The sequence below is a fragment of the Exiguobacterium sp. s146 genome (assembly GCF_018618415.1).
GTDB lineage: Bacteria > Bacillota > Bacilli > Exiguobacteriales > Exiguobacteriaceae > Exiguobacterium.
In genome coordinates, this window is sequence record NZ_JACSMA010000004.1 from 115344 (window position 1) to 171997 (window position 56654).

Annotated in this window: 57 protein-coding genes, 1 tRNA gene and 2 riboswitches (2 of these 60 cut by a window edge); of the genes, 18 read left to right on the forward strand and 40 right to left on the reverse strand. The window is 53.4% G+C overall.

From position 1 onward, the window contains the following. A protein-coding gene (locus tag KNP83_RS12710; protein WP_214762796.1) for a hypothetical protein crosses the window boundary here: on the forward strand, positions 1-216 show its final stretch. 654 nt of this gene lie to the left of the window's left edge; 216 of the gene's 870 nt are visible here — the last part of the coding sequence; the start codon falls outside the window, past its left edge; the stop codon is at positions 214-216. A gap of 54 nt (positions 217-270) precedes the next feature. On the opposite strand, the gene KNP83_RS12715 is transcribed toward KNP83_RS12710, so the two are convergent. After that, positions 271-642 carry a hypothetical protein gene (locus KNP83_RS12715; protein WP_214762797.1) on the reverse strand — a complete coding sequence of 124 codons (372 nt, stop codon included), beginning with the start codon at positions 640-642 and terminating at the stop codon, positions 271-273. Between the two features lie 103 nt (positions 643-745). Here KNP83_RS12715 and KNP83_RS12720 point away from each other — a divergent pair, with 103 nt between their 5' ends. Further along, on the forward strand, positions 746-1159 hold the full coding sequence (locus KNP83_RS12720) for a VOC family protein (protein ID WP_214762798.1): 414 nt from the start codon (positions 746-748) through the stop codon (positions 1157-1159). Positions 1160-1168: 9 nt separating this feature from the next. Here KNP83_RS12720 and KNP83_RS12725 read toward each other — a convergent pair whose 3' ends face one another. Next, a complete protein-coding gene (locus tag KNP83_RS12725; protein WP_214762799.1) occupies positions 1169-2218 on the reverse strand; it encodes an NAD(P)/FAD-dependent oxidoreductase in 1050 nt (349 codons plus the stop codon). A 189-nt stretch (positions 2219-2407) separates the two neighbouring features. Here KNP83_RS12725 and KNP83_RS12730 point away from each other — a divergent pair, with 189 nt between their 5' ends. Next, entirely contained in the window at positions 2408-3256 is an 849-nt protein-coding gene (locus KNP83_RS12730) for an ABC transporter ATP-binding protein (RefSeq protein ID WP_214762800.1), read from the forward strand. A gap of 106 nt (positions 3257-3362) precedes the next feature. Continuing rightward, the gene (locus tag KNP83_RS12735; protein WP_214762801.1) at positions 3363-3917 is read left to right on the forward strand and encodes a methyltransferase family protein; all 555 of its coding nucleotides are present in this window, start codon (positions 3363-3365) and stop codon (positions 3915-3917) included. A gap of 49 nt (positions 3918-3966) precedes the next feature. On the opposite strand, the gene KNP83_RS12740 is transcribed toward KNP83_RS12735, so the two are convergent. Continuing rightward, entirely contained in the window at positions 3967-4776 is an 810-nt protein-coding gene (locus tag KNP83_RS12740) for a DUF368 domain-containing protein (protein WP_214762802.1), read from the reverse strand. 83 nt (positions 4777-4859) lie between these two features. Next, on the reverse strand, positions 4860-5426 hold the full coding sequence (locus KNP83_RS12745) for a GNAT family N-acetyltransferase (RefSeq protein WP_214762803.1): 567 nt from the start codon (positions 5424-5426) through the stop codon (positions 4860-4862). 100 nt (positions 5427-5526) lie between these two features. Here KNP83_RS12745 and KNP83_RS12750 point away from each other — a divergent pair, with 100 nt between their 5' ends. Further along, entirely contained in the window at positions 5527-6276 is a 750-nt protein-coding gene (locus KNP83_RS12750; RefSeq protein WP_214762804.1) for a sugar nucleotide-binding protein, read from the forward strand. 20 nt (positions 6277-6296) lie between these two features. Here KNP83_RS12750 and KNP83_RS12755 read toward each other — a convergent pair whose 3' ends face one another. After that, complete coding sequence (locus KNP83_RS12755; RefSeq protein WP_214762805.1) at positions 6297-7541, reverse strand: cytochrome P450; 1245 nt, start codon at positions 7539-7541, stop codon at positions 6297-6299. A gap of 83 nt (positions 7542-7624) precedes the next feature. Between KNP83_RS12755 and KNP83_RS12760 the strand changes: the two genes are divergently transcribed. Beyond that, entirely contained in the window at positions 7625-7984 is a 360-nt protein-coding gene (locus KNP83_RS12760; RefSeq protein WP_214762806.1) for a potassium channel family protein, read from the forward strand. Between the two features lie 18 nt (positions 7985-8002). Here KNP83_RS12760 and KNP83_RS12765 read toward each other — a convergent pair whose 3' ends face one another. Continuing rightward, entirely contained in the window at positions 8003-9361 is a 1359-nt protein-coding gene (locus KNP83_RS12765; RefSeq protein WP_214762807.1) for an alanine/glycine:cation symporter family protein, read from the reverse strand. 129 nt (positions 9362-9490) lie between these two features. Further along, positions 9491-9766 carry a membrane protein insertion efficiency factor YidD gene (gene yidD / locus KNP83_RS12770; protein WP_251139371.1) on the reverse strand — a complete coding sequence of 92 codons (276 nt, stop codon included), beginning with the start codon at positions 9764-9766 and terminating at the stop codon, positions 9491-9493. 198 nt (positions 9767-9964) lie between these two features. Between yidD and KNP83_RS12775 the strand changes: the two genes are divergently transcribed. Continuing rightward, complete coding sequence (locus KNP83_RS12775) at positions 9965-10747, forward strand: pyrroline-5-carboxylate reductase family protein (protein ID WP_214762809.1); 783 nt, start codon at positions 9965-9967, stop codon at positions 10745-10747. A 41-nt stretch (positions 10748-10788) separates the two neighbouring features. Here KNP83_RS12775 and KNP83_RS12780 read toward each other — a convergent pair whose 3' ends face one another. The 6 genes from KNP83_RS12780 to KNP83_RS12805 all read right to left on the reverse strand — a co-directional run bounded on the left by KNP83_RS12780 (position 10789) and on the right by KNP83_RS12805 (position 13663). Then, on the reverse strand, positions 10789-11490 hold the full coding sequence (locus tag KNP83_RS12780; protein ID WP_214762810.1) for a DUF554 domain-containing protein: 702 nt from the start codon (positions 11488-11490) through the stop codon (positions 10789-10791). Positions 11491-11648: 158 nt separating this feature from the next. Next, positions 11649-11721 (reverse strand) — tRNA-Val (locus KNP83_RS12785). A gap of 86 nt (positions 11722-11807) precedes the next feature. Beyond that, the gene (locus KNP83_RS12790; RefSeq protein ID WP_214753988.1) at positions 11808-12365 is read right to left on the reverse strand and encodes a GNAT family N-acetyltransferase; all 558 of its coding nucleotides are present in this window, start codon (positions 12363-12365) and stop codon (positions 11808-11810) included. Between the two features lie 67 nt (positions 12366-12432). Further along, positions 12433-12747: a DMT family transporter gene (locus KNP83_RS12795; protein ID WP_128124136.1), complete on the reverse strand. Its 315-nt coding sequence runs from the start codon at positions 12745-12747 to the stop codon at positions 12433-12435. Continuing rightward, positions 12744-13073, reverse strand: coding sequence for a DMT family transporter (locus KNP83_RS12800; protein WP_214762879.1), 330 nt, complete (start codon positions 13071-13073; stop codon positions 12744-12746). Before KNP83_RS12800 ends, KNP83_RS12795 begins: the two co-directional genes overlap by 4 nt. 11 nt (positions 13074-13084) lie before the next feature. After that, positions 13085-13663 carry a TetR/AcrR family transcriptional regulator gene (locus tag KNP83_RS12805; protein WP_214762811.1) on the reverse strand — a complete coding sequence of 193 codons (579 nt, stop codon included), beginning with the start codon at positions 13661-13663 and terminating at the stop codon, positions 13085-13087. A 127-nt stretch (positions 13664-13790) separates the two neighbouring features. Here KNP83_RS12805 and KNP83_RS12810 point away from each other — a divergent pair, with 127 nt between their 5' ends. After that, positions 13791-14573 (forward strand): alpha/beta hydrolase, encoded by a 783-nt coding sequence (locus tag KNP83_RS12810; RefSeq protein WP_214762812.1) that lies wholly within the window; start codon positions 13791-13793, stop codon positions 14571-14573. 42 nt (positions 14574-14615) lie between these two features. On the opposite strand, the gene KNP83_RS12815 is transcribed toward KNP83_RS12810, so the two are convergent. Beyond that, positions 14616-15854, reverse strand: a complete 1239-nt coding sequence (locus KNP83_RS12815; protein ID WP_214762813.1) for an aminopeptidase — start codon at positions 15852-15854, stop codon at positions 14616-14618. A gap of 113 nt (positions 15855-15967) precedes the next feature. On the opposite strand from KNP83_RS12815, the gene KNP83_RS12820 reads away from it, so the two are divergent. From KNP83_RS12820 to KNP83_RS12830, 3 genes are all read left to right on the forward strand, one after another. Continuing rightward, complete coding sequence (locus KNP83_RS12820; protein WP_214762814.1) at positions 15968-16375, forward strand: YkvA family protein; 408 nt, start codon at positions 15968-15970, stop codon at positions 16373-16375. Positions 16376-16462: 87 nt separating this feature from the next. Next, complete coding sequence (locus tag KNP83_RS12825; protein ID WP_214753974.1) at positions 16463-17329, forward strand: YitT family protein; 867 nt, start codon at positions 16463-16465, stop codon at positions 17327-17329. A 100-nt stretch (positions 17330-17429) separates the two neighbouring features. Further along, a complete protein-coding gene (locus KNP83_RS12830) occupies positions 17430-20033 on the forward strand; it encodes a putative bifunctional diguanylate cyclase/phosphodiesterase (RefSeq protein WP_214762815.1) in 2604 nt (867 codons plus the stop codon). 41 nt (positions 20034-20074) lie between these two features. On the opposite strand, the gene KNP83_RS12835 is transcribed toward KNP83_RS12830, so the two are convergent. Beyond that, positions 20075-22144, reverse strand: a complete 2070-nt coding sequence (locus KNP83_RS12835; RefSeq protein ID WP_251139372.1) for an alpha-amylase family protein — start codon at positions 22142-22144, stop codon at positions 20075-20077. A 166-nt stretch (positions 22145-22310) separates the two neighbouring features. Between KNP83_RS12835 and KNP83_RS12840 the strand changes: the two genes are divergently transcribed. Beyond that, positions 22311-22931 carry a CHASE3 domain-containing protein gene (locus KNP83_RS12840; RefSeq protein WP_214762816.1) on the forward strand — a complete coding sequence of 207 codons (621 nt, stop codon included), beginning with the start codon at positions 22311-22313 and terminating at the stop codon, positions 22929-22931. Between the two features lie 34 nt (positions 22932-22965). Here the strand turns inward: KNP83_RS12840 and KNP83_RS12845 are convergent, their stop codons facing one another. After that, on the reverse strand, positions 22966-24999 hold the full coding sequence (locus tag KNP83_RS12845; protein WP_251139373.1) for a heavy metal translocating P-type ATPase: 2034 nt from the start codon (positions 24997-24999) through the stop codon (positions 22966-22968). Between the two features lie 102 nt (positions 25000-25101). After that, on the reverse strand, positions 25102-25476 hold the full coding sequence (locus KNP83_RS12850; protein ID WP_214762818.1) for an ArsR/SmtB family transcription factor: 375 nt from the start codon (positions 25474-25476) through the stop codon (positions 25102-25104). 146 nt (positions 25477-25622) lie between these two features. On the opposite strand from KNP83_RS12850, the gene yhfH reads away from it, so the two are divergent. Beyond that, complete coding sequence (gene yhfH / locus KNP83_RS12855) at positions 25623-25781, forward strand: protein YhfH (protein ID WP_214762819.1); 159 nt, start codon at positions 25623-25625, stop codon at positions 25779-25781. A gap of 71 nt (positions 25782-25852) precedes the next feature. Here the strand turns inward: yhfH and tnpB are convergent, their stop codons facing one another. From tnpB to KNP83_RS12875, 4 genes are all read right to left on the reverse strand, one after another. Further along, complete coding sequence (gene tnpB / locus KNP83_RS12860; protein WP_214762820.1) at positions 25853-27025, reverse strand: IS200/IS605 family element RNA-guided endonuclease TnpB; 1173 nt, start codon at positions 27023-27025, stop codon at positions 25853-25855. A gap of 157 nt (positions 27026-27182) precedes the next feature. After that, entirely contained in the window at positions 27183-27527 is a 345-nt protein-coding gene (locus tag KNP83_RS12865) for a fluoride efflux transporter FluC (RefSeq protein WP_214762821.1), read from the reverse strand. Next, the gene (crcB, locus tag KNP83_RS12870) at positions 27524-27928 is read right to left on the reverse strand and encodes a fluoride efflux transporter CrcB (protein ID WP_214762822.1); all 405 of its coding nucleotides are present in this window, start codon (positions 27926-27928) and stop codon (positions 27524-27526) included. The genes KNP83_RS12865 and crcB overlap by 4 nt, the downstream gene beginning before the upstream one ends. 89 nt (positions 27929-28017) lie before the next feature. Further along, on the reverse strand, positions 28018-29220 hold the full coding sequence (locus KNP83_RS12875; RefSeq protein ID WP_214762823.1) for an ornithine--oxo-acid transaminase: 1203 nt from the start codon (positions 29218-29220) through the stop codon (positions 28018-28020). 157 nt (positions 29221-29377) lie between these two features. Here KNP83_RS12875 and KNP83_RS12880 point away from each other — a divergent pair, with 157 nt between their 5' ends. Continuing rightward, entirely contained in the window at positions 29378-31417 is a 2040-nt protein-coding gene (locus KNP83_RS12880; RefSeq protein WP_214762824.1) for a sensor domain-containing protein, read from the forward strand. Positions 31418-31456: 39 nt separating this feature from the next. On the opposite strand, the gene KNP83_RS12885 is transcribed toward KNP83_RS12880, so the two are convergent. Next, entirely contained in the window at positions 31457-32860 is a 1404-nt protein-coding gene (locus tag KNP83_RS12885) for a basic amino acid/polyamine antiporter (protein ID WP_214762825.1), read from the reverse strand. A gap of 225 nt (positions 32861-33085) precedes the next feature. On the opposite strand from KNP83_RS12885, the gene KNP83_RS12890 reads away from it, so the two are divergent. After that, positions 33086-34714 carry a peptide ABC transporter substrate-binding protein gene (locus KNP83_RS12890; protein WP_214762826.1) on the forward strand — a complete coding sequence of 543 codons (1629 nt, stop codon included), beginning with the start codon at positions 33086-33088 and terminating at the stop codon, positions 34712-34714. A gap of 111 nt (positions 34715-34825) precedes the next feature. Here the strand turns inward: KNP83_RS12890 and KNP83_RS12895 are convergent, their stop codons facing one another. The 3 genes from KNP83_RS12895 to ade form a co-directional block, all read right to left on the reverse strand. Beyond that, positions 34826-36418, reverse strand: a complete 1593-nt coding sequence (locus KNP83_RS12895; protein WP_214762827.1) for a Na+/H+ antiporter NhaC family protein — start codon at positions 36416-36418, stop codon at positions 34826-34828. 112 nt (positions 36419-36530) lie between these two features. Continuing rightward, positions 36531-36705: riboswitch (Lysine riboswitch) on the reverse strand. Positions 36706-36762: 57 nt separating this feature from the next. Beyond that, a complete protein-coding gene (locus tag KNP83_RS12900) occupies positions 36763-37047 on the reverse strand; it encodes a hypothetical protein (RefSeq protein WP_214762828.1) in 285 nt (94 codons plus the stop codon). Between the two features lie 117 nt (positions 37048-37164). Next, positions 37165-38874, reverse strand: a complete 1710-nt coding sequence (ade, locus tag KNP83_RS12905; protein ID WP_214762829.1) for an adenine deaminase — start codon at positions 38872-38874, stop codon at positions 37165-37167. A gap of 120 nt (positions 38875-38994) precedes the next feature. Here ade and KNP83_RS12910 point away from each other — a divergent pair, with 120 nt between their 5' ends. Beyond that, positions 38995-39531 (forward strand): gamma carbonic anhydrase family protein, encoded by a 537-nt coding sequence (locus KNP83_RS12910; RefSeq protein WP_214762830.1) that lies wholly within the window; start codon positions 38995-38997, stop codon positions 39529-39531. A gap of 432 nt (positions 39532-39963) precedes the next feature. Here the strand turns inward: KNP83_RS12910 and KNP83_RS12915 are convergent, their stop codons facing one another. From KNP83_RS12915 to KNP83_RS12965, 11 genes are all read right to left on the reverse strand, one after another. Next, a complete protein-coding gene (locus KNP83_RS12915; protein WP_214762831.1) occupies positions 39964-40512 on the reverse strand; it encodes a nitroreductase family protein in 549 nt (182 codons plus the stop codon). Between the two features lie 115 nt (positions 40513-40627). Beyond that, entirely contained in the window at positions 40628-41920 is a 1293-nt protein-coding gene (gene lysA / locus KNP83_RS12920; RefSeq protein WP_214762832.1) for a diaminopimelate decarboxylase, read from the reverse strand. Next, positions 41890-42978, reverse strand: a complete 1089-nt coding sequence (gene alr / locus KNP83_RS12925; protein ID WP_214762833.1) for an alanine racemase — start codon at positions 42976-42978, stop codon at positions 41890-41892. The genes lysA and alr overlap by 31 nt, the downstream gene beginning before the upstream one ends. A 13-nt stretch (positions 42979-42991) precedes the next feature. Next, positions 42992-43918, reverse strand: a complete 927-nt coding sequence (locus KNP83_RS12930; RefSeq protein ID WP_214762834.1) for a branched-chain amino acid transaminase — start codon at positions 43916-43918, stop codon at positions 42992-42994. A 47-nt stretch (positions 43919-43965) separates the two neighbouring features. Beyond that, positions 43966-44673, reverse strand: a complete 708-nt coding sequence (dapD, locus tag KNP83_RS12935) for a 2,3,4,5-tetrahydropyridine-2,6-dicarboxylate N-acetyltransferase (protein ID WP_021065230.1) — start codon at positions 44671-44673, stop codon at positions 43966-43968. Next, complete coding sequence (gene dapB / locus KNP83_RS12940; RefSeq protein WP_214762835.1) at positions 44651-45400, reverse strand: 4-hydroxy-tetrahydrodipicolinate reductase; 750 nt, start codon at positions 45398-45400, stop codon at positions 44651-44653. Before dapB ends, dapD begins: the two co-directional genes overlap by 23 nt. Continuing rightward, positions 45397-46278 (reverse strand): 4-hydroxy-tetrahydrodipicolinate synthase, encoded by an 882-nt coding sequence (gene dapA / locus KNP83_RS12945; protein WP_214762836.1) that lies wholly within the window; start codon positions 46276-46278, stop codon positions 45397-45399. Before dapA ends, dapB begins: the two co-directional genes overlap by 4 nt. A gap of 12 nt (positions 46279-46290) precedes the next feature. Further along, positions 46291-47286, reverse strand: coding sequence for an aspartate-semialdehyde dehydrogenase (locus KNP83_RS12950; RefSeq protein ID WP_214762837.1), 996 nt, complete (start codon positions 47284-47286; stop codon positions 46291-46293). A 12-nt stretch (positions 47287-47298) separates the two neighbouring features. Beyond that, positions 47299-48498 (reverse strand): aspartate kinase, encoded by a 1200-nt coding sequence (locus tag KNP83_RS12955; RefSeq protein ID WP_214762838.1) that lies wholly within the window; start codon positions 48496-48498, stop codon positions 47299-47301. A gap of 114 nt (positions 48499-48612) precedes the next feature. Continuing rightward, a riboswitch (Lysine riboswitch) is annotated at positions 48613-48793 on the reverse strand. A gap of 77 nt (positions 48794-48870) precedes the next feature. Continuing rightward, a complete protein-coding gene (locus tag KNP83_RS12960; RefSeq protein ID WP_214762839.1) occupies positions 48871-49299 on the reverse strand; it encodes a GNAT family N-acetyltransferase in 429 nt (142 codons plus the stop codon). After that, positions 49293-50453, reverse strand: coding sequence for an alanyl-tRNA editing protein (locus KNP83_RS12965; protein WP_214762840.1), 1161 nt, complete (start codon positions 50451-50453; stop codon positions 49293-49295). Before KNP83_RS12965 ends, KNP83_RS12960 begins: the two co-directional genes overlap by 7 nt. Before the next feature lie 96 nt (positions 50454-50549). On the opposite strand from KNP83_RS12965, the gene KNP83_RS12970 reads away from it, so the two are divergent. After that, on the forward strand, positions 50550-51278 hold the full coding sequence (locus KNP83_RS12970) for a GntR family transcriptional regulator (protein ID WP_214762841.1): 729 nt from the start codon (positions 50550-50552) through the stop codon (positions 51276-51278). A 32-nt stretch (positions 51279-51310) separates the two neighbouring features. On the opposite strand, the gene KNP83_RS12975 is transcribed toward KNP83_RS12970, so the two are convergent. The 4 genes from KNP83_RS12975 to KNP83_RS12990 form a co-directional block, all read right to left on the reverse strand. Then, positions 51311-52414, reverse strand: coding sequence for an LCP family protein (locus KNP83_RS12975; protein ID WP_214762842.1), 1104 nt, complete (start codon positions 52412-52414; stop codon positions 51311-51313). Positions 52415-52565: 151 nt separating this feature from the next. Next, a complete protein-coding gene (nagB, locus tag KNP83_RS12980) occupies positions 52566-53330 on the reverse strand; it encodes a glucosamine-6-phosphate deaminase (RefSeq protein ID WP_214762843.1) in 765 nt (254 codons plus the stop codon). Next, a complete protein-coding gene (gene nagA, locus KNP83_RS12985; RefSeq protein WP_214762844.1) occupies positions 53327-54475 on the reverse strand; it encodes an N-acetylglucosamine-6-phosphate deacetylase in 1149 nt (382 codons plus the stop codon). Before nagA ends, nagB begins: the two co-directional genes overlap by 4 nt. Before the next feature lie 163 nt (positions 54476-54638). Continuing rightward, on the reverse strand, positions 54639-56015 hold the full coding sequence (locus KNP83_RS12990) for an MATE family efflux transporter (protein WP_214762845.1): 1377 nt from the start codon (positions 56013-56015) through the stop codon (positions 54639-54641). Positions 56016-56052: 37 nt separating this feature from the next. Between KNP83_RS12990 and KNP83_RS12995 the strand changes: the two genes are divergently transcribed. After that, a protein-coding gene (locus tag KNP83_RS12995; protein WP_214762846.1) for a CHAD domain-containing protein crosses the window boundary here: on the forward strand, positions 56053-56654 show its 5' portion. 172 nt of this gene lie beyond the right edge of the window; only the first 602 of its 774 coding nucleotides appear in the window; its start codon is at positions 56053-56055; its stop codon lies beyond the right edge, outside the window.

The window sequence follows — 56654 nt, forward strand, 5'->3', positions numbered from 1 at the left end:
TTGCATATCATGGGCCAACATGAATTTGTTCAAGAAGGCATTTCATTTTTTCAGCAATCCTACTTCAATAAATTTAAAGAAACAGAACTGATGCTTGTCACCGCGACCACGATGCAGACACATGTCCTGCACGCTTTATACGAACAAGGTGCCCGTCCGACACCCGCGTCTAGTTATACATTATTGAAGTACTTGACCCCTTCCACAACGACCTAATAAAAAACACGAAACGCCCGCGGTCCGTCAATCAGACTCGTTCGTTTCGTGTTTTTATTCGGCAGCGTTTGTCGAGTCCATCGCGAGCGGCGGCATCTTTTCAAAGAGATTGGTCCGAAGACCCGTATCACGTCGGTCCAACGATTCAATCCGATCGAACTGAATTTCACGATCCGTCACACTGAACCAGTACGTGATGTGAGGCTCATCTGTGAACCGCAGGGCATAGTTCGAACCGTTCAAGTGAAAGTCCACTTCTGTGGATAGAAGTTCAGATGGACCAATTTTTTTATGGGTCGTCAAGCGTTCCAGAACGACTTGCTCTTCATTGATCCGATAATCGACAAACGTCGCAAGTGAGAGTCCAAACACAAATGACACCAGCGCGAACGCGCTGATCAATCCAAGAGTGATCTTTCCGTTCATTTCGCCGTCCCTCCCTCTTTTAGTATATCGGATTCCGACAAAACGTTGTGAAGTGACAATTTGTTCAAGTTTCGTCAAACTAGAGCAAGAGGAGGGAACAACTATGCATATTGACCACACCGGAATCGCCGTCCGTGACTTAGACGAGGCGATTACTTTTTACACGACCGTTCTCCAAGGGAAGTTGGTCGACCGTTATACGAACACGGCCGTCGGCGTCGAGACAGAGATTGCTGTCATCCACGTGGGTGACGACGTGATTGAACTGTTATTACCGACGAGTCCGACCAGCCCGATCGCTCGTTTTATGAAAGCACGTGGTAAAGGGGTGCACCATATCGCCTACCGCGTCGATAACTTGGACGAATCGATCGAGTCGCTCAAACGAGACGGCGTGACTTTTTTAGAGGACACGTTACGGACGACGGCGAAAGGCCGTCGCCTCATCTACATGGATCCCCGCCATTCTGGAGGCGTCATCGTTGAACTATGTGATTATCCAACAATAAAGCAGTGAGGGCTCCCCTCACTGCTTTTGTAATGCCTGCTCGATGATATCACGGTTCTTCGTTTTCAACCGTTCGTTATGAGATGACACCATCGCCGTCTTCGTCGCGTCCGGATCGATGAACGTTTTCGCTCGGTTGACTGCATTGGCCGCATCTTGGAAAGCACCTGCAATCAGATGGACTTTCCCTTCATGCGTCAAGATGTCGCCCGCTGCATATAAACCTGGCACCGACGACTCACTGCTCGCATTGCCTTTCACGTAAAAATCGTTCACCATCTCGACTTGAAGCTCACATTCCCCAAGAAGCGCCGTATCCTGCTCATACCCATGGTTGATGACGACTTCGTCCACTTCCACGACCTCACGGGCACCGGTCCCGCAATCGACGAGAGCGACGGCATGAATCGTCGTCCCGTCCTGGGAAATCAAATCCTCGATTTGCGTATGCAGTCGACAATCGACGCGTCCACACAAAAGCTTATCGACTTGCGACTCATGTCCTTTGAGCGCCTCTTTCCGGTACGTCAAAATGACACGCTCGGCAATCGGTTCAAGTTCGTTGGCCCAATCGATTGCGCTGTTGCCGCCCCCCGAGATTAACACGGTCTTCCCTTTGAATGCCATGAGCGATTTGACCGTATAGTGTAAGTTGGAGACTTCGAAGCGCTCCGCACCGCTAATATCGATTTTCTGCGGTTGCAGGATCCCGCTCCCTGTCGCGACAATGACCGTTTTCGATCGATGTTGGCCGTGCGTCGTATCTAACACGAAATGGCCATCATGATCTTTTGTCATCGATTCGACTTTTTCGCCGAGCACGACGGTCGGATCAAACGTCAAGCCTTGTTCTACCAACTGTTCGATGAGTCGGGCCCCGGTCGTCGGCGTGACACCGCCGACATCCCAAATCATCTTCTCTGGATAGACATGGATCTTGCCGCCGAGATGGGGTTGAAACTCAATCAATTTCGTCTTCATCCCTCGCAAGCCGCTGTAAAACGTCGCATATAGCCCGGCTGGTCCGCCTCCAATAATCGTTATATCATATAGGTCTTGTTCGCTCATCGTCCTCACCCTTTCTTAAAACTCCAGCGCCACTGATTCTCATTCTCATTCACTATACCTCGAATTCGTCCGCTCGACAATCTATTTTGACTTCAAACAAACATTGACACAATGTACAGTGCTTGCTATAGTAAACTCGATATTGAGAATCATTATCATGGGCGTCATCTACGGAAAGGGGAATCCATCATGTCACGCATACATACGACGGAGATCGAGGTCGGATACGGCGACAAGACGATTGTAAAACAATTGAGCTTGTCGATTCCTGACCATAAAATCACGACGATTATTGGACCGAACGGTTGTGGAAAATCGACGCTCTTAAAAGCGATGACCCGGATTCTTTCGCCATCTTCCGGTGCTGTGCATTTGGACGGGGCCGATATCGCGAAATGCAATACGAAAGAGATCGCCCGGAAAATGGCCATCTTGCCGCAAACGCCAGAAGGTGCGGGCGGCTTGACGGTGGGCGAACTCGTTTCCTATGGTCGCTTCCCTTATCAATCCGGATTTGGACGCCTCTCAAAACATGACCACGAAGTCATCGATTGGGCACTCGAAGTGACTGGAACGCTCGCTTATAAAGACCGCAGCGTCGACGCCCTGTCTGGAGGACAACGTCAACGCGTGTGGATTGCGATGGCACTTGCCCAAGAGACCGACTTAATCTTCTTGGACGAACCGACGACATATCTCGATTTGGCCCATCAGCTTGAAGTGCTCGAACTGCTCGAAACGCTCAATCGTGAGCAAGGACGGACCATCGTCATGGTGCTCCACGATTTGAATCAGGCCGCTCGCTTTGCCGATCATATCGTTGCGATGAAAGACGGAGAGGTGCTCGCGACCGGTTCGGCCGAGGAAGTCATTTGTCCGCTCGTACTCAGACAAGTGTTCCATATCGATGCCATCATCGGACGTGACCCCCGGACCGAGAAACCGATGTGCCTTACCTACCACTTGATTAAAGACGAGCCAAAAGAAGCGCCGCCTGCCCAGCAGGCTGCCGCAACCTTACTTGCCAATGCCCGTTAATTTCCCTGAACGTCCCGCACATCGCGGGACGTTTTTTGTCTCCTGCACGTTAGAGAGGAGGAAGACACGGGTAATACATCGAAGGTATTGAAAAAGGAGGCACGCTATGGATTGGCTGGATGGATTATTCATTCTCACCTCGGTCGCTTGGCTATATGAAATTTGGCGGTACCGAAACCGGTCCGAACCGACCGATGGCGCCAGTGAGCACGCCAGTTTTTATATCGTCTCATTGATGATGGTCGCCGTATTCGCCGTCTCGATCGGACTTTCTGCTTGGACGGATACTCGTCAGGCCACCCTGCAACGCCTGCTCGGGCTAAGCGGGTTCATCGCCGGTGTCTCACTTCGCTATTGGGGTATCCGACAATTGCGCCATCAGTTCACCCGCCACGTCGTCGTCCGACCCGCGGATGAGCTCGTCAGTTCGGGACCGTATCGTTATTTACGCCACCCCCTGTATACGGGGCTCTTATTTATCACGTTCGGATTTTCACTCTTTTTCGCGCACTGGACAATCGCGCTCGTCGGTACCTGTTTGATGGGTCTCGCCCTCTTATGGCGCATCCATATCGAGGAGAAGATGTTGACGTCTCACTTCGGTGTGACGTACCAGACGTGGGCCAAGTCGCGTAAACGCCTGATCCCGTTCATTTATTAATAAACAAAAACAAGCACGCTCGTCTTCATTGACGGGCGTGCTTGTTCGGTTAGACAGAGAAACGTCCGAGCAACCGGACAATGATGAATCCGGCTAAGAACGACAGGATACTGAGTACCCACATCATCGTCGTGTCCGGCAAACCCGGGAACACGACCGCGAGCGAGCCGATGACGAGCCCGATGATGACCGAAAACGTCATGCCCGGAAAATGACCGAGCAAATAGCGAATCACTTTACTACTGACGATAAAACCGACGGCCACTCCAAGACCGACGATACCGATAATGAGCAGGTTCAAGTTCGACAAGGCGCTGATGACGGTCGGATACACCCCAATCAAAAGCAATACGAACGAGCCACTGATTCCCGGCAATAACATCGCCATACTGCCAAGCCAGCCCGAGAAGAACAAGAGAATCGTCGTCCCGGTCGACAGTTCCGTGATGATGGCCGTATCTGCTGGTTTGATGATGGCCATGCTGGCCACAAGAATCGCCCCGATGACCATCGCGACGATATGTACCGGTCGCATGACGGCTCTCGTACGAAATTCAAAGAAGAGCATCGGGATAATCCCGAGAATCAATCCGATGAAAAAGAACTGGGTCGGTTCATAATATTCGAGCAACAAAAACTCAATCACACGGCTGAGTCCTAAAATCGCCCCTGCCATTCCGATCCCGAGTGGAATCAAGAATAAGAGGTGTTGTTTCCAATGCCGACTGAAGATCCCGCTGATCGCTTCAATCAAACGGTCATAAATTCCTAAAATGACTGCAATCGTCCCGCCGCTGACGCCAGGAATCAAATCGCTTGTTCCCATCGCGATGCCGCGCAACATATTCTTCCACTCCATACACAATCTCCTTTTTCTCTCTTCATGTTATCAAGCCTATAGTATAGCCGAGTCTCGACCGGTTTGCATCGGTTTCGTGACGTTCAGACGTCCTCACTGACCGTGAGCGTCATATAATCGAACCGTCCCCCAGATATCTCAATCTCTTTCTCTTTTATAAAGCCGAGCCGTTCATACAAGCGACCGGCTGCCGGATTCGTTTGGTCGACGTTGAGCGTGACGCGGGGAATGTTCGTCGCACGTGCATGAGCAATCGCCTGTTGAATCAAGCTCGTGCCGATGCCGCGTCCGCCGAACGTCGCATCGACGGCGACCGAGTCGATATACAGGACGTCCCCTTCCGTTTCGACATCTAACTCGTCTGGCTGCCCCTTTGTCCGCAGCCAAGCTTTAATCGGTTCATCGAGCAAGGCCGCCTGCTCACCATGATACGCAATCAGGATACCTGCAATCGTCGCATCGGATTCGGCCACCCATATGTTCTCGTAGCTCAAACGGTTGCCAGGCCGACCAATCCACATCGCGAGTCGATCGAGCACGTGCTGTCGATCGGATGTGCCGGTCAATGAATAGGCGATTTCATGAATCGCCGTGTAGACGAGCGGTGCAATCTGCAACTGATCGTCCGGTGTCGCTTTTCGAATATTCATAACTATCGCCTCCACTCATCAGTCTAGCATAAAGCTATCATCTAGTGGTTTGTCAGTTCGTGAAGTGTGGGATGATAGAAACAAAAGGGAGGAATGCATGATGAAAGCAATTTTGACAGGGATGAACGGGACCGTCGCCCCGGTCGTCGCCGAGACGTTGACGCGACATGGCATCGAGCCTGTGGCGTGGGACCGAACGAAAGTATCGACGACAGACGAGGCCGAGATGCGACGCTTTATCGAATCGGTACGTCCAAACTACTTTCTCCATATCGGCATGGGTGCCGTCGAATGGGCCGACACGCTCGCTCGACTATGCGGAGAATATAAGATCCCGTTCCTGTTCACGAGCACCGTCTCGGTGTTCTCCGACAACGTGACAGGACCAATCACACCGGACACACCTCCTGACGCGACCGATGAATACGGGGCTTATAAGCGAGCGTGCGAGGAGACGATCGCTCGGACCAATCCCGGGGCTCAAATCGTACGGCTCGGTTGGCAAATTGGGGATCGTGCCGGGTCGAATAACATGATGGATTATTTCGAGAACGAGATGAAGCGACATGGCGTCATCGTCGCGAGCGCTCACTGGTATCCGTCGTGCTCGTTTTTGGAAGATACGGCCGATGCCATTTTCGAGATTTTGACGAAACGTGGAGCCGGACTCTACCAATTGAACGGCAATTCGAGTCACTCGCTTTATGACATCGCGCTGGGGCTCAAAGAGTTACATGATACATCGTGGCAAGTCGAGCAGACCGCTGAACCGAAGCGTGACAATCGCATGGTCGATACGAATATCACGATTCAACCGATTACAAAACGGTTAGCGTTACACACGAAATGAGTCGCCCGCGGGCGACTCATTTATTCGTTCTCTTGAATGTGCGTCAGCACGATCCCGCTCTTCGGTAAACTTGGCAAGTCGACGAAGCTATAACTTAGGTCTTGCGGCGGAATCTCGTAACGGTAACGGGTCAGGAACACGTCTATCGTCTCGCGCATGATGGCAATCGTCACGTGCTCTCCAGCACAGCGATGACCAAAATCAACATCCCCACCACCTTGCGGAATAAATGTGAACGGACTTTCTGTCCAGTCTTTGAATCGATCCGGGTGGAATGTATCCGGTTCCGTCCATAAGGAAGGATCGTGATTCGTCCCATATAAGTCGAGCAACACGAGCGTCCCTTTTTCGAACACAAATCCGTCCCACTCGAAATCTTGCTTGACCCTGGCCGCTGTCACGGGGAAGAACGGATAGAAGCGTCTCACTTCCTGCACGAACAAAGTCGGGTCAGTCTCACCTCGCGCCAATCGGGCCCGAGCTTCCGGAAATTGATGGAGCGCCAGCACGGTGAACAACACATAAATCGAGACGGCCACGGTCGGCCGCAATATATTAATCACTTCGACGGCAACGACGTCTGCCGGAAGCAGCTTCCCCGCCTCATCCCGATGCCAAGAAAATTCATATAACGCCGTCTGTTCGTTCGGGAGAAGCCGGTTCGTCCGCACTTCCTCGACCATGCCCCGCACCCATGCCTCGGCCGAGGAACGGGCCGCTCGCCCCCGAACATGTTTTGGCCCGAGGGCAGTCCCCGATTCAAATAACAGTCGCATCTCGTCCATCCGTTTTGTCACTTCATGCTCACCGAGCGGAACCCCGGCCCACTCACAGACGGCCCGCATGAGCACTTCTTGCGCCATGTCGTAAAGTACGATTTCTCCTACGGAAGCGTCAAGCGCTCGTTCCCACTCCCGACTGATAAGCTTCGTTAACCGTTCAATATTTTGAGGGAGCATGAGCGACATAAACATCTGTTTGCGATGTGTATGGGCCGACCCGTCTAACGTTTGCACACCATCCTCACCGAATAGTGTTTTCAGCAACCGTTTCGGTGCCGCATCTTTGCGTACGAACTTGTCAGCGTCATAAAACAACGCTGCCGCCTCACCGCCTCCGAGACAGATAACGCGTTCGCCGAGCAAACGTGTTTCAAACAGATTGGACTGAAAGCTCTTTCGACGGTTCGGGACGTATAAATATCCCTCCCGCAAAAACGCTAGACTATGGTCTAGTCCTTCCTCTTTCGGAATCGGTCGCTTCATCGTAATCATCCTCCCCTTCTTTTCTATAGAGGATGTTCCCCTGTTCTTAGCGAACAAACCTAGTAGGGAAAGGGGGGAAAGCGATGCTATCTTTCATCTTGACGTTCCGGCGCATGTTCCGCGGGATTTGGCGTGGCTTGAAGGACGCCGAGTTCCAAGTCTTATTCAGTCTCGCACTGCTGACCATCCTCTCTGGGACGCTGTTCTACTCACGCTTCGAAGACATGCGCTGGCTCGACGCCCTGTATTTCAGTGTCGTCACATTGACGACGATCGGTTATGGTGATTTTGTCCCGACGACCGATCTCGGCAAAGTGTTCACCATCGGCTACGTCATCACCGGTGTCGGTATCATGGTCGGTTTCATCACGAAAGTGTTCGACCGTCTCCAGCAAGCACGGCTCGAAGAGGTCCGCAAACGAAATACGCCACCGTCCCCGTGAGGATGGTGGCGTATTGGTTTAAGAGGCTTTTCGATTTCGATTTTCGAGTTCGAGCTGGTGATTGAATCGCTTCGTCTCGGCGATGACGACGCCTGACAAGAACAGCAAACCAATCAAGTTCGGGATGGCCATCAAGCCGTTAAATACGTCCGAGAGCGCCCAAACCAAGTTGAGGTTCGTCGTCATCGCACCGAGACCGGCGACAAGGACGAAGGCGATTCGATACGGGAGAATCGATTTTTGACCGAACAAGTAATGAATCGACCGTTCGCCGTAATACGACCAGCCGAGCACCGTCGAATAAGCGAACATGACGAGTCCAATCGTCACGATATAACCGCCGGCCGGTCCGAGGAACTGTTCGAACGTCGCCGTCGTCAATTCGACCCCTTCAAGGCCCGAACCGATTTGACCGCCCATGACGAGCGTAATGCCCGTGACCGAACAGACGATGAGCGTATCAAGAAACACTTGCGTCATGGAGACGAGCGCCTGACGTCCCGGCATGTCCGTTTTAGCAGCCGCTGCTGCAATCGGGGCTGAACCGAGACCGGCCTCGTTCGAGAAGACGCCGCGCGCCACACCGTAACGAATGGCGGCACCGATTGCTCCGCCTCCGATCGCCTCGGCGCTGAACGTGCTGCTGAAGATGAGGGCAATCGCATCCGGGATGAGCGTATAGTTCATCACCATAATCAACAAGCCGCTGCCGAGATAAAAGACGATCATGACCGGCACGAAGTAACTGACGACGCGGCCGATTGATTTGACACCGCCCAAAATGACTGCACCTGTGAAAATCATAATCAAGATACCGGAGATATACAACGGCACGTCAAACGTCGTCTTGAGCGCCATCGCCACCGAGTTCGTCTGCACCCCATTCCCGATCCCGAACGCGGCAAGCGAGGCGAATGCCGCGAATGCGACGGCGAGCCAACGTTGATTCAATCCACGTTCTAAATAATACATCGGACCGCCGGCCATTTGCCCGCGCTCATCGGTCACCCGATATTTCACGGCGAGCACGGCTTCGGCGTATTTCGTCGCCATACCGAAGAATCCGGATACCCACATCCAGACAATCGCCCCCGGTCCCCCGAGCACGACCGCGGTCGCGACCCCGACGATATTCCCCGTACCGACGGTTGCCGCGAGCGCCGTCATGAGCGCTTGAAAGTGGCTGATATCCCCTTTCGATGATTGGTCTTGGTTTTTAGAAAACGCGAGCTTCAATGCATACGGCAACTTCGTGACTTGAAGCCCCCCGAGCCGTACCGTCAAGTAGATGCCTGTCCCCACAAGCAAAATCAATAATGGTGGTCCCCACACAAAGTTCGAAATCGTACCGATGAGTTCACTGAACGATTGACTCATATTGAATTCCCCTTCCCCTTATGTAATCGTACATCTCTATTTTTTCAGAATACTTAGAAGATTGTCAAAAGTATTGTAATAAAACAACGATGTGATTTTGAAGCTGTATCTCAAACAGCGAGCCGCCACTTAGACGTCTCGCTGAGAAAGGGGTTTTTCGGGTTGTAAAGGGGCGCGCCAATCAAATTCATCCGGCACGTAGTCGAGTCCGCCCGAATGAAACGGTTGACATCGCAATAGACGGCGTGTCGTCAAATATCCGCCTTTGAGCGCACCATGCTTTTCAATCGCCTCGATTCCATAATGGGAACACGTCGGATAAAAGCGGCAAGTCGGTGGTTTCAACGGTGAGATGAACCGTTGATACCCTTGAATCCCCCGCACTAACACTCGTTTCACGTTCATCGCCTCCAGTTTGATTACAGCCATAATAGCTCGAAGTGGCGAGCTTGTCATCTATGACGTATGCGACGATTGAATGACAAACCGGCCATCTTTTTTTCCTTTGTTTTACAATTTGAGCACGATGGGCGCTATTTCCCGCATCATTTGTTATGATAAGCAACATGTATACGACCGAATCTATATGAAGAGGTGACGAGAATGAATATTTTAATGGTAGGTGCAGGATCGATGAGTGAGTCACTCGTACGCGGATGGCTCGCCTCAGGTGTGTCGCCTGAACACATCACGATGACGAACCGGAGTGACCGGGCCCGTTTGACCGAGCTGCAAACCGAGCTTGGCGTGCAGATCGTCGACGAAGAGGATGTCAACGCGTATGACATCGTCGTCCTCGCGATGCAACCGGACGGGGTCATTCCTTACGTGCAATCGAAAACGTGGAGCACCCCGCTCCTCGTCTCCGTCGCAGCCCACATCGAGCCGAGCGAGCTTGAGGAGGCGTCAGGTCTTCCAGCCGTCTGCGCGATGCCGAACACCCCGGTCGCTCATCGGAGCGGAATGACCGGACTGTGGTTCGGCCCTGAGACGGATGATGTCGTTCGCGAGACCGCGACGGCGCTGTTTGAACGCGTCGGACGCACGGCCGTGACGGATGCGAAGACGATGTCCGCCTTCATGGCTGCCGCTGGATGCAGCCCCGCTTTCTTTTATGAAATCGTCGGCTCGATGACACCCGTCTTGACCGATGCCGGTTTCGATGAAGCGACGGCGCGCCAAATCGTCGCACAGGCGATGAAAGGTTCGGCCGAGCTGTTGCTTCACGAGACACGGCCGACAAACGACTTGATTGCGGACGTGGCTGCCCCGAACGGTCCGACCGACCGAGGTGTCGGTGTGCTCCGCTCACGCGATTTAGCGGACGTCATGGCGTCGGCCCTACGCGAAAGTGCGAAAGAAGACGTCGAACAACCGAAGAACTAAAAAAATCCGAGACATGCATCGCATGTCTCGGATTTTTTTGATTAGACGATATGTAAGATGGAGACGATGACCGCGACCATCAAGATGCCCGGCAATAAGTTCGCGACGCGAATACGCGTGATGCCGACCAAGTTCAACCCGATCGCGACAATCATGACACCACCAGTCGCTGTCATCTCCAAAATGAAATCATCCATGAGCGACTCGGGGATGAACTTCATGATTTGGATGGCGAGCAAGGCGATAGCGCCCTGGTAAAGCAGGACTGGCACGGCCGAGAACATGACGCCGATGCCGAGCGTCGAGCTGAGCACGAGTGCCGTGAAGCCATCAATCAACCCTTTCGTGTAGAGCACGTCATGATCTCCGCGCAATCCGCTATCGAGCGCGCCGATGACGGCCATCGCCCCGATGACGAAGATGAGCGTCGCCGTGATGAACCCTTCGGCGATACTCGACTTACTTTTGCCGCCGAGCCGGCGTTCCAACTGATAGCCGACCTCGTTCAACTTCTCATCGAGCTTCCACCATTCCCCGAGCGCGGCCCCGATGACGAGACTGCCGATGACGATTAAAAAGTTCTCACTCTTCATCCCCATCTGAACACCGAGCAAGACGACGGCGAGACCGATGGCTGCGGTGACCGTCTCTTTCATTCGTTCGGGGATGCGGTGGAACAAGAGTCCAAGTAATGTGCCAATCACGATCAACGCCGCGTTGACGATTGTTCCGGCTAAGACCATTGGATGATTCCCCGTTTCTGTATGTATTGAGAGGAATATACCAACTGTTTATGTAGACTGTCAATTGAAAGAAAAACAAAAAAAAGCCACTTCTCGCAAGAAGTGGCGTCGCGGAAACCCACGTTCCTATGGGTTTCGCATCGGGTTTGGCACCCAAGTGATTCTGACTGGGCTCGAACCAGCGACCTCTACCCTGTCAAGGTAGCGCTCTCCCAGCTGAGCTACAGAATCAGGTCGTGTCCTCTCTTAAGGACACTATTAATATATCAAGAAACTAATGCCTTGGCAACTGTTTTTTAAAACTTTTTTTAGTTTTTTTAGCGCGTCATTTCTTCCCGTTTCATATGGCGGCACAACCGCTCTAAATCACCGGCATATACCGAGACGAGCATACCTTGATATTCGGTGTCCCGGTCCCAATGCAGCCCGTTCGCTTTCGCGACCCGCTGCGACGGAACGTTGTCCGGATGAATCAAGGAGATGATGTCCTTCTCCCCGGTTTCAAACGCGTAACGCATGAGACGGGCCGCCGCCTCGCGCCCATAGCCCATGTGCCAATGTTTCGGCGCCAACCAATATCCGACTTCAAGTTCAATCGTGCCATCGAGTTCATGCAGCAACGTACCGGCATGTCCGATCGGCTCATCACTCTCATGCGTCATCAATTTGAGCAATCCGGTTTGTCGACCCGTCTGATAGCGGGCCAACTGTCGCTCGAACCATTCAATCGTCTGCTCGTCCGTATATGGTTTCCCATCCTGGCTGATGAAACGCATCACCCGCGGATCTTGGAGTAACGATTTCACGAAATAAAAATCGGCGATCGTGTAAGGCTCAAGTCGCAGACGTTCGGATTGCAGTTTGACAAGATTCATCGTCCCCGCCCCTTTCGTTCACAGTCTGAACTATTCAATTCCCGTTTTTATTCCGATTCAATCCTGATTAGGCGACAACTTTTAGTCCGATGACGCTCCCGATAATGAGCAACAGGAAGAAGATGCGCCAACGGTCCCGCGATTCGTTCAAATACAACATCCCGAGCACAACACCACCGGCCGCACCGATTCCGACCCAAATCGAATAAGCCAGCCCGAGCGGGAGCGTCTCAAGGGAGCGCGATAATAAATAAAAACTTAAGGCAAACGTTCCGACAGATAGTGCAGACCACTTAAAAATCTGATAACCTTTCGATTTTCCCATCCAAAAGACAGCCATCATCTCGGCAAGACCTGCACCAATCAAAAACACCCAACTCATGCTGATTCCCCTCCCGTCACTTGTTTCAGTCCAATCACGCCGATGAGGAGCGTCGCGATAAAGACGAGCTTCATCCCGGTCAGCGTCTCATCAAACAAGACGGCGCCGACGATGACCGTTCCGACGGCACCAATCCCGGTGAATACGGCATAGCCGGTTCCGGCCGGCAAGACACGAAACGCCAGTGCCAACAGTCCAAAGCTTATAATCAACAACACAATGGTGACCACGGTCGGTCCGAGCAGCGTGAATCCGTTTGACAGTTTCATCGTCGTCGCCCAGATAATCTCGAGCAATCCGGCGAAAATGAGCCAAACCCAGGCCATTTGATCTCGTTTCATGTCCATCCGACTCCTTTCTTAAAGATTGTGAAGGCGGCCCGTTGCCGCTTGACGCGATTCGTCTCGAGCGTGAAGAGCGAGATGAGCGCGCCGTCGAGAAAACAATAGTAGGCATCATAGACGTCCTCGAGCGATTGCTCCGGTAACGCCCCCTGCTCCATCGCCAATCGAAACTGTTCTCTCTCAAACGCTTGCAATTCCGTTTCGACCGACCCGAGCGTCGTCTCGATGAACGATCGCAATTCAGGCGGCGGGACGAGCAACATCCGCTTCGTCAGCATCCACGTCTCCTCTTCTTCAAAGAAGCGAATCAACGTCTCGACGATGGCCTCAATCCGTTCGAGCGGTGCCGCATTTGCAGTCGCGTCCCGCGCTTCTCGCCAGACGCCATCATAACGATTCGCCATATCCTCGACGACGTGCTTGAACAGTTGCTCCTTTCCGTCGATATGCGCGTACAATGACGCTTTTTTGATGCCGACATCTTCGGCGAGCGCCGCAAGCGATAACCCTTCGTAACCTTCGAGCGCAAAGCGCCGCCGCGCCGCGAGTTCAATTCGTTGTTTCGTATTCACGGATAATCGTCCCCTTTCTTCTCCCATCACTTTACCTAACGAACGGTAGGTAGTCAAGTGTCGCGATTGCATTCTTCGGTTACACCCGGCAAACTAAAACCAGTTGACTGTGAAAGGAGCGCTTAACATGCTTGAGCAATTCAGCTTTACTTTACCGACGGAGACCATACGGGGCCGGAAACGAATCGTTCGTGTCTACCGTCCCGACTTCGTGTCGGCTGATGAACAGATCCCGGTACTCTATATGCACGACGGGCAAAACGTGTTCGATGGTCAGACGGCCACGATCGGGGAAGGCTGGTCCATCAACCGCCACATCGAAGACTTGCAACTCCCGCTCATGGTCGTCGCCATCGCGAGCGCCCCGGACTGGCTCGACCGCTACGACGAGTACTCGTTTTATGAAGACGAGATGCTGTATCGCCGAATCGGGCCGGAACTGGCTAAGACACGGCCCACGCTTGGCGGGAGAGGTCGGGCTTATGCCGATTGGCTCATGCGCGAGTTGAAACTGTGGATTGATGAGCGCTATGCGACCGACAAGGACGACGTCGGCGTGATGGGCAGCTCGATGGGCGGGGTCATCTCGCTCTATATGATGACGGCCTATCCGTCCATCCGGCGCGTCGGCTCGCTCTCGACGGCCGCTTGGGCCAATCTCGACTCACTCATCCGGGAAGTGAGGCAAGCCGATGTGACGGCCCGCCTCTATATGGACATCGGGACGAATGAAACGAGCGGACCGATCACGCCCGAGGATTACTTGTATACGAATGCGAAACTCGTCGAGACAATCGCCCGGAAAGGCCTCGCTTTCCGCTACGAGGTCGAGCCTGGTGCCGTCCATAATGAGATCGCGTGGCGGCGACGGCTACCGAACGCCCTCGCTTTCCTCTATGAATTGACATGAAAAAAGAGACGAATTCCGCGATGGAATTCGTCTCTTGCTGAATTAGATGACCCAGTTCCCGTCACGCATGATGGCTTCGCGTGATCCGTCTTCGAGTTCGCCGTCGATGTTCATCTCGGCCGAGCCGATCATGAAGTCGACGTGTGTCATCGAGTCGTTCGCCCCGTTCTCGGCGAGCTCTTCGGCTGACATTTGCGGTCCGCCTTCGAGACATGTCGAGTAGGCGCGTCCGAGCGCCAAATGGCACGATGCGTTCTCGTCGAACAACGTGTTGTAGAAGAGGAGACCCGAGTTCGAGATCGGCGAATCGTCCGGCACGAGTGCGACCTCACCGATGCGACGCGCTCCTTCGTCAAGGTTCAACAGCTCATCGAGCGCCTGTTGGCCTTGCTTCGCTTCCGCCTTCACGACTTTCCCGCCTTCGAACCAGAGCGTGAACCCATCGATCAAGTTCCCGCTATAGCTGAGTGGTTTCGTGCTCGACACGTGTCCTTCGACCGAATCTTTATCGGCGAGCGTGAACACTTCTTCGGTCGGCATGTTGGCGATGAAATCGACACCGTCGATGTTCGGTCCGCCACCGCCGAGGAAGACGTGCTTTTTCGGCAAGCCGATCGTCAATTCCGTGCCCGGTGCCTTATAGTGGAGCTTTGCATACTTCTTGTTCGTGAGTAATGTCGCCCGTTCACGGAGTGATGAATCGTGCGCATCCCATGCCGCGACGACATCCGGTTGGTCCATGCGCGTCGCTTCGAAAATCGCTTTCCAAAGGGCAGGTACCGCGTCTTCACGGTCTGGGAAGACTTTCTTCGCCCACGCCTCTGAAGCGCCAGCCACGATTGACCAGCTGACGTTATCGCTCATGACGTACTTGCGCCATTTGGCGAGCGCCACGCCGGCAGCCCGGTTCGAGTCCGCGATGCGTGACGACTCAACGCCGTTCAGCGCGTCCGGGTCGTCGCTGACGATTGATAGGAAGGCTGTCTTCTCTTCGGCCAACTGTTCAAAGCGTGCCTTGAGCCATTCCGGATATTCCTTGAAGGCATCCGCCGGGGCGTTGAAGTAACGGACTTTCGTCGTCTCTTCGTCACTCCAGTTGACATACACTTGTTTCGCGCCAGCCGCGTAAGCTACTTTCACGATTTGACGGACGAGCGGTGCTTGGCTAATATCAGCTCGAACTTCGAGCTGTTGGCCCGGCTGAATGTTGACGCCTTTTTTGACGGCAAGCTCAGCGTAGCGGGCGAATTCTGCCTCGGTGGGCATGGTTACAGTAGACATATGTACAGTTCCTCCTTTTTCACTTATTTCTATTTTCTTAAATTTTCGGAAAAGTTGCAACCAAATCGCAAAAACGGGCATATTAGTAGATGAAGACAGAAGGAGGAATTTACATGTCAGATTGGAAAACGACGTACACACACTTTTTGACGAGCGCGACCGAGGACTATACCGATCAAGAAAAATTGGGTGACCTCTTGGTACAAGGCGAGCTCGCTCTCGCCAAAGTGACGGTCGACGTCGCGTCAAGCGAGATTAGCAATATCGAACGGGAAGAAGAGTTGACGCTCTACTTCCAAATGAAACAATTGCTCAACATGTTGCGGGCCGTCTATAACGATCAGTTCGAGATGCAGCCGGACAAACAACACGCTCTTGTCGCTGCGATTCTCTATTTCGTGTCACCCTTCGACGCGATTCCGGACGACGCGCCGCTCGGCTTATTCGACGACGCCCAAGTCATCGATTACGTGCACGAACAGCTCGCGAGCGATATCGACCGTTTTCATAACGAATTGTAATCGGTCAACGCTTGAAATTCCGACATCGTCGGAGTACGCTTGAGTGAGTTTAAGTCAAAGGGGGCGTATGGCACCTAGCCATCATCTATGTACGCAAAATCAAGAAAACGGATTGCCGTCGAGACGACGCTGTTCATCATCGCCGGAACGATTCTGCAATCAATCTTTGTCGGATTACTGCTCAAGCCAAACGAAATCGGATCCGGCGGCATCGTCGGAATCACGCTCATTATCAATGAACTGTTCGGCACGCCGATCGGGTTCAGCCAACTTCTATTAAATATCCCCCTTTTCATTATCGGGATTAAATATTTAGGCAAACGGTTCATTCTCATGACCGGGCTCGTCGTCGTGCTCTCTTCTATTTTGATTGACACGTTGCCGGTGCTCATCCCGCCGACCCCGCTCGACGACCCGCTCGTCGCTTCGGTGTTCAGCGGCATCGTCTCGGGACTCGGGCTCGCTTTGCTATTATTCGCTGGCGCTTCGACCGGCGGACTCGACATTCTCGGGAAAGTCATTTATACGAACAACCGGAACTTATCACTCCCAAAAATCTTTTTGACACAAGACATCATCGTCTATATCCTCGTGTTCATCACGTTCGATATTAAAGCCGTCATGTACGCGCTCGTGCTCAGTTTCGTTCGGTCGCGGACGTTGTTGACGATTCACCGGTTCTTCTCGGCACAAAAGCAGTGCTTTATCATCTGTAAGAAAGCCGACGAAATCAACCTCGTCATCAAGCAGAACTTGAAACGTGGTGTGACCATCATGGACGCGACCGGCGGTTACTCGAACGATTCGAAGAAGATGTTATATGTTGTCGTTCAGAACAACGAGATTCCAAAACTGCGTCAAATCGTCTCCGAGATTGATTCGGAAGCGTTCGTCACCGTATCGGAAATCGACTCGGTCGTCGGTAACTTTAAAGAACATTCGTATACACTTTAATCGACAGCGGCTCGCTGTCGATTTTTTTGTGTAACAAACGCATCAACAATCCGATAATAGTGGTGAGCCTCTTAGACATATACAGAAGGAGGTGCATGAGTTGTCCAATCACTCGTTGCGCCAAACAGTCCCCGCTTTGCTCGTCGGGACCTTTTTTCTCGGCCTTTTATTGATCCTCTTCACCCCTTACGCCTTGAGGGAGACGAGTTTATTCGTCTATTTCACGGCGGTCACACTCATCGCGACCGTCTTCAGTGTGACGGCCGTGTTTCAAAATCGCGGGATGCGGCGCTACATTCACGTCTTGATCAGCGCCGGCAATGTCTGTTTCATCGCCTATTTGGTCGGACACCATTTCGGCGTACCGACCGGAAGCAATCACATGCCGTTTATTCAGAACTTCTTTTATTTGATTATGTCGTTGATCGTCATCACGCAATCGATTGAAATCCGGACACTGAAACTGCGCACGTTCGACATCTTCGCCTTGTTCAGCTTCCTGTTGATCGGGGCGCTCCACCTGTTCATTTATTCGAACGATGGTGGCCGCTATGCGGCTCAATTGAACGGCTTTGAAGAACAGATGGTGTTGATTAGCCTCTACATGATGCTCGGCTTCCTGTACTTGAATCGCATCGCTTCGGTCGGCCAAACGTTCCGTGTGCTGTTACTGATCGGCATACTCGGCTTCACGACCGCCTCGATTCTAAACCAACTGTTCGTCTTCGCTGGCATCGGCCATGAGTTGGTGCATTTGCTACAAGTGAGCAGCATCTTTATCATTTCAATCAGCTATGTGTTCGATGAATCACGCGAAGATGCGCTCGTCCACGATTCCGTGTTTGACTACGTCGTCTATAGTGCGATCGTCATGCTGTTCATGCTCGCCTCGGACCGTTTGCTCGGCACATCTGTGCTCGATTCGATGACGGCGAACGCCGTGTTGTTGCTGCTCATCCGTCAGTTCGTCGTCGCCAAACAGAATGCGTTGATCAGTCACCGTTTACATACCGTCAACACCGATCTCGAAGTCGCGGTGACGACGAAGGCGCATGAACTCGAGGTCCGCGAACAACAGTATCGCTCGCTGTTCGCCTATCACGCCGAACCGATCTTCTTATTCGACCTTCATGGTGAAGTGTTGTCCGTGAACGAGTCCGGCAGCTCGGTGCTCGGCCACGATACGGAGACGCTAATCGGCTCCAACATTTTGGACGTCATCGAACAGAAAGACCGCGCCGCCTATGCGACCGTGTTGCACGATTTGACGAACGGTCGTCCCCGGACGCTCGACGTCGATGTCGTCACCGAAGACGGATCGAAACGCGTGTGGCAGTTGATGAACATTCCGATGATTATCGACGGTGAGGTTGAGGGCATTTATGCGATCGTCAAAGACATCACCCAAATGATCGTCCAACAAGAACAAATTTATTATCAAGCGAACCACGACAGTCTGACCGGGCTCCATAACCGCTACGCCCTGCAAGAACAGATTGAACGACTCATCGCGGAAGGACGTCCGTTCTCGCTCATGTTCTCCGACCTCGACGGTTTCAAAGAGATTAACGATCAGTTCGGACACCATATGGGGGACGAGTTATTGCAACATATCGGCAAACGTCTGCGAGGCGCCTTGTTGCCGAACGAGTATGCGGGACGTCTCGGCGGTGATGAATTCATCGTCGTGGCCGAACACGACGACGATGAGATGCTCGTCGAACGGTTGCGCCGCTCCGTCTATCGTCCGCCTTACTTCATGGGCGGGACGCTCGTCGAGATTCATGCCTCAATCGGAATCGTCCGTTATCCGGAGCACGGTTCGACGCTCAAGCACTTACTCTCCAACGCCGACCTGGCCATGTACAAGGCGAAGGATAAAGGACGCAACGAGACCGTGTTGTTCACGCCTGAATTACGGGCGCATAAAGAAGAACGCAAACTGTTGATGGAAGGGCTCGATACCGCCCTCGAGAAAGGCGAGATCTCGCTCTATCTTCAGCCACAAGTCGACGCCTCGACGAAAGCCATCATCGGGGCCGAGGCACTCATGCGTTGGCAACGGGACGGCGTCTTCATCCCGCCAAGCCAGTTCATCCCAATCGCAGAAGAGACGGGCCATATCCATGACCTCGGCCGCTGGATGATTCATGAGACGTTCCAATTGATGTACGCCTTCGAACAAGGCGACATCGATTTACCAAAATTATCGGTCAACCTATCCGTCCGCCAACTGTTCGATGAGCACTTGATTGAGTATTTGACGACGTTGTTCGAACGCTTCCCGATTGAGCCCGGCCGACTCAACTTCGAGTTGACCGAGACGGTCGCGGCGCATCAATCCGATCGCGTGTTGACCCGGATTCTCGAGCTGAAGGCACTCGGCATCAAACTGTCGATTGACGATTTCGGGACCGGCTACAGCTCGCTCGCCTACCTCGTCCGCTATCCGATTGATGAGTTAAAAATCCCGCGCGAGTTCACGATGCAACTCGAAGAGAACCGGGAGTATCAGACGGTCACCGCGACCATCGTCGCGATGGCCCGACAACTCGGGATGGCGCTTGTCGCCGAAGGTGTCGAGACCGAGTATCAAGAGAACTTCTTACGAAAAATCGGCTGTCATTCAATGCAAGGCTATCACTATGCGAAGCCGATGCCGCTCGATGAGTTTGTCATCTACTATATGAAGCAGACGATGTAACGCAAATGCCCCGAACCGGTAATCCGGTTCGGGGCATGTTGTTATTTCATCTCATAAATCTTCACTTCGCCCGGCTTCAAATCAACCCATAGGTCCCAATTCTCGTCGAACGAATGCTCAGCGTACGGCCATGAAGTCGGTGAGTAGACCATCTCAGCGAAACGGCTGGCGTTCCAGTTACGGCGACGCACTCCGTCGAGCGGCACCTTCCCTTGCAACGGGTGCTGCATATCCGTATTGGCGACGACGAGAAGCGTCTCGTTCGTATCCGGACGCAACCATGCGAGGCCGATGAATGGCGCATCCATATGTGTCATGGCGAGCGGTTCGAAGTGACTCGGGTTGACGAGGACGTCCAACCAGCGACGACGCACTTCGGCCACTTGATGCATCAGTTCAATCATCTCGTCTCGCTCCGGGTGATCCCAATGGAACTGGTACGCATCGAAGAAAGCGAGCTTTCCAAAGTATGGATCGGTCGGGAAGAGTTGATACGCTTCTTCCGGTCGGCAGTCGAGCCCAGTGTTCATCGGCTGCGTCTCATACAGTTCGAGTCCCGAGTTCGTCATCGGGACACCGTTCGGTACGAAACCGTTCAAGACGGTGAGCAGGCGACTCGCTTGTCGTCCCCCATCTCGTGTCGCGACACGGCGCGTATCAGCCGTCTCTCCGGCCGCAAACACCGGTAACGGTAAGAAGCGTGAGTCATATACGAACTGGTGCGTCTCATGCGTATCAAAGCGTGGCTCTTTATAGAACCCGTACCCGATAATCATGTTATAGCCGGCTTCTTTTGCCGCCCACGCCCCGATTTCAATCAATTCTTCAGCGATGAAGCTGAAGTTGGCATCGAGTGCACGTGGCTGTTGCAAAATTCGTTGCGCCAAATCGACCGGCAAAGCGTGCCCCATATCGATGCGAGCCCCATCGATCCCATATTCACGTTGATAGTGAGGAATGATGTCGGCGAGCATCGCCCATAACGGCTCGTTGATTTGATCGCCTCGGAATTGATTCGATTTAATCGAGTCGAACAAGATATACGGTGCCAAGTTCGCTTCGCTCACGTAAGGCGCCGCCGCTGTCGGATGGTCCAAGAACAGACGGAAGTACGTCACGTCCGACCAAGGCGGTTGCGGGTCGTTGATGCAATCCGAGAAGGCTGGAGCCGTCGTCAAACCGAACTCGCGCTCGATGACGGCGAGCAAGTTCTCTTCCGGATGCTCGAGCAAGTACGTTTTCACCGTCTCCCACTTGTCTGCATCGACGAGGTTCGGCGCCATCGAGAAGCGACGCAAGTGCGCCCAGACGTCTTCCGACCCATAGATCATCGGCAAGAACGCGTGCTCTGGTTTCACGTTCTCACCGATTCCTGGAACGTGCGGCGGATGATAGTAATCGAGTTCGGTCACCGGGATCCAATAAAACCATTCCGGATTTTCGAGAATGAGTCGGTTGTCGCGGGCACACGTACGCGGAATGACATCGATGACGACGCGAATCCCGACCATGTGGCATGCCTCGACGAACGCAGCGAACTCTTCTTCGACGGTCAAGCCGTCTCCGGTCAACGTCTCTTTCAACTCCTCATCGATTCCGAAAAAGTCTTGCACCGCATAAGGAGAACCAAATTCGCCTTTTTTGTTTTTATGACTGTGTTGCGAGATTGGCAATAAGAATAACGTGTCGATACCCATGTAAAGGAGATGCGGAATTAACGCGAGCGTTTTGACAAACGTTCCCGTGTCTTTCATGCCGATCGAGTTCTCCATCTCGACATAGCCCGACCCATCATGGTCCCATGACGTCGACGTCCGGACTTGCATCGAGTAGACCGAGGCCCGTTTGATCCAATCGCCGCCCGTTTGCAAATAGCCGTCCGCTTGGGCGACCGATTGATCGTATGCTCGCCCGTCGACCGCATGGGGAAGTATCGCTTTTTCAATCGTCTCGATCAAGAAATCATACGGATTGACCCGCTCGACCCCATCACGTACCGGCTCTGAAGCGAATTGCAGCCGGTTCCATAACGTCGGAATCTCGTAATGGATGTTCGTTCGTTTTTCTTTCAAGATTTGGTGCAACTTGATTAACGATGAGTTCTCTGGCATGTGTATTCTCCTTATGAATAAAATCGTTCCTTTACCATTGTAAACGATATCAAGAAACTCATTACTATATATTTATACCTTTACCCGATTTTTTCCTTTTCCAAAAAAATATTTTGCGGTGAAATCATGAAGTATTGTACGATGGTTTACAGAAGGAGGGAGGACCATGTCCCAACGAAAATGGCTGACTTTACTCATCTCGTTATCCGTCTTATCCATCCTCATCCTTGCCAGTTTCGCCTTTCAACTTCGCGACACGACGCGGCAAGTCGAATCGATTCACGGTCAACGTCTCGACTCGTATGACGCGATCGAGGATATCATGTATTTCAACATCGAACGAGCCAACGCCATCCGTGGTCTACTCGCCTATGAAGACCAGCGCTTTTTAGAATCGTATTACAGTATGTCCCAGCAAGCAGAAGAGTTGAAAACGTCCATCGCGAACGACCCGAGCACGCCGAGCTCGCTTCTCGATTTACTCCATCGCGATGGGATTTGGGAACGAGGCGCCGATCAAGTGCTCGTCCTCTATGAACGGGGCGACATCGAAGCCGCGACCGACCTCGCCGAAACGATGACCGATCAACGCCAGACAATTCTCGAAGACTTGCGCGCCTTAAAAAAGATGCAGTATGACGATATCCGTAAGCAGTTGATTGCGACGGAGAATCAAATCGATGTCCTGATGCAAGCGCTCACGTCCATCGCCATCCTCCTCAGCGCCGCCATCCTCGTCATTTTATTTTTGATTTTCAAAACACGAAAAAAGAACCGACCTCAATGAGTCGGTTCCCGGCCTCGAGCATACTCGAGGTTTTTTATTTGTTGTGAATTAATCGGGCAGCGTTCCCGATGGCGAGTAATGCGACCCCAACATCGGCAAACACAGCTTCCCACATCGAGGCGAGACCAAATACACCGAGCAAGAGGAAGAGCGCCTTCATCCCGAACGCGAAGGTGATATTTTGCCAGACGATTCGTCGTGTCCGTTTGCTCAAGTCAATCGCCGCCACCACGTCGTGCGGGGCATCGTTCATGAGAACAAGATCTGCCGCGTTGACTGCCGTATCACTGCCGACGCCCCCCATCACGAGTCCGACATCGGCCCGCGCAAGCGCCGCCGCATCATTCAAACCGTCACCAACAAACGCGACCTTACCGCCTGTTGCCAACCGCTCGACTTCTGCTACTTTTTGATGAGGGAGCAACTCGCTGTGCACTTCATCGATGCCAATCGCCGAACCGACGGCCTGTGCGACTTCATGCCGATCTCCGCTTAGCATGACCGTCCGATATCCGTACTGTTTCAACGTATGAATCGTCTGTTCCGCGTCCGCCTTCACTTCGTCTCTCAATTCGATTCGTCCGAGCCAGCGATCATTTTTCACGACATGCACGATTGTTCCCGACGACTCCTTCGGGATCGAGTAGCCCAACTTCTTCATATAGCGGGCGCTTCCGACATATATGCGGTCTTCACCGTCTAGAGCCATCAGGCCGTAACCCGGTTCTTCTTGAATCGTTGGGAACGGGATGACGGGATCGGCTTGCTCGACGATCGCCGTTGCGAGCGGATGCGTCGAAGCCATTTCGACACGGGCCGCAAGCCGGAGCAACTCCCCCGTCGTCAGTTCCCCATTCGTCGCAATGTCGGTCACTTCAAACCGTCCCGTCGTGAGTGTGCCGGTCTTATCAAAGATGACCGTCCCAACTTCGGCGAGGACGTCCAAATACTCGCCGCCTTTCACTAAAATGCCACGGCGCGAGCCAGCACCGATTCCACCGAAATAACCGAGCGGAATCGAGATCACCAGAGCACACGGACAACTGATGACGAGGAAGATCAAAGCCCGGTACACCCACTCCTCCAAATTCCCGACAAACAGCGGCGGGATGAATGCGACCGCAGCCGCTAACACCACGACGACCGGTGTATACACTTTGGCTAATCGCGTAATCATCTGTTCGGTCTTCGCCTTGTTCATGCTCGCCTGTTCAACGAGGGCAATCATCTTTTGAAGACTCGACTCTGCGGCCGGTCGTTCGACCTGAACTTCGAGCCGCCCTTCGAGGTTGATCATGCCGGCCAATACGTCTTCATCAGGCCCGATTTGGCGTGGCAACGACTCCCCTGTCAGCGAAGCCGTGTCCAGTGAGCTGTTGCCCTGTAACACACGACCATCCATCGGCACTTGCTCTCCGGCCCGCACAATGATGACGGAACCGACCGCCACGTCCTCAGGCCGCCGTTCTATTTCTCGACCGTCCAACAGGACCCGCGCGAGCGTCGGTTTCAAATTCAACAATGATTGAATCGATCGTCGGGAAGCGTGAACGGCTCTCGCTTGGAAATACTCACCGAGTTGATAAAACAGCATCACGGCGACGGCTTCGGGATACTCCGAAATCGCAATCGCGCCGACCGTCGCAATCGTCATTAAAAATTTCTCATCAAACCATTCCCGGTGCCACACATTCCGAACGGCGGCGTACAGGACGTCATAGCCCGCTAACGCATAGGCGATCCCGTACATGACGAGCGAATCTGTATAAAGACCGACGAGCAAGAATATGAACGCTATTCCAAACCGCCATAGCAAGCGATGCGACATCGGCGTTTCCGTCTCTTCTTTCACAAAATGCGCGCCTGGTTCAATCCGCCCCATCGTTGCCTCGATTGAGCGGAGCGTCGCTGTGCGATCAGTTGACTCGTTCCAGTCAATCATCATTCGACTCGTTGCAAAGTCGATTTGACAAGCGGCGACACCCTCTTCTTCACTCACGCGCTTCTCGATTTTAGCGGCACAATTCGTGCATGTAATTCCTTTAACCGGTAACACATCTCGTTGCATCATGTTCACCCCTTATATATTCAAACGTTCATTTGAATATATCGTAGCGCGATTGTCTCACAATTACAACCGTAAAAAAATCGACTGGAATCCCAGTCGACCTCATGTGTCTAATTTAGTTTCATCCTGCTCGGCGCTATGAGCCATCGCAATCTCGACGAGCAATCGGACATGGTCGTCGTCGAGCGAATAATAGACGACTTTTCCGTCCTTACGATATTTGACGAGCCCTTGCTCGAGAAGTGTCCGTAAGTGATGGGACGCCGTCGCGTTTGAATGCCCAATCACGGCCGCCACGTCACAGACGCACAGTTCCGCTTCGAGCGTAAGCACGTAGAGCACTTTAAGCCGGGTCGGATCGGCGAACGCCTTGAACAATTGACTGACTCGCGTCGCATCAAGGTCGGTCAACGCTTGTTGTAATACCGTAACGTCTTCACTCTGAATGGCGATCGTTTCGCATTGGGGTGCCTTCATCCATCTCACCTCATTTTCTATACTTTCATTCTAACAAAATCTGACTCATAAATCTGTTATATATTATTATTGACTTATCTACCACTGTTATAATACAATAAATACAACTTAACAGCTACGTTACTTAAATAAAGGAGGCAGTTACAATGAATGAATGGGCAAGCCGACTTGAATCTTCCGTCGAGTTTTATCGGAAGTTACCAGACAAGACGTGTCAAGAGTGTGGGAAACAGATGGATGAACAATGCGAGTCTTACGAAAGCACGTGCCCATCTTGTGCTGAAAAACTCCAATTGAGCGATTGAACTACCCCCACCTACGCTTCGCTTGGAGGTGGAGGATTCCTGGGTGATCCGGTCGAACGACCGGAACCTGTTCAGGCTAGCCCCGTCGTCCCGACGGTTGAGGAGGCCAGGATACGCTCGGCCTCTCGTTTGAGGTTCAGTCCTGCGTTCACATCGCGGTCGTGGTGCGTCCCACAACCCGGGCATGTCCACTCGCGCAGACCGAGATGCTTCACGTCTTTGTGTCGATGGCCGCAACTCGAACAGAGCTGACTCGAGGCGAACGTCTTCCCGACCTTGACGACGGTCTTGCCGTACCAGTCCGCCTTGTATACGAGCATGCGGAAGAATGCCGACCAACTGACATCGGAGATCGCTTTGCTGAGCTTGCGATCCTGCTGCATGTCTTTCACCTGCAGGGTCTCGATGCCGATAACGTCGTGGCTTTTGACAATCTCGGTCGACACCTTGTGCAGGAAGTCGGCACGCTTGTTCGCAATCTTCTCATGGATGCGGGCGACCTTGCGCTTCTGCTTCTGATAGTTCCTCGCCTCGGACAGCTTGACGTTCCGGTTCATGGCGATGAGCCGACGCCGCGACAGCTTGCGCTGCTCGCGGGCGAGCTTCTCCTCGAGCGAACGGAAGTACCGGTCGTTTTGGTACACCGTGCCGTCGGACAGGACGGCGAAATGCTTCAGGCCGACGTCGACGCCGACCGAGGAACCGGTCTTCGGCAGCTCGTCGATTTCCTGCTCGACGCACAAGGAAACGAAGTATTTGCCTGAGGCGTTTCGTCGGATCGTGGCGTTCAAGATTCGCCCCTCGACCGTCCTTGAGTTGGCGAAACGCACCCACTTCAACTTCGGAAGCTTGAGTTGGTTGCCGATAATCGACACCTCAGGAAGTTGAGACTTGCCTTGGATGTTCGTCTCATAGGATTGGACGGGGTTCCGCTTCGACTTGAACCGGGGCCGTTCGTTCTGTTTCTTGAAGAAGCGGTCATACGCATCGGCAAGGTGTTTGACGCTATTTTGCACAGAAGTACTATCGACTTCCTTAAGCCAATTAAGCTCTTGCTTCAACAAAGGGATTTCTTTCGAACAGGAGCCGTAGGACAAGCCTTTTCCTGTCGCCTTGTAGGTCTCTTCCCACTTCTCCAAGAAGTGGTTGAAGACGAAGCGTGAACAACCGATCGTCTTGGCGATCAGGATTTCCTGCTCCGTTGTCGGATAGATCCGGAATTTATACGCTTTATGCTTCAACATGATGTTCACCTCCTCTAGGTATTTATACCCAAAAGAGAGGTTGGCAATTCATCGCCCACTTTCACTCGGGCTTCGCCCTTAACGTTTAGAAGTGGGCGTATTCTCGCCTATTTTTGATAAAAAAACAATCCCTCGGAAACGTGTTCCGAGGGATTTGTCATGGTAGATGGTAACCGAGATAGGCCGCCAGCAGACCGAGCACATAAGTCGCAAGCAAATACATCCCGAAGCGAATCCAGTCTTTAGCGACGAATCGCATCACTTCAAGCTTGAACGTCGAGAACGTCGTGAACGAGCCGAGAAAACCGACACCGAGTCCGAGCATGAGCGACGGGCCGACACTCGATGCATACAAATAGCCGAGGAGAAACGAACCGCTCACATTGACGAACAGCGTCGCCCACGGGAACGTGGAGGCTGTCCAAGTTTTGACGAGCTGACCGATGGCAAACCGTGCCATCGCCCCGAAGAATGCCCCTACCATAATGATGAGAATCGTCATCGCGCCACCCCTTCCCGCCTGAACCGTTTGAATCGACGGCGTCCGAACCAAAATCCGAGCCATGAACTGAACAGACCGAGGACGAGGCTGAGCGTCACGTAGAGAAAGGCCATGCCGAGCGCGCCGGATTCCAGCAAGTCGATCGTCTCCACACTGAACGTCGAAAACGTCGTAAACGAGCCAATGAATCCGGTCCCGACCGCCGTCACAATACTAGGCGAGAGACGTCCGGACCGAAACAGGAAGTGTGTCAGCCAACCGAGTACAAAGCTACCCGACAAATTGATGAGCAGCGTCCCGAGTGGAAACATGCCGACCCAAAACGTCTCGATGCCCGTCCCGACCCCATAACGCGCCAAGGCACCTAGCGCTCCTGCCAAACCGACGTATACATAAAGCATCGCCATGCCTCCCTTCAAAAAAACACCTGCCGCGAGCATGTCGCGAGACAGGTGTTACGTCTGTACTCATTATACCAAGCGATGCAGCATCACGAAATAGCTGCTGGTGCGAACACGGCCGAGATGGCCTCGAACGCCTCATCGAGTTCCTCTTTCGTGATGACGAGCGGTGGTGCCAACCGGATTACCGTCTCGTGCGTCTCTTTACAGAGCAAGCCTCGTTCTTTGAGCGCTTCACAGTAAGGACGGGCCGCTTCTGTCAATTCAATCCCGATGAACAGACCGCGCCCGCGCACATCTTTAATGAGCGGGTTGTCGATTGTTTTCAAACGGTCCATGAAATACGTCCCGAGTTCAAGTGAACGCTGTGGCAACTGCTCTTCTTCTAACACTTCGAGCGACGCAATCGAGACGGCTGCCGCGAGCGGATTCCCCCCGAACGTCGAACCGTGTGATCCTGGATTGAATACGCTCAAGACGTTCTCATTAGCCGCGACACACGATACCGGGAACACGCCGCCCCCGAGCGCTTTTCCGAGAATATACATATCCGGTTCGACATCTTCCCATTCGATGGCGAACCATTTGCCTGAGCGACCGAGCCCTGATTGAATCTCATCGGCCACAAACAACACATTATGCTGCTGGCACAGTTCACTGGCACGTTTCAAATAACCAGCCGGCGGAATGATGATACCTGCCTCGCCTTGAATCGGTTCGACGATGAAGGCCGCCGTGTTTTCAGTGATGGCCGCCTCGAACGCATCGATGTCGCCGTATGGCACGACTTTGAATCCTGGCAGTAATGGCCCGAATCCACGTTGATATTCCGCCTCGGTCGACATCGATACCGCCGCCATCGTCCGGCCGTGGAAGTTGCCCGAGCAGACGATGATTTCCGCCTGACCTGGAATTTGTTTCACTTCGTACGCCCAACGACGTGACGCTTTAACAGCCGTTTCGACCGCTTCCGCGCCGGTGTTCATCGGCAACACCATCTCTTTATTTGTAAGCGCTGCCACTTTTTTGTAGAAACGACCGAGTTGATCATTGTAAAACGCGCGTGACGTCAGCGTGATTTTATCGGCTTGGTCTTTGAGCGCTTGAATGATTTTTGGGTGACAATGGCCTTGGTTGACGGCTGAATACGCACTCAACATATCCATGTAGCGATTCCCTTCTGGGTCCGTCACCCAGATCCCCTTCGCTTCCGAGATGACGATCGGAAGTGGATGATAGTTGTGCGCCCCGAATTTCTCTGTCAATTCAATCACTTCTTGTGTCTTTGACATTTGATTTCCCCCTTCTCAAAAAAGCTATCTTACCCCTTCAGTATATGATGACCGTCTTTCTTTTGACAACGACCAACTTGCCCATTCCTCGGTTTGGCAAAATAAGGTACACTGAACGTAGATTATGATTCATTTGATGTAGATTGGAGGAAACGATGTGGCTTCATTGCGTGATTTGCCAATTGACGAGTTTATCGATGCTTTATCTGTCCCATGCTGTTACATCAATCTCGATGGCAACGTCCTGCTGTGGAACGAACATGCGGAAACGCTGTTCGGATGGGAACGGGACGAAGTGCTTCACCATCCACTCCCTGTTGTCCAACACTTACAGGATGCGCTTGAATCCTGGTCACCGATGCTCCTTCAATATCCGTTCTCGACGACGGCGATGACGCCGTTCAAACATAAAAACGGTGCAGTCGTCTATGCGACGGCCTATTTGCAATCGTTCTCCATCAATGACTATACGGGTTACTTTTTAGCATTCCTGCCGAAAGGGTTCGGACCGCTCATCAGTACGGAACAGTTCAATCTGCTACATCACTTTCAAGCGATGATTGAACAATCGACGTACTATTTGGCCACCAACGCCTACGGCGAGATCACCGAACTCAATCCACTGCTCTGCGGGTTAATCGGCGCACCCAATCATCACTTCATCGGTCGTAACTGGTTCGAGCTCATCCATCCGTCATTTGAGAATCATCCGCTTGCCGAGGACGTGCTTCAAGCACTTACGACCGACCGCATTTGGAACGGTGAAATGCCCGTCCGTTCCGAACGGCATGTCCGCAACATGTGCTGGCTCAATTTGACGGTCGTTCCGATTTTGAGCGAAGAAGGCGAAGTCGTGCAGTATACCGCCTTCGGCTTCGATGTTTCAGATAAAAAACGACTCGAGCAAGAGGTCAATTATCTCGCATACCATAACGATTTGACCGGACTCTTGAACAAAAAAGGATGGCTCCGTCAATACGGGCACGTGTTGACGGATGTCGATCAAGGAGACGGCTTGGTCCATGTCGCCTTGTTCGATATCGATCGCTTCAAAATCATCAATGAATCGTTCGGTTCACGCGTCGGCAACGAGTTGCTCCTTCAAATCAAGGAGCGGGCCGTGCAGTTCATGCCGGAGACGAGCGTCATGTTCCATCCGTCGGGCGGTTTGTTCGGATTGATTTTCTTTGAAGAGTCGAAAGAAGAAGTGTTTCAGTTGCTCCGTCAACTGCAACACGAACTGCAGCGTCCGTTCCGGATTTATCATCACTCCATCATGGTGTCTATTTCCATCGGATGCGTCTTCTATCCGTCCGCCACGTCTTCATTAGAAGAACTGTACACACGCGCCGAGAGCGCCCTGTTCAAAGGCAAACGGATCGGTGTCGGGACGATTCAGTTCGTCACGAAAGATATGGACGATGCGTTCTCACGTCAAATTCATATCGAGAAAGCACTTTATCAAGCGCTCGAAGAAAAACATTTCTATTTAGAATATCAACCGAAGTATGAGTTAAAGACCGACAGGCTAATCGGGTTTGAAGCGCTCCTTCGTTGGCATCATGATGAGCTCGGGCAGATTCCACCTTCCGAGTTTATCCCACTCGCTGAGGAAATGGCGCTCATCGTCCCAATCAACAACTGGGTCATTCTTGAGGCGGCCAAACAGTTGAAAGCCTGGCAACAACTCGTTGACCGCCCGTTATCGATGGCGGTCAATATTTCGCCGAACCAATTCCGCAGCGACAGCTTCATCAATACATTGCGCAATATCAAACAACAGCTCAATTTGAACCCGTCCGACATCATCCTCGAGATTACCGAGAGTCTCGTCATGCAACAGACGGACGAAATCATCGCCCGGATGGATCAAATCAAACGTCTCGATTATCGCTTATCCATCGACGACTTCGGGACCGGATTCTCGTCCCTTCAATACCTGAAGTCGTTCCCGGTCGACGAGCTGAAAATCGATAAAGTCTTCCTCGATGATTGGTTGACGTCGAAGTCACACTTGCTCGATGTCATCGTCCACCTCGGCAAGAGCCTGAACCTTCACGTCGTGGCCGAAGGTGTCGAACACCAGGAGATGCTCGATCACTTGAAACAAACCGCTTGCGACTCGTTCCAAGGGTTTTTGTACGCCAAGCCGTTGCCTCCAATCGAAGTCGTTCGTTTATTGACGGACAATCATTAAAAAGCCATCGCGCGTCTCACGACGCGCGATGACTTTTTATTATAGGCTGATTGTCGCCGTCCATAATCCATAGACGCCGTACGTAGCTGCCAAGAGGATGACGAATGCAATCATATATTGCAGGCGGCTGAGATACGGCCGGCCCTGTTCACGCTCGGCTTGCATGAAGACGAATACGCCAGGCGCGTAAAGAATCATGGCGATAAGCATGTACTCGACTCCTGACGCATACAGGAGCCAGGCCGCATATACGGTCGCAATGCCTGACATGACGAGCATCGAACGTGTCCCGGTCCGCCGTGCCTCTTTCCAACCGAACAAGGCGGAAAACAAGTATGGGACGAGCGCCGCTATCCCTGCGATGCTCGACAGCACCAAGTACGTCTGTTCCGAGAACAGCGCGATGAGGGTGACGAGTTGCGTAAAGACTTGCGTGATGAACAACGCGCTCACCGGCGTCTCATTTCGATTGAGCCGATTGAACAATTTCGGGAACACCCCATCGCGACTTGCTACATAAGAGATTTCCGTCGCGAGAATCGTCCATCCGAGCAGCGCACCCGAGAGCGAGACGAGGAGTCCGATGTTGATGATTGTCGCTCCGACCGGCCCGACGACGGCCTCGAGCACGTACGCCATCGATGGTTCCGAGAGCGTCGCGAGTTGTTCTTGTGTCATGACCCCGAACGATAAAATCGAGATCATCATGTAAATGACGAGCGTTCCGACTAGTCCGATCACCGTCGCACGCCCGACGTCTCGTTTATGTCGGGCGCGTGATGACAAGACGACTGCCCCTTCGATCCCGACGAACGCCCAAAGCGTCACGAGCATCGTCGACTTCACTTGCGGGAACACTTGTGACCAGCTGAACCCAGATTGACCCCAGAAGTCGATTTGGAACGTGTCGATTCGAAACGCAAACAAGATGAGGACAATAAATAAAAAGATGGGGACGAGCTTCGCGATCGTCGTGACGAGATTCAAGAGTGCGGCTTCCCTCATCCCGCGCGAGATAATCCAAAACAGCCCCCAAATGACGACCGCGCTCATGAGCAAGCGAAACGTCCGGTGCTCGGCCGAAAAAATCGGGAAGAAATAGCTGAGCGTACTGAAGATTAATGTGATGTTGGCGACCGTTCCGATCCACGCCGACATCCAGTAGCCCCACCCGCTATTGAATCCGACAAACTTGCCGAACCCTTCTTTCGCATAGGCGTATATGCCGCCCTCGAGTTCAGGACGCGTATTGGCTAGAAATTGAAACACGAACGCGAGCATGACCATCCCGATGCCGGTGATTGTCCAACCGATTAACACCGATCCGACCCCGGCACCTTGCGCCATCGCTCCCGGTAAATTAAATGCGCCTCCGCCAATCATGGTTCCGACGACCATGGCAGCGAGCCCAAAAAAGCCGATTCCGGCTGACTGTGACTTCATTCAAAAACCCTCCAAAGCAAGTTGACGTCTGACGAATAACTATTCATAAATAATGTATAATCATTCGACGATTTCCTTATTCTACTGAAACCAAAGGCGTTTAGATAGGTATTTCACTAATGTTTATATTTTCGAATAATTTAAAAAATTTTATTGCCTATTCATCTTGTTTATAGTTTAATTGCAATATATTCGAAACAATCAGAATTTTCGGGAGGTAACACAATGCGCAACAAGAAATGGTTAGCTTTATCGGGTGTCGCTTTACTTGCGACAGCAGCATGTGGTGGCGGCGAAGACGCAACGGATTCATCTGACGGCTCTTCATCAAGTGATGCGAAAAAAGAAATCACGCTCGTTTCGGCGACGGATTTGCCACAGCTTGATCCAACGCTCACAACGGACTCGACGTCAATCATCGTAACGAACAACGTCTTTGAGGGACTGTATCGTCTCGACAAGAACAACCAACCGGTACCGGGAATTGCTGAAGACGTAGAAATTTCAGAAGACGGACTTACATATACCTTCAAATTGCGTGACGCGAACTGGTCAGACGGTTCACCGGTCACTGCTGAAGATTTCGTCTACTCATGGAAACGCGCCCTCAACCCTGAGACAGGTGCCGAGTATGCGTATATTCTCCAAGATTTGAAAAACGCCAACAAGATCCTTGCAGGCGAAGAAGAGCTGGATACACTCGGTGCGAAAGCGCTCGATGAGAAGACGCTCGAAGTTCAATTGGAGGCACCAGCCCCTTACTTCCTCGGGTTGACAGGATTCCCGACGTACATGCCACAAAAGCAAGAGTTCGTCGAAGAGCAAGGCGAGTCGTTCGCTTCTGCCGTCGATAAGACGCTCTACAACGGACCTTACGTATTGGACAGCTGGCAAGACAATGAAGGCTGGGTCTATAAAAAGAACCCGGACTACTGGGATGCGGAAAATGTCAAGATGGAGACGATCAACGTCAAGGTCGTCAAAGAAGTCGCGACAGGAGTCAACTTGTTCGAATCGGGCGAAGTCGATTACACGCTCTTGTCATCTGAATTCGTGCCACAGTTCCAGGACAGTGATGAATTCAAGACACGTGCCGACGCACGTATCAACTTCCTTCGTTTCAACCAGAAGAACGAATCGCTCCAAAACGTCAACATTCGTGAGGCACTCGCAAAAGGCTTCGATAAGCAAAGCGTCACGGACGTCATCTTGACGGACGGTTCACAGCCGGCGAACTATATCGTCGCGAAAGACTTCACGTTCACAGAAGACGGCGCTGACTTCCGCGAGAAGTATCCGGACCTTCAAAGCTATAACGTCGACGAGGCGAAAGCTGCATGGGAGAAAGGTCTTGCCGAACTCGGTGTCGAGACAATCGAGCTCGAGTTCCTCTCACGTGACGAAGAAGCGTTCAAGAAAGTCAACGAGTACATCAAAGGTGAGCTCGAGAAGAACCTTCCAGGTCTCACACTTAACATTAAGCAACAGCCGTTCAAAAACTTCCTTGAGCTTGAAGGCGCTGGCGACTATGACGTCTCCGCTGCCGGTTGGGGCCCTGACTATCAAGATCCGATGACGTACCTCGACATGTGGGTCACAGACGGTCCGTTCAACCGGATGGCTTACTCGAACGACGAGTATGACAAGTTGATTCAAGGCGCGAAACAAGAAGCCGATCAAATGAAACGTTGGGAAGCGATGCAAGAAGCAGAACGCATCTTGCTCGAAGATGATTTCGCGATTGCACCGATTTACCAAAAAGGTGAAGCTTACCTTGAGCGTTCAAACATCGAAAACATGTACCGCCACCCGTTCGGAGCTGACGCTAGCTTCAAGTGGTTGGACGTCAACTAATCCACACCCCCTGCCGCAAGAAGCGGCAGGGGTTATTTATTGCAGACCGTGCTCTATGACGCAAAAAAGGGACGTCCCACAAAGTTGTGGCACGTCCCTTTTTGATGATGATTACGCTTCGCGTTCAGCCCGCATATCGGCTGGTACGCGTCCGCGTTTCGAGATGATTTGCGCGATGACGAGCAAGACGACGAATGTCGCAAGTGCCGCGAAGAATCCGACCCACATCGAGCCTGTGATTCCGAGCACCAAATATCCGACCGCCGACACGCCAGCTGCGATTAACGCGTATGGCAACTGTGTCAACACGTGGTCGATATGGTGCGATCCGGCACCCGTCGAACTGAGAATCGTCGTATCCGAAATTGGTGAACAGTGGTCTCCGAACACTGCTCCGGCGAGAACCGCGGCGAGTGTCGGGAGCAAAAGTTCCGGCTCGACTGCCATAATCAAATCGGCACCGATTGGAAGCATGAGACCGAATGTCCCCCAGCTCGTTCCTGTCGAGAACGCCATCAGACCGGCGATCACGAACAAGAGGAACGGCAAGTAAGACGGTGAAATCGAATCTGTGACGAAACTTGCCAAGTAGTCGCCTGTCTTCATGTCACCGATGACGGCGATAATCGTCCAAGCAAACAACAAGATGAGTACAGCTGGCCACATGGCGCGAATTCCAGCCCATGTCGCTTGTCCATAGTCTTTCGCCGGAATCTTGCGACCAATCAGTAACAAGAGTGCGACAATCAAACTGACGACCGCCCCGGTCACAAGGGAACGGGTCACGTCCGTCGATTCGAACGCACCGATTAATGAGAAGCTTTGACCGTCAGCCGCAAGCGCCTGACCACCCGTGTAGAGCATGGCCGACACCGTCGCGATAATCAAAGCGATGATTGGTACGATCAAGTCACGTACTTTTCCACCTTCATGTTCATGTAAATCTTCACTCATACCCATCGGCGCACCTTTCGAAGCGTCGTAGAGTTCCCCTTGAAGGGCACGAAGTTCATGTGTACGCATCGGTCCGATGGCAAGCCCCGTGTAAGCAACGTAGGCCGTCAACAGAAGCGCGAATACCGCGTAGAAGTTCATCGGGATGATTTGGATGAACGCCGAGAACGATGAGTAGCTATCAATCGAATACTTCGCTAGAATACCTGCGAAGATGGCGATGATGTACGCCCCCCAGCTCGAGAGCGGGCTGATGACACAGACCGGTGCGGCTGTCGAATCAATCATGTAGGCGAGTTTCGCACGTGATACTTTCTTCCGATCCGTAAGCGGTCGGCTGATATTACCGACGGCCAAACTGTTGAAGTAATCATCGATGAAAATTAAAATCCCAAGTCCGAACGAGACAAGGCGAGCGCCACGGGCCGTCTTGACGTTTGAAGCGGCCCACTCTCCGAATGCACGGGCACCGCCCGATGTTTGAATGATCGATGACAAAATTCCGAGCAAGAGCAAGAACGCGATTAAGAGCACGTTCCATTCGTTAATGGCCCCGTCTGCCCAGAATAAGGCGATGACGTTCGACCATAAGTATTGAATCGATTCGAGCGGGTTAAAATTGTGAAGCAGTAAGACCCCTGCAACAATCCCGACACCGAGTGACGGAATAACCTTCCGTGTTGTGATAGCCATGATGATGGCCAATAAAGCCGGTACGAGTGACAGTACCGATGTTGAATAATCTACCATGTGATTTCCTCCTCTTTTGTTAGAGATGAGGCCCCCCTATGCTTAAAAAAACGCAAAGCGAGGGCATCGGCAACAAAGCCGACACCCTCGCTGGATGTTCCGTCTTTCTTAGCCGACTTGGAGCGCTCCATACGTAAATATGTATGGCAGTCTGACGGGTATTTCCCGTCAGCCCAGCACAAAGCCAGAGACATGACTTTACACTTCGGCGATCTTGCCTTTCTGTAGTCTTCACCGTTGTCATCCTCGGACTACTTACTCATCAGCATCGCACCTCTACCTCATCGATAGCACGAATATTCATTTAAAGTTACGTCTAAATTATCATAGGTCATAGTGACTAATCAATAGTTTTTTTCATCTCGGATGATTTGTTTCAAAACCGCGAGTGCAACTTGGTCGTCTGACTCGACCGCTTTAAAGAAATCACTAAAGAAATGATATAAGACAAAACGCTCGGCGTGTGACGTCGTATGTTCTTTAATCGTTAAGAAAATCAAGTGACGCAACCGCCGTTTCGTTCGCGTCTCGTCGGGCAATTCTTGACATCGATCTTGGAAGGTACGATATACAGAATTGATCAAATCCCCATGTTCATCATACGACCGGTTGTAAGCAACTTGTTCCATCTGTGATATCCCCCCTTTCCATATTTACCGATGAAACTTGTCGTAACTATATCAACTTAAGCCGATTCATTCAATCGTTTCGGGTCGTTCTTAACAAAAATCATACGTTAGACTGACTTACGATTCGATGAATGAGAACGTCGTCACATCGAATAGTCCCATATCGGTCAACTTCAAATCCGGGATGACCGGGAGCGCGAGGAACGACATCGTCAAATACGGGTTGAAGTGGCGATGGGCCCCAACGACATCGAGCGCATCGTTCAACTGTTCGAGTACGTCCGCCACTTCCGCATACGGACGTTTCGTCATGAGTCCGCCGATTTCAAGCGGCAAGACGGCCAACACTTCGCCTTCTGACACTGCGACGACGCCGCCACCGACTTTCTCAAGCGTCTCGGCCGCGAGCAACATGTCGTCCGGGCTCACCCCGGCGATGACGAGGTTATGGCTGTCGTGGGCGACCGTTGCCGCGAGCGCCCCTCGTTTCAAACCGAAACCGGTCACCGGTGCGAGCGCCATATGCCCCGTCCCGTGGTGACGTTCGATGACGGCAAGCGTGGCGATATCTTGCGCGAGGTCGGCACCCGAAGCATCCGGTTCAAAGACGAGCCGCTCCCGTTTCGTCAAGAGACTGTTCGGCAGCACTTGAATCACATCGACCGCTTCTTCCTTCACGGCCAAGCGGAACGACTCCGTCGTCAAGTCCGGCAGTTTCAGCTCGCCTCGCATCGGTTTCGGCACTTCAATCCCGGCAGCCTCGAATGTGGCCTTGCCCTCTTTTGCGACGACTTCCCCATTTACATACACGGTTTCGATTGTCACCGATTCGACGTCTGACAAGATCACAAAGTTCGCGCGTTTACCTGGGGCAATCGCACCGACGTCCTTCAGGCCATACGCCTCGGCTGCATGGAGACTCGCAACCGCGTACGCCGTTTCAGGCTTGACCCCTTGTTTGATGGCCATCCGGATATTGTAATCAATCCCACCCTCGGCGACGAGATCGTCCAAGTGTTTATCGTCCGTACAGAACAAGAAGCGATGGGCGTTGCTTTCGGTGATCGCCAAGCTGACCTTCTCGACGTTCCGCGCGACCGACCCTTCCCGAATTTGAACGTAAAATCCGCGGCGTACCCGTTCAAGCGCCTCTTCAGCCGTCGTGCATTCATGATCGGTCATGATGCCGGCCGTGCGATACACATTCAACTGATCCGGACCGAGACCCGAGGCATGGCCGTCGACGACTTTTCCGGCGAGTTCCGCCTGGGCAATCTTTTGAAGCATATCCGGGCTCCCCGACTCGACGGACGGATAGTCCATCACTTCACCGAGACCGTGCACCCCCGGATCTCCTAAGAATGGTGCCAAGTCCTCCGCGTATAGCTTCGCCCCTGCGTGCTCGAACGGCGTCGCCGGCACACAGCTCGGGAGCATCATCCGCACGTCGAGCGGCAACCCCTCGGCATCCGCCAACATGTACTCGATGCCGAGCGCCCCGTTGACGTTCGCAATCTCGTGCGGATCGGCGATGACCGTCGTCACGCCGAGCGGCAAGACCGCTTTGGCGAACTCGTGAGGCGGAACCATCGATGACTCGATATGGACGTGGGAATCGATAAACGATGGTGCCAGCGTCCAGGACGGGTCGTGGTATTCCGTCTCCCCTTCGTAGCCGTCCCCGATGGCCACGATATATCCCGCATCGATGGCGACATCGGTGCGAATCGTCTCGCGACTATAGACGTCGATGACCGCCACATCTTTAAAGACGACCGCCGCTTTCTTTTTCTTCGCCGCGATGTCGATCAAATGTTGTTTCTCCATCTGTGTGTCTCCTTTTTTCTACGTATTTTTACTATCTTAACAAGAATAATCTTTCAGGCGCAATTTCTTTTTCAACTTATGCGACAATGAAAGCATATCGGTTTGAAAGGGGTTACACATATGCAGTACAAATTAGGAGAACTTATTCCCCGTGTCGATGAGACGGTATTCATCGCGCCCGGGGCCCATGTCATCGGTGATGTCACGATCGGTGCCCATTCCGGCGTCTGGTTCAATACGGTCATTCGGGGAGACGAGGGACCGATTCGCATCGGCTCTTACGTGAACATCCAAGACGGATCGATGGTGCACCAATATGAAGGCTCGCCGACGGTCATCCATGACCGCGTCTCTATCGGACATATGGCGATGATTCATGGCTGTGAAATCGAGGAAGGCTGTCTCATCGGCATGCATGCGACCGTGCTCGATGGCGCCAAAATCGGGAAGGGCTCGTTCATCGCCGCCGGTGCGCTCGTCACACCGAACATGCAAATCCCCGAAGGTGTCATGGTCATGGGTGTTCCGGCCAAAGTCGTCCGTCCGCTCAACGACGAGGATCGCTTCATCATGGAACGTACCGTCAATAAATATGCGAAGCGGGCCGAACAGTATAAACAGACGTGTGAACCACTGACATCCACACAAAGTTTGTGAAAGCGTTTACAAGATTCATAAAATGTTAACGATTCCCCCGATTTTTCTTTATGTTTCCTTTGTATACTGAGGATGTAGTCAAGCCGACGTGTCGAAAGGGGCCAATTGTATGTATCCAAACCATGCCGAACTAATGTTAGACTTGTACGCCTCATCCGTGAACCCAAGCCATTGCCTGCATATCGAGGATTCGTTCGATGATTCATTGCAAGGCACACATCGCGAGGTTTGGGAACGACTGCAATTGGATAATAATATAGAGAAAGAAATTAAAACTGAGGGAACGTGAACACAATGATTCCAACGAATGTCATTCAAGACTGGCTTGCAGGCAAGCTAAAAAAATAAACTGAGCGCTCATGCGAACAGCTCAGTCTCATTGACCTATAAATATAGGCCCGATCGTAGTCACCTACGCCCGGGCCTTTTTGTTTACTCAAAAATCGTGAGGCAGCTGTCAATCGACTGACGACGTTTGGTCGGTGGCACGTCCTCGAACCGTCCGAGTTGGAGCAATCCGACGAACGTCTCCCCTTCGGCCCCAATCATGTCCTGTAGACGCGCATCCTCAAAGATGCCCCCGGTCCGCCAGACGAGACCGATGTCTCGCTCGCTACACAGTAAATGGAAGTTTTGAATGAATGTCGCTGTCGCGAGCAATGCATCCTTCTTGTCTTTCTCCGTCTCGAACGCCTTCGTCGTCACATAGACGCAAGCGGCCGCGTTCCGGATTCGCCCAGCAATCTTTTCCCGTTTCGACTCCGGTCCATCGGCGAAAGCCGGCTCGAGCGCCGATAGCAAAACATCTTTTCCGTCCCCGTTGAACAAGTAAATGTTCCATGGTTCGATCTTATTGTGAAACGGCGCTTGGTGGGCCGAGGTGAGTAATGTATATAGTTCTGACGTGTCGAGCGCGCCTTCCGTGAACATACGAATCGTCCGCCGCGATTCAATCAACTGTTGTCCTGCTGTCTTTTCCATTGAAGTCACTTCCCCCTCTATTTTCTCTTTCATCATAATTGAAAACGTTTCTCATTTGAAGAAGAACGACTTCCACAAAAAAACGCATCCCTGATTCAGGAATGCGCTCCTTGTATTATGTCGATTGCCCGACAATCTCACAGGCGACCAAATCTTCGAGCGTCTGTCTGCGGACGACGAGACGGTGCGCCCCGTCTTTCACGAAGACGACGGCTGGACGGAGCATCTGGTTATAGTTGCTCGCCATCGAGAAATTATAGGCTCCTGTCGCTTTGACGAGCAAGAGATCCCCGGCTTCGACCGGCGGGATGAGCGAACGGTTCGAGATGATATCTCCCGACTCACAGCACGCCCCGACGATTTTTGCCTCGAGCGTCTTCGGTTCATCCATCCGTGTCGCCGCGATGACGTCATACTCGGCGTCATAGAGGGCCGGACGAATGTTATCCGTCATGCCGCCATCGACCGAGACATACGTGCGGACACCGCTCACTTCTTTCACCGTCCCGACTTCATACAGCGTCGCACCGGCGTTGGCAACGAGCCAACGGCCCGGTTCGATGCCGATTTTCGGGAGCGGGAGACCGAAGCGGTTCACTTCGGCGACGAGCGTATCCGTCACTTGCGTCATCGTGTCGGCGAAGTCGAGCGGGTCGTCCGATTCGAGATAAGCGACACCGAAGCCGCCGCCGATATTCAAGACGTCGGCCGTATAGCCTGTCTCCTGGCGAATCGTCTCGATGAAGTTGACCATCGTCTTGACCGTGTTGATGAACAGCGTCGGCTCTTGAATCTGCGAACCGACATGACAGTGAATCCCCGTCAAGTTCAACCGCTCCGTTTGTAGCGTCGCCCGGACCGCGTCGAGATAAGTGTCGTCATGGGTCGGGAAACCGAACTTCGTGTCGACCCCACCCGTCTGAATCGCCTCATGGGCGCCTCCGACGACTTGTGGGACGATGCGGAGCAAGACATCGACGTCTACCCCTTGTTCCACGGCAAGACCTGATAACAGGCCGATTTCGCGCATGTTATCGATGGTGAAATGGGTGATGCCATTCTCGAGGGCGAACGTGATGTCTTGAATCGTCTTGTTCGACCCGTGGACGTGAATACGGTCGGCCGGAACGCCGGCGTGCAAGGCGACGAACATCTCGCCGCGCGAGACGACGTCGATGCTTAGGCCCGCTGCCATCACTTTATCGTAGACGGCCGCAATCGACATCGCTTTCGATGCGTACAGTGCGTACGTGTTCGGATACTTGTCGAGGAAAGCGTTCCGGACGAGGCCGAGGCGACGTTCGAGTTCCGGCTCGCTCATGATATAGAGCGGCGTCCCGTACGTCGCTTGAAGTTCACGGACGGACACGCCTTCGATCATACAAACTGATTGGTTGGTGGTGTACATACATTGCCTCCTTCAAAGCGATGCGGGACACGCCATGAGCGTGCGCATAATTGTTCTGAGTTGTTGGCGTGCCCGGTGCGGGTCACGTCATCGATTTTTGTAAGATGGCCATACAGCTCCACACGATTTCCGACTTGTACGGTGTCATCGACGCGTAAAAAACTGTGGCTCATGAAGATATTGCTGATGAACGGATAGGCCCGTCCTTCGATGTGGGCCGGTAAGAAGCGGCGGGCCCGCATGAGTCCGTCGCCATAGCCGACCGCGAGCACGGCGATGCGTTCCTTCGTCTCGGCCGTGTAGCCCGTGCCGTAACCGACGTGGGCACCCGCTTCAATGTCGTGCACGGCGACGACTTCTGTCTCCCAGCGAAACGCCGGGACGAGCCAATCGACCGGTTCGACCGAAGAGTAGCCGTACAGAAAGATGCCGACACGTGCGTGCGTGCAATGCCCGAGACGCGGATCCGTTTGAAGCGTCGCCGCACTGTTGGCCGCATGCACGATCTCGAACGTGTGCCGTTCCATGAGACGATTCGACCAGTCGGCGAACCGTTGCACGTGCACACTATGCTCGATTTCAGCGTTATCCGCGTCCGCGAGTGGGAAGTGTGTACATAACCCGACAAGGTCGAGCCCTTCGTCTTGGCAAAAAGCGACGATGGCCAACGCTTCCTGGAACGTCTTCGCACCGAAACGGTTCATGCCGACGTCGAGCTTCAAATGAAGCCGGACCCCGTCGAGCTGGTCCCGTTGCGAGACGAGCCAATCGTAAGAACCGATGGCGACGTCAAGTTGGTCCCGATGGACGGCTGTCCACTCGTAGACCGGGTTCATGACAAGGACGCGCGCTTCCGGAGCTGATGCCCGGACCTCGCTCGCCTCGTCAAGCGTCGTCAACATGAAGTGACGCACCCCTTCTTCGTACAGTGTCGTCACAACTGGCTCCATCCCTAAGTTATAGGCGTTGTTTTTCACGACGGCGAACACCGGTCGGCCAAGCGCTTCAATCCGACGTTTGTTTTCGCGAATCGCATTCAAGTCAATTGTGACTCCCATACAAAAAACTCCTTTATTCTATGACTCCGGCTTTGACGAACGTGACCCAGTCGCGGTGGCCTGCGATTTGACCCGTCACTGCCTCACGGTAACGCGAGAGCATGTTCGTCGCGACCGTTTGGACGCCGCCACCAATCGAGATATTGTCGATTTCGATGACGCTCGTCACTTCAGCCGCCGTTCCTGTTAAGAAAATCTCATCTGCAACATATAGTTCATCACGTCCGATGTGGCGTTCGATGACCTCGAACCCTTCCTCACGGGCAAGTTCGATCACCGTTTGACGCGTGATGCCATCGAGCACTGAGCAATCGAGTGACGGTGTGAAAATTTTGTTTCCTTTGACGAGGAAGATGTTGGCGACGCTCGCCTCGCTGACGTTTCCGTTCATGTCGAGGGCGATCGCTTCGTCATACCCGTCGCGGACCGCTTCTCCTTTAAGGAGTTGCGAGTTCATATAGTTCGCTGCCGCTTTCGCTTGCATCGGCATCATCGTCGAAGAGACGCGACGATACGAGGCGACTTTCGCGCGGATCCCGACCGTCTTGCTGAAATATTCGCCGAGCGGCCAGCATGAGATGGCAACGTGTACTTTCGTTTCCTGCGTCGGCATGAGTGCCTGCCAAGGTGTGCCGAGGAAAACGAATGGGCGGATGTAACAAGCTTCGAAGCCGTTGCGTTCAATCAATTCGATTGTCGCTTGTTCGAGCTCATCGACCGTGTACGGCAAGTCGACGTGATAGTATGCACACGAACGAACGAGTCGCTCCAAATGTTCACGGAGTCGGAAGATGGCCGGGCCTTCCTCTGTGTGGTATGCCCGAATCCCTTCGAAGAACCCGCTGCCGTAGTGAATCGCGTGCGTCATGATGCTCGTGTTCGCATCACTCGGCTCGATCCAAGCCCCGTCTTGCCACATCCATTGTCCATACTGTTCCATTGTTCAACTCTCCCATTCATTTTTTGATATTTTCTGTCTATTATACGTTACAGGGAGCGTAAGTCATCAACAAGTTGTGTTTTTTCTGCGGTTTTTTCATCTTTTTGCTTGATGACGCGGGCTGGTGTCCCTGCCACGACGACGCCTGGCGGTACGTCTTGTGTGACGACACTACCTGCTGCGACGACGGCATTTTCACCGATGCGGACGCCTTCCAAGATGACGGCGTTTGCTCCGACCATGACACCGTCTTCGATGATGACCGGGTCTTTTGAAGGTGGCTCAAGGACACCGGCGACAACTGCGCCAGCGCCGAGGTGGACGTTTTTCCCGAGCGTCCCGCGGGCACCGATGACCGCGTTCATATCGACCATCGACCCGTCACCGATGACGGCACCGATATTGATGACGGCCCCCATCATGACGACGACGTTGTTTCCGATTTGAACGTGGTCACGAATGAACGAACCTGGTTCGATGCGGGCATTCAACTGCGTCGTATCGAGCATCGGTACGGCGCTGTTGCGACGGTCGTACTCGAGGTGCGTGTCCGTGATGACGGCAGCGTTCGCTTCTAGGAAAGCAGCCGCCCGCTCAGCCGTCGTGAGGAACAGTTTCGACTCGTCCGTTCCGAAGGCTTTCGCATCTTCAATCGTCAAACCGGCCAATTGACCGTTGACGTACAATTTGACTGGCGTTTCTTTCTTGGCATCTTTAATGTATTGCGCGATTTCATAAGCGTTTGTGAGTAACATGAGTGGCCTCCTCGTATAGGTTCGTTAAATTATATAATCCGGCTGGGCGGTCAACAATCGTTGCCGCCGCAGCGAGTGCCCCGTTCGCGAAGACGCGTTTGGACAGGGCCGTGTGTTTCAATTCGAGCATTTCGTCGTCTCCGGCAAACAGGACGGTATGTTCACCGAAAATCGTGCCCCCGCGTACCGAATGCATGCCGAGTTCATCGGCTGCACGCGCTTCGCGGCGCGGTGTCCGGTCATATACCGGTGTCACGTCGCGTTTCGCCTCGATGGCACGGGCGAGCAGTTCTGCCGTCCCGCTCGGTGCGTCGACTTTCTTACGGTGGTGCGCTTCAATCACTTCGATATCATACCCGAGCGTGAGCGGGACGAGTTGGTCGAGCAATTGTTTCAAGAGCGCGATCCCGTAAGACGTGTTGTACGACTGGAAAATCGGAATCTCCTTGGACGTTTCTTCGATTTTGGCGAGCTCGGCTTCTGAGAAACCCGTCGTCGCGATGACGAGCGGAATCTGCTTGGCTTTCCCGAAGGCGAGCACGTCGTCTAACAACGCCGGGTTCGAGAAGTCGATGACGACATCGACCTCGGCCTCCACGTCCTGCAGCGAGACGGGGTGCTCCCCGCCGGCTGGTGAGACGATGGCTGCGACGTTCAATTTCTGTGTCCGGGCGACCTCTTCGACAATCTGTCCCATCGCGCCGTATCCGTGGATGAGTAAGTTCACTGTCTCACCTCATTGAACTGCTCCATTGCTGACAACAAGCGGGCCTCGGCCGTCGCGCTCATCGGGACGAGCGGGAGGCGGGGGGCGCCGAATTCGAAGCCGCGCGCATTCAATGCCGCCTTGACCGGAATCGGGTTCACTTCGGCGAACAATTCGTCGATGACCGGGAGCAGTCGGAGCTGCCAACGGCGTGCCGTCTCCAAGTCTCCGGCAAGAAGTGCTTCGGCCAAGGCGACCGTCGCACCCGGATAGACGTTCGAGAGGACCGAGACGACACCTTGGGCGCCCCAAGCCATATAAGGAAGGATTTGATCATCGTTCCCGCAATAGACCGGGAACCCTTCCGGTACGTGCGCCATCATTTGCGCCATGACCGAGATATCCCCGCTCGCTTCCTTGAGCGCCGCGATACGTGGATGATCCGCGAGTTCCCCGACCGTCGCCGGGTCAAGCGCGACGCCCGTCCGTGACGGCACGTTGTAAAGCATGAGTGGAATCGGTGATGCGTCGGCGATGGCTGTGAAATGGGCGATCAGGCCCGCTTGCGTCGATTTGTTGTAATACGGTGTGACGACCATCGCCATCTCGGCACCGAGTTCAGCGGCGCGCTTCGTCTTTTGAATGCTGAGCGCCGTGTTGTTCGACCCGGTACCCGCAATGATGACGGCACGGCCGGCCGCGACTTCAATCGCTTTGACGAGTAACGTCTCGAACTCTTCGTCCGTGATGGTCATGCCTTCACCGGTCGTTCCCCCGATGACGAGCCCGTTGATTCCTTCTGCGATTTGTTCTTCAATCAATGCTTCCCACGCTGTGAGATGTAATTGACCGTCTGCTTGAAACGGTGTAGCGAGTGCGGTTGCGACTCCTGTAAACATATGATTTCCCCCTTATTTCGTGGCAGTCTGCCCAATCATGCATTGTGCGATTTGAACGGCATTCGCGGCCGCGCCTTTACGGACGTTGTCCGCGACACACCAGAGATGGAACGTGTTCGGTTGTGACTCGTCGACACGGACACGGCCGACATACACCTCGTCCGTTCCGTTCGCGTCGAGCGGTGTCGGATAGACGAGCTCGCCCGGGTTGTCCATGAGGACGATGCCTGGCGCGTCGGCAAGCACGGCTTTCACTTCAGCGAGCGTCGCCTCGCGGTCGAGCGTGACCGTGATCGAGACGGCGTGGCTGTTGCGGACCGGGACACGGACACATGTCGCCGTGACACCGAGGTTCGGTGCGTTTAAAATCTTGCGTGTCTCTTCGATCATCTTCTGTTCTTCTTTCGTATAACCGTTCTCTAAGAACACATCGATGTGTGGTAAGACGTTATCGAAAATCGGATACGGATAGTTCTTCGGCTCTTCACCACGCGCACCGCGTTCCAAGTCTTCAATCCCTTTTTGACCCGAGCCCGACACCGCTTGATACGACGTATAGGCGACGCGTGTCAAGCCGTACACTTCCGCGAGCGGCGCGAGCGCGACGACCGATTGGATGGTCGAGCAGTTCGGGTTGGCGATGAGCGTCTTGTCCGGGCTCAGTTCGACTCGGTTCACTTCCGGTACGATGAGCGGAATGTCCGCCTGCATGCGGAATGCGCTCGAGTTGTCGATGACGATGACACCTTGCTGGCTCAAACGCGGGGCATACTGTTCACTGATGCTCCCGCCGGCCGAGAAGAGCGCGATATCAATCGGATCCGCATAAATCGCGTCCGATAGTTCTCGGATGACGACGTCCTTGCCGTTCACGCTCACGGTCTTTCCGGCTGAGCGAGCCGAGGCGTACAGCATCAATTCGTTGATTGGAAATTCATATTCGGTCAATACATCAATCATCTTTTGGCCGACGGCACCGGTCGCACCGACGACGGCTACGTTATACATGTGGCGTCCTCCTTATAACTTGAAGCGCGTCGCGATGGCCGCGACGGCTGCTTCGACGTCTTGTTCGTTAATCGTGTACGAGATGCTGATCTCGGATGTCGTGACTTGATAGAATGGAATCCCGCTCTCACGGAATGTGGCGAACAGCTCAGCGGCGACGCCTGTCGCGTCACGCATGCCAATGCCGACGACCGAGATTTTGGCGTGCTCGGTATGACGGTCGATTTTGATTTGCGGGAACGTCTCGGTCAATTCCGCGAGCGCCTCTTCGAGGAACGCCTCTTCATCGAGCGGACAAGTGAACGACAAGAACACTTCTCCATCGAACGCCGTCTGACTGATCATATCGATGTTGACATGACGCTGTGACAACTTCTCGAAAATGTCGGCGACGCCTGCCACCGAGTGTGGAATATGTTTGATTGAGACGCTGAGCACGTTCTTCACGACGCTCACGCTCGTCACCGCTTTTTGTTCCATCGCCTGTGTCATATCCATGATCCATGTTCCTCCTTCGCTCGCAAGCGTCTTTCCTACAAAGATGTTCACATCAAATTTTTTCGCGAGTTCGACGCTGCGCATCTCCATCACTTTCGACCCGAGCGCGCTCATCTCCATCATCTCGTCGTATGAGACGGTATCCAACCGGCGTGCTTCTTTATGGATGCGCGGGTCAGCCGTATAGACGCCGGCGACGTCCGTGTAAATCTCACAGCGTTTGCTGAGGACGGCGGCCAAGGCGACGGCGGTCGTATCCGATCCGCCTCGTCCGAGCGTCGTCACATCACCGAACTCGTTGACGCCTTGGAAGCCTGCGACGATGACGACGTCATACGTCCGAAGCTTCTCTTCGAGCACTTCTTTGCGAATCGCCTTGATTTTACTTTTCGTATGAATGCCCATCGTGTCGATCCCGGCTTGTTGGCCGGTGAGCGAGATGGCGGCGACGCCTCGTGAATTCAAGGCGATACTGAGTAAACTGATCGTCTGTTCCTCACCGACCGCGAGCAAGCGGTCGAGTTCACGAATCATCGGGCGTTCCGTGATTTGTTTGGCGAGTGACAAGAGTGAGTCAGTCGTTTTCCCCATCGCGGAGACGACGACGACAAGCTTTTCTCCGGTCGCGACGCGAGTCTGTAAATATTCGGAAATGGCCTGGAGTTGTTCAATTGTGGCAACGGAGCTACCTCCAAATTTCAATACGGTTGTCATCAGGTTCCCCACTTTCATGATGTCCACCAACAGAAAAAGCGGCAGACCGGTAGGAAGCACTCTCCCTACGGTCTGCCGCTTGTACGCGCAGTTGAAAAACGATTAAAGAATCGTTCCGTAGATAGCGCTCCATGGCATTTCATCCATGGCAGTGTAGGCGTTATTCACGACTACCCCAGCCTTCGTTCGTACGCATGCGAACGTCGACTTCGGCGAAATTCCCCTTTCGGCTCGATCCGGAATGCGTCCGTGTCGATCAAGCGTACTCATGTCATTCGCAACCTCTATCTGTCAGTTGTTAGTTTTAGTTATAACAAATGCATCCTGGCTTGCCAACCTTTTTTTAGAAAAAAGGAAAATTTCTAAAAACAATCACCACGTCTTCTTCATCATTCGATGCGGGATGTCCGCGTCTAAAAATTCGTCCCCGTACGCCTCGTATCCAAGACGTTCATAGAACGGAAGCGCCGTCAGTTGGGCACCTAGTTTGAGCTCGCGCAACGCGCTTGCCCGGGCGACGGACTCGATGGCGAACATGATTTCCTTCGCATAGCCGTTGCCTCGTGCCGTCGCAAGCGTGGCAACCCGTTCCACTTTCCCGACCCCGTCGCCAATCGGACGGAGGCGCGCCGTCGTTACCGGCTCCCCTTCCACTGTCCCAACGAAATGCGTGCAGGCTGGGTCGAGATCGTCATACTCGAGTTCGGGGGCGATGCCTTGTTCGTGAATAAATACCGTCGCCCGCACAAACCGTGCCTGTTCAATCAATTCTGCTTGCTTGCCGTGTTCAACCTTCAACATGAGACCATTCCTTCCTGAAGCCGTTTCACGATTTCTGCCGTTGCGCGTTCCAACTCGCTGACCGATTCAAAACGGGCTTGGGCTTGTTTGTGACTGCCGCCGCCGCGACCGATGCCAAGGTCGTCGAGCGTCCGTTTTAAGAATTTGCCGATGGCGATGTCATGCGTCCCATCGTGCATGAGCCAGATTTTTTGACCCGTATGGTTGGCGCCGACAGCGATGCGGCCCGTCGCGGCGATGCGTTCGACAATCATCGTCGTCAACGTTTCCGCTTCCGTCTTGCCGATATGGGTGATGACGTAATTGTCTTCTTGCAAGAAGGCAGCGACTTTCGCTTTCGCGACGCGGGCCTCGAGCGCTTTGACTTCTTTCTCTCGTTCGAGGCGAAGATTTCGTTCCTCGAGGACGCGAGCGGCGACCGTCTCGTTCGTCGTCGATAACGTTTGGTGAATCGTTCGCAACGCTGTCCGGGACGAATGGATGGCGGACAAGGCCCGGTGTCCGGCGACATACGTCAACCGGACGTTCCCGCGTACTTTCTTCATCGACGTCACGTGGACGATCCCGAGTTGGCCGGTCGTCTCGACATGTGTCCCGCCACACGCGTTGTAATCGAGGCCCTCGATGTCGACGATTCGAATCATCCCGGCACGGTCAGTCGGTTTGCGCAACCGAGCGACCTCGACCTCTTCAGACGCGAGTTCGTAAGTGGAGACACGACGGTTTTCAAAGACGATGCGTTGCACATCTCGTTCTAACGTCTCGATTTGAGTCCAATCAAACGTCTCGATTCCGATTTCAAGCGACGACTCCTCTCGTCCGATGCCGAAGCTGAGCGTTTGAATACCGTATTCGTCTTCCAATAACGCCGTCAACACATGCTGAGCCGTATGTTGAATCGAGTGGTCGCGACGGACGGCTTCATCGACGATTCCGGTCACGGTCGTCCCAGGCTCGAGCCCTTGTTCGACTAAATGCCAGACGACCTCCTCGACCCGCTGCACATCGAGAACAGGTTGTCCTTCGAGTGTGCCGACGTCCGGAGGTTGGCCCCCGCCTTCCGCATAAAATAAGGTGGATGCGAGCACGACCCACGTCCCGCGCGCATCCGTGCGCACGTCGGTCACCGTCGTTTCAAATTGCCATGGTTTCATCTTGATCGCCGCCTTTTCTGTAGGATATGTTCAGACAACTAGTCTAATTTGGTCTATAATAAGAAACACTTACTTTAGCAGTCAGGAGCGATATGCATGTTACAGATTGATAAACAATCACCGCTACCTATTTATTATCAAATCGAAGCCTATTTAAAGCAACAAATAGATGCCGGCGCTCTTCAACCGGGCGAATCGATTCCATCCGAACGGGAGTTTTCAGAGCGCTATAACGTCAGCCGAATGACGGTGCGCCAGGCCATCACGAACTTGGTCAACGCCGGTTATTTGAGCCGCCAAAAAGGCCGAGGCACGTTCGTCGCCAACAAGAAAATTACGATGGCCTTGTCCGGACTGACGAGTTTCTCGGAAGAGATCAAACATCGGGGCATGCGTCCGTTCAGCCGCCTGTTGTCATTCCAGACGATTTCAGCCCCGGCCAAAATTGCTCAAAAACTGAGCGTCGCGCTCGACACGCCCGTCTATGAAATGCGACGGTTGCGGCTCGCCGATGAGCAAGTGCTCGCCCTCGAGACGGCGTACATCCCGGTCGCCTTACTGCCGAACTTGACCGAGACCGATGCCGTCGGTTCGATTTACGAGTTCGCCGAGCAGTCGGGCCTCCGACTTAATAACGCGACCCAAACCCTCGAGGCGCGGAGCGCGGGACCGGAGGACGCAAAGCTATTGACGATTTCCCCGAACGCCCCCGTGCTCTTGATCGACCAACGGACGTATCTCGAAAATGGGGACATGTTTGAGTATAGCCGGTCTTTGTTCCGCGGTGACGCCTATTCGTTCACCGTCGCGATGGACCGAACATAAAAAATGGTTTGCCGCGGACGGCAAACCATTTTTTATTGTGCTTCATACGTGATTCCCGCTGGGTCGTACATATACGTCTCAAGCTCGGTATCGGTCATCGGTTTGACTTCGTTCCCGGCATCGGCCTGTTGGACACGATAGCGAACTTCTTCGAGCAACGGTTCGTTCAAGAAGTAATAGAAATGACCGTCGACACCACGGGCCCCTTCACCGGTCAACTGATATTGGACCGTGTTGTTGAGGGCGCCGACGTCCTCGATTAAACGCATATAGTCGTTCGGACCGAGCGTCGTCTGCATGTTGTCACCGACCGCCTTCAACACTTTATCGTAGTTGTTGATGAGCGACGTGCCGAGTGCTTGATCAAGGACGGCGTTGATGACTTCCATCTGACGCTGTCCACGACCGATGTCGCCACGTGGGTCGTCGTAACGGTTTCGGACGTAAGCGAGTGCCTCTTCTCCCGATAACTGCTGAAGTCCTTCTTCGACTTGGACGACTTCGCGTGAAGCGTCATAACTCTTCTGTTCAGATGAGAACGGGACGTCGATTTCGACCCCGCCGACGGCATCGATAAAGTCGACGAACCCTTGGAAGTTGAGGGAGACGACGTGGTCGATGTCGATGCCGACCAAGTCCTCAATCGTATTCGTCGCCATCCGCATGCCGTTGTTCGGGTTCGATTCATCCATCGATCCGAAGTAATAGGCGTGCGTGATTTTGTCTTGATCGAGCCCCGTCTTACCGTACGGGATATTAAAGCCCGTATAGTCGATGTTGACGTATGAGTCACGCGGGATGCTGAGCATCGTCGTCTGTTTGTTCTTCTTGTTTAGAATGACGACAATCATGACGTCAGACCGGCCATACTCGCCGCGCGCTTTCTTCTGCGGGGACAAGTCTGTCCCGAGCACAAGGAAGCTCTCGGTATCCTCTTTATCAAATCGAGTCGGTTCGATAGTCGGATCATCCTCAAGTGTCACTTGAGTACTGGACAGCATGTTATGCGCTTTATAAAAAGCTGTCCCATACATGCTTGAGCCAACGATGACGGCAATCAATACAAGGGCGCTGAACAGCTTATAAAACGCAGACGGGCCTTTGCGCCGTCTACGAGCTTGGGTTCTTGAATTCATGAGTTTCTCCTTCGCGATCGAATGATATGAGCTTCACCTATTATAGAGGAAACCTCGACTTTTGTCGAAAACGTTTTGATTACAAATCCATTTCCATACAATTTCCCACAGTTAACGTGAAAAAAACCCGGAGACATGCGTCTCCAGGTCGTCAAGCTCGGATGGAAAAGAATCGTTCGGCCGCTTCACTGCCGCGCGCCTGTAACACATCGCTACAAGCCGAGGCCGCCTCGGCATCGAGCACGATAGTCACACTCGGGTGGGCCTGCAAGATGGAGGCCGGCCAGTCAATCGTCGGCACGCTCTCAATCATATGATGGACCGCTTCGGCTTTGCGCTTGCCCGTGGCGACGAGGACGATCTCACGTGCGTTCATAATCGTGTCGAGGCCCATCGTGATGGCCTGCGTCGGTACGTCTTCGATTGAATCGAAGAAACGGCGGTTCGCTTCACGCGTCGACTCGGTCAGTTCGGTCACATGCGTCTTCGCATCGAGCGCCGTGCCCGGTTCATTGAAGGCAATATGTCCGTTCTCCCCGATGCCGAGCAATTGCAGGTCGACACCAATCGAGCGGACGAGCTGTTCATAGCGAGCCGCTTCCGCTTCCGGGTCGGCCGCGTCACCATGAGGCAGATGGCTCTGTTTGAACGGGATGTCATGGAACAGCTTCTCTTCCATGAAGTGATGATAGCTTTGCGGATGATTCGGTGCGAGCCCGATATACTCGTCTAGATTGACGCTCGTCACATGACTGCAGTCGAGCCGATCTCGTTTGAACATCTCATACATCCCGACCGGTGTACTGCCCGTCGCGAGTCCGAGCACGAAATCGCGCTTCCCGGCGACCCGTTCTTTGATGAGTGTATAAGCGATTTCTTCTGCATCCGTCGGTGTGTTCGCCACTAATATGTTCATTGCATGTCCTCCTTCGAATAACTGACCTGTCCTTGATGAATCGTCGTCACGACCGTCATCGCGTCATCCCAGATGACGAGATCCGCGTCGAAACCAGGCGCGATGGCCCCTTTGTTCGTCAAGCCGAACTCACGCGCTTGGTTTGACGACGTCATCTTCACCGCTTCTTGCACCGTGCATCCCGTGAACGCGATCACGTTTCGGAACGCGGCGTCCATCGTCAACACGCTGCCGGCCAAGTTCCCGGCTTCGAGTCGTGCCGCTCCGGCTTCTACGATGACCGGTTGACCCCCGAGTTCGTATCGGCCGTCCGGAAGACCTTTGGCCCGCATCGCATCCGTGATGACGACGAGACCGTCCGCCCCTTTCAGACGATAGGCAAAGTCGACCATCTCGTGCCGGCTGTGAATCCCGTCCGGAATGATTTCGACCATGACGTCTCGCTCCATGAGACAGTAGCCGACCGTTCCCGGCTCGCGATGATGAATTCCGCGCATCTGATTGTATAAGTGCGTGCCGTGTTTGACGTTCGCTTCCTTGTTCTCGGCAAACGTGGCGTTCGTGTGTCCGGTCGACCCGATCGCCTCGGTCTCACGCATCGCCTGTTCGAGCTCACGGGCCCCTGGACGTTCCGGGGCATACGTGACGAGGCGAATGTGACCGCCCGCTTCTTGTTGCCATGCGCGGAACTGATTCGCATCGGGATCGATGATGTATTCGGCCGGTTGTGCGCCTGCATTGTCGACGTTGACGAACGGCCCTTCCAGATGGATGCCGACGAGTGACGTGTCTCCTGACTCGATGACGGTTCGGGCTGACTGTAACGCCTTCGTGATGGCGGCCGGCGACTGCGTAATCGTCGTCGCAAAATAAGATGTCACGCCTTCTGCGAACATCGATTGGCTGAGGTGACGTAGTCGGTCTACGTCCGCATCCATCGTATCGACGTCATAACCGCCATGGATGTGGACGTCAATCATTCCTGGCGTCACGAGAGCGCCGCGCACGTCGAGCGCTGACTCCGTTCCTTCCTCATAATCCTCCATCGCGCCGACGTTCACAATCGTCGTGCCATCGAACCGGATATAACCTCGTTCCCACGTTTTGTCCCCCGAAACAATATGTGCATTGATGATCACCATCATCGGTCATCCACCTTTCTTCAAATAGCTTCATCGTTATCATATCAAAAACCAGTATAGTTGTATAGACCAATTATTTTAACAAGTGAACTCCATTTCCCCCATCCTTTGCCCGTCCTGATTCTCCCTCAAACAAAAAAAGGCTGACGCCGTGGCGTCAACCTATTCACAGTTTAGAGGGCTCGTTCGTGAGCGGTTGGGCCTCATACCGTTTGACGATATGGATGAGACGCATGACCAGCAACACGGCTCCGGCCGCTAAACCGGCGATCAAACCGATCCAATAGCCGTCCGGTCCGAATCCGAACTGTTCGGCGAGCGCATAGCCGAGCGGCAGGCCGATAACCCAATAGGCGATGAGCGATAAGATGAGCGTCACGTTGACGTCCTTGAACCCGCGCAAAATCCCTTGAATCGGGGCGGCAACCGCATCCGACAATTGGAAGAAGACCGCAAAAATCATGAAGTGGGCCGCGAGTTCCACGACGGCCGCATCATTCGTATAAATGGCAGCGACGCGCTCGTTCTGCCAGAACAAGAGCGCACCTGAGAACAGTGAGACGCCGAGACAGAGGGTGATCCCAATCTTGGCGTAGCGGACGGCATCCTTGAGTCGCCTTGCACCGAGCTCATAGCCGACGACGATCGTGAGGGCGCTCGACGCGGACAACGGTAGCATGTAGACAAACGAAGCGAAGTTGATGGCCGCTTGGTGGGCCGCGACGATATTGTCTCCGTATTCACTCAAGAGCAACGTCACCGCCGCAAAGATACTCACTTCTGCAAAAATGGCAAGCCCGATCGGTGTCCCGAGTTTGAGCAATTCTTTTTGTCTTGGCCAGAAGATTCGTTCCACCGAGCGCAAGAAGCGATATTCCAGGAACGGCTTCCCGTTCCGGACGAACGCGAACGCCATGAAGAAGAGCAACCAATACGTGATGGCCGAGGCGATTCCGGCCCCGACCCCGCCATACGCCGGAACGCCGAGTTTTCCAAAGATGAAGATGTAGTTTAACCCGACGTTAATGGGTAACCCTAATAGTATAAGCAGCATCGAGATTCGCGTCTTGCCGAGTGAGTCCATGAGCGTGCGTAGCACGTTGAACAAGAACATCGGCAACACACCGAATCCGAGGGCGAACAAATAGCCTTTGGCGATCCGTTTCCCTTCCTCGCTCAGTCCCATGCCGTCGACAGCCGTCGGGACGAGAAAGAAGCCGAGCACGAGCGTCGCGATGCTAAGGCCGATCGCTAAGTATACGCCTTGGTACAGCGTCCGTTGTATTTGTTGGATATTGCGGGCCCCGAGCGCCTGGGCGACAATCGGTGCGACTGCGAGCAGAATCCCGCTCAACCCCGTATACACCGGCATCCATAAACTCGACCCGACCCCGACACCCGCCAAATCGACGGCGCCGGCCCGACCCGACATGACCGTGTCAAAAAAGCTGATTAAGTAAAACGACACTTGTGTCACCAAAATCGGGAAGAAGATGGTGAAGAACAGTTTGATTTTTTCATTTAGTGAATGTGTTTGATACATGGACAACCTCATCTCATTTCAGAAAGGAAAAATTAGAATGAATCAACGGAATGCAGAAAAATTAAAATATGAGCTGTTAGAGACGTGGAACACGTTCAATCATTATATGACCGAGGCGCTGACGTTCCAAAACAGCGAAGATATCCACCAAGCCCGGGTCCGCCTGCGCAAGCTATTGACGTTCATCCAATTGTACGACACGAAGCCTTCGACGTATCGCCAATTGAAACAGCTGATGGAGGCGCTCGGAGCGGTGCGTGACGGCGACGTCCTCCTTGAGGGGCTCGCCGTCGAGACCGAGCTCGACCAAGCGTTCGCGGATCACGTGGAAGCGCAGCGTGCCAAAGACCGCACGCTCCTGAAAGCACGTGTGACCGAAAAAATGACGCCTTCGCTCGACCAGCAAGTCCGGCGCTTCATCGGCGGGCAGCTGTTTCGCGCCTTTCGCAAACAAGACGCGGCGTCTTTTCTCGATAAAGCCAAAGCCGACCGCAAGCGTCGCATCGAGACCCATCACGAAGCGACGAAACGGACCGATCGGCTCGATACGCTCCACAAAGTCAGGCTCGCCGTGAAACGGGAGCGTTATTTGAATGAGTACTTATTGAACTATGAGCCGAGCGCCTCCAAAGACCAAGT

Excerpts from the sequence above, each read along its gene's own strand:
- yhfH (WP_214762819.1), top strand. The coding sequence starts at position 25,623 with ATGAATGAATGGGCAAGCCGACTTGAATCTTCCGTCGAGTTTTATCGG.
- KNP83_RS12775 (WP_214762809.1), top strand. The coding sequence starts at position 9,965 with ATGAATATTTTAATGGTAGGTGCAGGATCGATGAGTGAGTCACTCGTA.
- KNP83_RS12960 (WP_214762839.1), bottom strand. The coding sequence starts at position 49,299 with ATGTTGAAGGTTGAACACGGCAAGCAAGCAGAATTGATTGAACAGGCA.
- nagA (WP_214762844.1), bottom strand. The coding sequence starts at position 54,475 with ATGATGGTGATCATCAATGCACATATTGTTTCGGGGGACAAAACGTGG.
- ade (WP_214762829.1), bottom strand. The coding sequence starts at position 38,874 with ATGGAGAAACAACATTTGATCGACATCGCGGCGAAGAAAAAGAAAGCG.
- KNP83_RS12965 (WP_214762840.1), bottom strand. The coding sequence starts at position 50,453 with ATGAAACCATGGCAATTTGAAACGACGGTGACCGACGTGCGCACGGAT.
- lysA (WP_214762832.1), bottom strand. The coding sequence starts at position 41,920 with ATGTACACCACCAACCAATCAGTTTGTATGATCGAAGGCGTGTCCGTC.
- KNP83_RS12820 (WP_214762814.1), top strand. The coding sequence starts at position 15,968 with ATGTCAGATTGGAAAACGACGTACACACACTTTTTGACGAGCGCGACC.
- KNP83_RS12790 (WP_214753988.1), bottom strand. The coding sequence starts at position 12,365 with ATGAATCTTGTCAAACTGCAATCCGAACGTCTGCGACTTGAGCCTTAC.
- KNP83_RS12900 (WP_214762828.1), bottom strand. The coding sequence starts at position 37,047 with ATGGAACAAGTTGCTTACAACCGGTCGTATGATGAACATGGGGATTTG.
- KNP83_RS12795 (WP_128124136.1), bottom strand. The coding sequence starts at position 12,747 with ATGAGTTGGGTGTTTTTGATTGGTGCAGGTCTTGCCGAGATGATGGCT.
- tnpB (WP_214762820.1), bottom strand. The coding sequence starts at position 27,025 with ATGTTGAAGCATAAAGCGTATAAATTCCGGATCTATCCGACAACGGAG.
- dapD (WP_021065230.1), bottom strand. The coding sequence starts at position 44,673 with ATGTTACTCACAAACGCTTATGAAATCGCGCAATACATTAAAGATGCC.
- KNP83_RS12720 (WP_214762798.1), top strand. The coding sequence starts at position 746 with ATGCATATTGACCACACCGGAATCGCCGTCCGTGACTTAGACGAGGCG.
- alr (WP_214762833.1), bottom strand. The coding sequence starts at position 42,978 with ATGGGAGTCACAATTGACTTGAATGCGATTCGCGAAAACAAACGTCGG.
- KNP83_RS12970 (WP_214762841.1), top strand. The coding sequence starts at position 50,550 with ATGTTACAGATTGATAAACAATCACCGCTACCTATTTATTATCAAATC.
- KNP83_RS12875 (WP_214762823.1), bottom strand. The coding sequence starts at position 29,220 with ATGTCAAAGACACAAGAAGTGATTGAATTGACAGAGAAATTCGGGGCG.
- KNP83_RS12750 (WP_214762804.1), top strand. The coding sequence starts at position 5,527 with ATGAAAGCAATTTTGACAGGGATGAACGGGACCGTCGCCCCGGTCGTC.
- KNP83_RS12895 (WP_214762827.1), bottom strand. The coding sequence starts at position 36,418 with ATGGTAGATTATTCAACATCGGTACTGTCACTCGTACCGGCTTTATTG.
- KNP83_RS12810 (WP_214762812.1), top strand. The coding sequence starts at position 13,791 with ATGCTTGAGCAATTCAGCTTTACTTTACCGACGGAGACCATACGGGGC.
- KNP83_RS12845 (WP_251139373.1), bottom strand. The coding sequence starts at position 24,999 with ATGCAACGAGATGTGTTACCGGTTAAAGGAATTACATGCACGAATTGT.
- crcB (WP_214762822.1), bottom strand. The coding sequence starts at position 27,928 with ATGCTTTATGTATACGTCGGTTTGGCAGGAGCGCTAGGTGCCTTGGCG.
- KNP83_RS12910 (WP_214762830.1), top strand. The coding sequence starts at position 38,995 with ATGCAGTACAAATTAGGAGAACTTATTCCCCGTGTCGATGAGACGGTA.
- KNP83_RS12735 (WP_214762801.1), top strand. The coding sequence starts at position 3,363 with ATGGATTGGCTGGATGGATTATTCATTCTCACCTCGGTCGCTTGGCTA.
- KNP83_RS12865 (WP_214762821.1), bottom strand. The coding sequence starts at position 27,527 with ATGACGATTCTCATCATTATGGTAGGGGCATTCTTCGGGGCGATGGCA.
- KNP83_RS12975 (WP_214762842.1), bottom strand. The coding sequence starts at position 52,414 with ATGAATTCAAGAACCCAAGCTCGTAGACGGCGCAAAGGCCCGTCTGCG.
- KNP83_RS12725 (WP_214762799.1), bottom strand. The coding sequence starts at position 2,218 with ATGAGCGAACAAGACCTATATGATATAACGATTATTGGAGGCGGACCA.
- nagB (WP_214762843.1), bottom strand. The coding sequence starts at position 53,330 with ATGAACATATTAGTGGCGAACACACCGACGGATGCAGAAGAAATCGCT.
- dapA (WP_214762836.1), bottom strand. The coding sequence starts at position 46,278 with ATGTTTACAGGAGTCGCAACCGCACTCGCTACACCGTTTCAAGCAGAC.
- KNP83_RS12835 (WP_251139372.1), bottom strand. The coding sequence starts at position 22,144 with ATGCCAGAGAACTCATCGTTAATCAAGTTGCACCAAATCTTGAAAGAA.
- KNP83_RS12955 (WP_214762838.1), bottom strand. The coding sequence starts at position 48,498 with ATGACAACCGTATTGAAATTTGGAGGTAGCTCCGTTGCCACAATTGAA.
- KNP83_RS12755 (WP_214762805.1), bottom strand. The coding sequence starts at position 7,541 with ATGAAGCGACCGATTCCGAAAGAGGAAGGACTAGACCATAGTCTAGCG.
- KNP83_RS12730 (WP_214762800.1), top strand. The coding sequence starts at position 2,408 with ATGTCACGCATACATACGACGGAGATCGAGGTCGGATACGGCGACAAG.
- KNP83_RS12780 (WP_214762810.1), bottom strand. The coding sequence starts at position 11,490 with ATGGTCTTAGCCGGAACAATCGTCAACGCGGCGTTGATCGTGATTGGC.
- KNP83_RS12825 (WP_214753974.1), top strand. The coding sequence starts at position 16,463 with ATGTACGCAAAATCAAGAAAACGGATTGCCGTCGAGACGACGCTGTTC.
- KNP83_RS12745 (WP_214762803.1), bottom strand. The coding sequence starts at position 5,426 with ATGAATATTCGAAAAGCGACACCGGACGATCAGTTGCAGATTGCACCG.
- KNP83_RS12815 (WP_214762813.1), bottom strand. The coding sequence starts at position 15,854 with ATGTCTACTGTAACCATGCCCACCGAGGCAGAATTCGCCCGCTACGCT.
- KNP83_RS12950 (WP_214762837.1), bottom strand. The coding sequence starts at position 47,286 with ATGTATAACGTAGCCGTCGTCGGTGCGACCGGTGCCGTCGGCCAAAAG.
- KNP83_RS12765 (WP_214762807.1), bottom strand. The coding sequence starts at position 9,361 with ATGAGTCAATCGTTCAGTGAACTCATCGGTACGATTTCGAACTTTGTG.
- KNP83_RS12840 (WP_214762816.1), top strand. The coding sequence starts at position 22,311 with ATGTCCCAACGAAAATGGCTGACTTTACTCATCTCGTTATCCGTCTTA.
- KNP83_RS12890 (WP_214762826.1), top strand. The coding sequence starts at position 33,086 with ATGCGCAACAAGAAATGGTTAGCTTTATCGGGTGTCGCTTTACTTGCG.
- KNP83_RS12930 (WP_214762834.1), bottom strand. The coding sequence starts at position 43,918 with ATGGAACAGTATGGACAATGGATGTGGCAAGACGGGGCTTGGATCGAG.
- KNP83_RS12915 (WP_214762831.1), bottom strand. The coding sequence starts at position 40,512 with ATGGAAAAGACAGCAGGACAACAGTTGATTGAATCGCGGCGGACGATT.
- KNP83_RS12990 (WP_214762845.1), bottom strand. The coding sequence starts at position 56,015 with ATGTATCAAACACATTCACTAAATGAAAAAATCAAACTGTTCTTCACC.
- KNP83_RS12760 (WP_214762806.1), top strand. The coding sequence starts at position 7,625 with ATGCTATCTTTCATCTTGACGTTCCGGCGCATGTTCCGCGGGATTTGG.
- KNP83_RS12800 (WP_214762879.1), bottom strand. The coding sequence starts at position 13,073 with ATGGCCTGGGTTTGGCTCATTTTCGCCGGATTGCTCGAGATTATCTGG.
- KNP83_RS12885 (WP_214762825.1), bottom strand. The coding sequence starts at position 32,860 with ATGAAGTCACAGTCAGCCGGAATCGGCTTTTTTGGGCTCGCTGCCATG.
- KNP83_RS12715 (WP_214762797.1), bottom strand. The coding sequence starts at position 642 with ATGAACGGAAAGATCACTCTTGGATTGATCAGCGCGTTCGCGCTGGTG.
- yidD (WP_251139371.1), bottom strand. The coding sequence starts at position 9,766 with ATGAACGTGAAACGAGTGTTAGTGCGGGGGATTCAAGGGTATCAACGG.
- KNP83_RS12740 (WP_214762802.1), bottom strand. The coding sequence starts at position 4,776 with ATGGAGTGGAAGAATATGTTGCGCGGCATCGCGATGGGAACAAGCGAT.
- KNP83_RS12850 (WP_214762818.1), bottom strand. The coding sequence starts at position 25,476 with ATGAAGGCACCCCAATGCGAAACGATCGCCATTCAGAGTGAAGACGTT.